Here is a 57671-nt window from a genome sequence, read left to right as displayed (position 1 = left end):
ACAAATTGTCAATATTAATTATGGGGAAGCTTCCTCTAACTCTCATTGCGAACCCGCCGAAGGCGGAACTCCTCGCTGTAATTGGGAGGCTTCCCGTAAGGGAAGCCGTGGCAATCTCAACAGATTGCTTCGTCGCATCGCTCCTTGCAATGCCGAAGAAAAATGTCTCTTCCTTATATCCTCACATCACCTTTATCATCAAATATGTATCCAATCTCGGAATCTTTATCTCCCAAAATCCTTCCTTCTCATTAATCGGCAAATCAATCTCGTCTGGGAGCATCACAGCCTTCTTCAGCGCCTTGCCATCCTTCTTTATCCTCACCTTTAAATCAAAAACGGGAATATTGGGAAGCTCGGTCTGGAAATTCAGGAGATTTATGATATATCCTTCCTCCTGCCTGAACATAGTCACTTCAACCGCCTTGGGAGCATCAACTTCAAATGAAAAACCCTCTCCCACCAACCTCCTTATCAACCTCTGAAAGAATTCCCTATGTCTCTCCTCACCGACCATATCCAGTGGTCCCGCAACCCAAATTACCTCCCCTTCCCCAAACTTCCGCCAGATTATCGCCGGATGTTCCGTCTCCATTCCAGGCGGATTGGAATGAATTGAGACACACTTCGTTTTATCCGCGGGGTCGGTATAGGGAAGCGTTATCTTGGCGAGAATCTCCTCCTTATTCAGGGGTTTGGCTATTATCTGCTGATGGAAAAGAAGCAGGGGATATCGGGGTGTGATGTCGCCGAATAGGGATGAATCTTCCCTCGCCGGGCTAACATAAGTTACCCCTTCCTTCGTCTCTCCCTTATAGGAAACGCCGAAGACATCTGCAAGGAGAAAATCGCCCCTCTTCCCCTTCTCCCCGTAGAGAGATGTCTGATAGCTGGCGTAAATTTTGCCTCCAGAAGCGACATAGCTCCTCAGTGCCTCCGCTTCCTCTTCATCCATATATAAGACATTCGGCAATATCACCGCCTTATAGTTCTTGAGCTTCCCCAAATTCCTCTTAGTTATTATCCCAAAGGGAATATGGGCATTGAGGAGGCTCTTAACTGTGTTAAGGGCGCAGTCAAGATGGGGTTGCCTTCCAGATGTCTCCAAAACGCTCTTCCCATTATCCTGCGGGTCGAATTTGGACTCAAAACTGAAATAGACGCCAACATCCTGAACAAGCTCACCGCCGATGAACTTCTCGTATCTCTTCACCTTCTCATAGATTTCCCCCATCGTCTCATAAACCCTTTCGTTCAAAGTTCCTATTGGGTCTATGGCGTCAATGAAGAGGAAAGCGCCTCCGTTAGCTATTGCGGAAAATGTCTGCGCCTCCATAAGCTCCTTCGGCTTAGTAGTCGTGTGGTCGTTCAGGTGAATGCATATGCTCGTCATGAATTCAAAAGGCTGATTTCTCGTTAGATTGTAATAGAGCTTGCAAATGAAGGTTTCCTGCAAAGCTCCGCCGTAGAAATCCCCGCCACAATAATCGCTCGCAGATGCGATTGCCTCCGTCACGCCGAAAACCCAATTCGCAACGCAGGTTGAGAACTGATGCTCAACGGAGACCTCTGGCTTCAAGCTCTTAACCTTCTCCGTCATAACCCGCGCGAATTCCGATAGCCATTCCTCCCTCTTTCTCTGAAATTCCATCCATGCGGGATTATCCCAGTTTATGATTTTCGGCATCTCCTTGCCCGTTTCCCTGAGGAATCTCTCCTGACAAGATGGGCAGTAGCAAACTATTGGCCAGAAGGTCATATCAAAGAAAATCCCCTCAAAATCGTATTTCTTGCAGAATTCTTCAACTTGACTAAGGGCGAAATCCCTGTAGCCGGAATTGGGACAACAAACCCCATAGCGCCCAGTCCAAGCCCGCGCTTCCCTTCCATCAGCCAGCCTCATCCTCCACTCAGGATGGTTATCATAAGCCCAATTATTATAAATAAGACTGTAATAAACTACGACATTCATTCCCGCCTTGTGGCAAAGCTCTATCAATTCGCCTGTTATATCCCTTCCTTTTATCCCCCTATGCATATGACCCGTCTTCGTTCTCCAATAGCAATGACCGATATGGGAAGTGGCATAAATCATAGCGGTTGATACATTCGCCTTTTTAAGTAGCTCAACATATCTCTTCGGCTCAAGCTGGGAGAGGAAACGCTCATCCCAGTCATCAATATGCATATCAATGAGATTTCTCCTGAAATCCCTCTCAAACCATTTCATTTCTTTTACTTTCCTCCTTTCAAATGTAATTGATTCCATACCAAACGAAGGGAATGGGTAGCATTTTCCTCATCAAACCCCTTAGCTTACCCTCCCCTTCTATCTCGTATCCTCCCGGGCGTGAGAGAATGGTCCAGGTCATTGTGCGTCTATCCTTCATTACGAATTCCTCTTCTCCGAGCGAGACGATATACCTCCCATCCCTCTCCTCGAATCTCACCTTATCCGCCTCCACACCAATCCTCTCCCTGAAATAGGGTCTCATCCTCTCCATAAGTCTTGTGAAATTGAGGATTCTCACGGTTCCAGATATCGGAATAATCGTCGTCCAGACCCCTTTGTCCTGAATTTGCTTCGCCAACCCCCTATCCTCACAGGGAACGGGAAAAACGAATCCCGCAAGTCCATATCTCTCAAATATATGTGGGATGGCATCAATTAGAGCCTTCCCATCTCCCGCATACTCCCTAACCTCCGCCATCCTTCCATCCTCCCAGAAATGGACGATGAAATACCCCTTGAACTCCTCCTTCTCCTTTATTATCAAGAACTCACATGGTGCGTTCATAACGAACTTGCTCTTGATTGCTATCTCCCAATCCTTCCTCGGTCTTATGAACCTCACAACCTTTTCCTCATAGGCTCTAATCATCTCCTCCAGATATCTCTCCGGTGAATCCTCAATTGAGATTTCCTCTTTCTTCTCAAACCTCCATAAATCCCTTTCCCTCACCTCCAGCCTATAAACTTCCCCGATGAGAAGGCAATCGGCGGAATCATAGAGCCTTCTTATCCCAGAGACGAGCATAAAATCGCAGCCGTGCTCCTCAAATCTCTTTATGCAATCGTTCAACAAGATTGTAGCGTATCCCCTGTTGCGATAGTTTGGATGCGTGCATACAGCTCCTACCAACCCAACCCTTGAGCGACAATTATAAATAGATATGTCCCTTTCGAGCGTGCCGATGTGGGAGACGGGCTTTCCCTCCTCAACAATTACCCGAAGATTATCAAGATTCTCCTCATTGAAAAGGATACGATATTCCTCCTTCATCGCCTGCGTCTCCGGGCGAAACACTAAATTAACCAGCTCTATGAGGTCCCAAAATTCCTCCTTTTTCGTTCCTCTCGGTCCTTCCATTTTCATTCCTCCTTTCTTATAAACTGTGAATTTTGAAGCTTTTTCATCAATTGAGGGACGATTTCGTCCCTCTTTATCCTCCGTATGACATCAACAATCAACTCAATCCATGCCTTCACCAATCTCTCCCCCTTTTCCCTTGTCGCCTTCTCGGGAATTCCCACGGGAGCTTCAGGCCAATTAGCCATCCAATCAACAGGAGTTTGGGCGGGATAGACATCCAAATCCCTCTTTCGCTCATAAATCTTCCCTTTCACAGACTCCAAATTGACCGCTTCGGGAAAGAGATAGAGGGATATGCTCGTCTCAATCTCACAAGCATGCCCTATATCTTCCGTCTCCCTTATCTCGTTGATTACATCCATTAAACCCGCCCAGGGAGGAAGGCTGTAAACCGCATAGGGTTTAGCTTTATCCGCCACAAGTCTGAGGAATCCTTCCATCATAGGGACATTTCCACCGTGCCCATGAAGGAGAAGGATTTTCTCAAACCCATTTCTGTATACCTCATCGCAGATGTTTTCCAGAAAGGCTGTGAGGAGTTGGGAGTGGATGCAGAGGGTTCCGGGATGAGGTTTTGCCTGATAGGATTGTGTATAAAAAATCGTGGGCAGGATGACCACAGGTTCAATTTGGGCGACAAGCTCCGCTATTTTCCCTATCGTGAGGGCGTCATTGCCGAGGGGAAGGTGTGGACCGTGGGTTTCAAGGGAACCGATAGGGATGAGGGCGAGTCGGTCGGCGAGCTCCCTCGCTTTCTCAAATTCCGAGACGCTGAGATACTCCCATTTCCAATTCATTGAGGATTCCTCCTTTTCCCCCTTGATTATAAAGAGCGAGGTAGAAAGGACGCAAGTTTAAAATCAAGAGGGTCAAAAGAAGAAATTGCCAGGGGCTCCACGCAGTAGCCCTCGCAATGGCAGTAAATAATCCACCTTCGACAGACTCGCAATTGCAAAGAAAAATTTGACTTTTAAAAAAAACAAACTATAATTGTTATTGAAAATCATTTTCAATAAAGGAGGTGATTTCTATGCCTTTCGGCGACAGGACAGGTCCCTTGGGTCGTGGTCCACGCACGGGAAGAGGAGCAGGCTACTGCTCCGGCTATCCTGTCCCTGGCTTCCTCAACCCCACACCGGGCTTCGGCTTCTGGGGAAGAGGAAGAGGTTGGCGACATATGTTCTGGGCAACAGGTCTCCCCGGATGGGCGAGATTCGGCTACCCAGGCGCGCCAACCGCTCCGGGATATGACTTTTTTCCAGCTGAGGCAACCAGCGATGAGGAGAAGGAAATTCTGAAGGGGCAAGCTGAAAGCTTGAAGCGCGCACTCGAGGAGATTGAGAAACGCCTACAAGAGCTGGAAAAAGAAGAGAAGTGAGATTTTGGAGGGGGAAGGCGAAAGCCTTCCCCCTCCAAGAAAATTTTCCTATGTATCCCGCCGCAGATATAATCTCCCCTTGGAGGTGATTTTCCCTTATGCAGATGCCAGGTCAAGAACTAGAGAAAGTTCAGGAGAGAATGAGCAAGATTAAATACAAGCTATTGGTTCTATCGGGGAAAGGTGGAGTTGGCAAAAGCACGGTTTCAGCTAATATCGCAACAGCCCTCGCTTTAGAGGGAAAGAAAGTCGGTCTCCTTGACATAGATATTCACGGACCAACCATTCCCCAGTTGCTCGGCTTGAGCAAGGAAAGAGTTGAGATAAAGGACGAATCCCTTATCCCCGTCAAAATCGGCGATAATTTGAAGGTTATGTCAATAGGTTTTTTGCTTCCCGAAGAGGATTCAGCCGTAATCTGGCGAGGACCAATGAAGTATAAATTGATAAAGGAATTCTTGGAAGATGTGGAATGGGGAGAGTTAGATTACTTGATTGTTGACTCCCCGCCAGGAACGGGAGATGAACCCCTTTCCATCGCCCAGCTTCTCGGTAAAATGAATGGAGCAATCATTGTTGCTACTCCCCAAGAGGTCGCTCTCTCAGCGGTGCGGAGAAGCATAACCTTTTGCAATCATCTCGCGATTCCAATAGTTGGAGTGATAGAGAATCTTAGCGGCTTCATCTGCCCCTATTGCGGAGCGAGGGTGGATATATTCAAGGGAGGTGGAGCGAGGAAAATGGCAGAAAAATATGGGATAAGATTCCTTGGGAAAGTGCCCATAGACCCCAATCTCGTTGCTTGTGGAGACGAAGGGAAACCCTTCCTCCCTAACTACCAGAACAGCCAAACGGGGAAGATTTTCGCTGAGATAGTTCGTTCAATCAGAGAAATAGTGGAGAGATGAAAGGAAGAATAATCGTTCTCGTGGAAAACAACACCTTACATAGGGGGTTATACGCGGAACATGGGCTTTCCCTTTATATCGAGACGGATAGGGGAAATATCCTTTTTGATACTGGTCAGAGCAATTTGCTCATAAAAAATGCGAAAACTTTGGGGATAGATTTAACGAGGATAGATAAGATTGTTCTCAGCCATGGTCATTACGACCACACAGGTGGCTTGCTTCCAGTTCTAAAAACATTAAAGAAAAAGATTGAAGTCATTGCTCATCCTAATGCCTTTAAGAAGGTTCATTTCAGCTGTGGAGGTGGGATAAGTAGGGCTATCGGCATTCCCTTTAAGGAAAGCGATTTGAGAAAATACGCTGAATTGATAGGGGATGATAAGCCGAGGGAGGTTCTTCCTGGAATTATTGCGACGGGCGAGATAGAGAGGAAGACGGATTTTGAGGATGCAGGAGAAGGGTTTTTCCTTGACCCAAATTGCAGTAAGCCGGACATAATAAGGGATGACCAAGCTCTCATATTGGATGCTGAGAAGGGATTGATAGTTCTCTTCGGATGCGGTCATGCCGGCTTGATAAACTCGCTTACAAAAGTCAGGGAGATATTTCCAAATAGGGAAGTAAAGACGATAATGGGGGGTTTTCATCTGGGAGGAGCATCAGAGGAGAGATTGGAGAGGACCTGCGAAGCGCTTTCCAAGTTTGGTGTGAGAGAGATTTACGCCGGTCATTGCACTGGCTGGAGGGCAATTAACAGATTTTCCCTCCAAAAGGATTGGATAACCACTCCTCTCTTCGTCGGCTTCCAATACGAATTCTGAAGGAGCCTTCAGCTTACTTGTCCCTATGAGCCCTCCATAGACTATTTACTGTCATTTCTGACCCGCCAAAGGCAGAACTCCTTACTGTCATTGCTGGCATGGGTAAAGGTTTTTGAAAAATAAATAAAAGATGAAGAATCAGATTGAAAAAGGAGGACCTCAGATGCGAGGCTTCACTTCGGGTTGCCTTCGCAAAACTTTTCAAAGCGGATGCCAGTTTTCTATTGTCTCCTTTATGAAGAAACCCTCCTCCAACACAGGCTTCTCCGGACCACCTGACTGGGAATCGTAGACGAGATAATCCGTTTGAATCAATAGAGGATTAGGGTCGCTATCGTGATGGATGTTCACCGCATTCCTCAACGCATCAGCCGTCAACCCCTCAATCACAACAACATAGCTCTCCAAATTCAAGGGATTGGGCGCAACGAAAAATACCCCAACATCATTTCCCCTGAATTTCCTGTTCCCAACAATCACCTCCCCCTTATCCACCTTTACCGGCAATTTCTCCTTCAATTGCTCTATCAACTTATTTGAGCCCGGCGTCCCTATTAAAATCAATGGTCTATTCTTTATATCCTTCTCCGTAACCTCAACATCCGCCTTTATATCCACCTTCATACGAGAGCTCTTAATCTCCATCCTCTGCAGAGTTTGGGCAACGAATAATGCGGACTGCCTTTCCTCCTCCGTCCCCTGCGTCCCATAGACTATTATATGCCTCCCCTCCAACCCCCTCGTCAACCCCACATTCCTGGGAGTGATTATCCCCGCAACGGGAGTGCGAGTGTGCTCTGGAGGAGTGTAATTCTTCAAAGCAATCTTCGGAAGATTCCCACCATAAGCCTTCTTTATCCTCTCCAAGCTGTCCGCCACCCTATCCGCAACAATTCCCACCCATTTCAACTCGGGACACTCGTTCTTTATATTCCTCCATACCTCCAGTGCCTTCTCATATTCCCCTAAATTGAGATAGCAAGAGCCGATTCGCAAAAATACGACTCCCCGCATTGAGGAAAGATGACGCAGATGCGCTGGCAACTTCTCCGCTTTTTTGAACACATCCGTGAATTCCTGATATTCCTTTATAGCGGAACGAAAATCGTAGAGATGCTCATGGGCGGTCGCGATGAAGGCACAGGCGATGGGAGCGTAATAGCTCTCTGGATACTTCTCCTTCACTTCCTGATAATCCTTTATAGCGCTCTTATAATCACCGAGCTCGGCGCTCGTTTGCCCGCGGAAGAATGTCGCGTTGGGGATGAGGGGAGAATCGGGACATTCCTCAACTAACTTCGCATAATATTCATGGGCTTCTTTAATCATGGTTATATCGTAGTAGCAGGTGGCAACGCCGAAGAGGGCTACATCCTTCTGCGTTCCGTTCTTCTCAGCACATTTCTTGTATTGCTCAATTGCGAGATTGTATTGACCGTTATCCTCATAATAGAGACCAAGGGCGAAATAAGCCATCTCCGTATCGGGGAAGCGTTTAGCGATTTCCTGAAGGATAGCTTCCTTCTGCTTCTTTGCGTTCTCATCTCCAGTTTCAAGATAGATAGCCCTATAGCGCCAAGCGATATCAAGGAGGGCTTTTGATACCTGCTCGTCATCGGGATATTTCTGAGCGAATTTCTGATAAGCCTTGATAGCATCCTCATGCTTTCCCGCCTTAGAAAACATATCCCCCGCCCTGAGAAGCGCCTCTTTTGCTACCTCACTATTCGGATATTTATCGGCTACTTTACGGAAAATTTCCGCCGATTTAGCGTAATCCTTTTTATCCGAGTAACGCCAAGCTACATTCATTAAGGCGGAAGGAACTTGGGGGTCGTTTGGATATTTATCAACGAAATCCTGGTAGGCTTTTATAGCCTCATCCATCTTCCCCGCCTTTGAGAACATATCCCCTGCTCTTAAAAGTGCCTCCGGAGCTTGCTCGCTCCTGGGAAAGTTATCCGCTATCATCTTGAAGGTCTGGGCTGCCCTCTCGTAATCCTCTTTCTGTGCATAGCACCAAGCGAGGTTCATCATTGCGGAAATAGTTCCTTCGTCATTTGGATATTGCTTTATGAATTTATTGTAAATATTTATCGCATCATCTGTTTTGCCTGCCTTGAAAAACATATCCCCTACCCTCAACAAAGCCTCCATTCCCACTTCACTACCGGGAAAAGCGTTAGCTATTGAAAGGAATATCACTCCCGCCTTTTCGTATTCTCGCTTATCCGCATATGCCCAGGCTATGAACATAATGTTTTGAGGAACGGAGGAAGCTCTTGGGTCATTGGGATATCTCTGAAGGAATTCTTGATAAACAGCTAATGCCTCCTCTTGCTTCCCCACTCTTGAGAACATATCCCCCGCCCTCAACAAAGCCTCTGGAGCGTATTCGCTATAGGGATAATCATTGGCGACCTTCGTGAACGCCTCAGCAGCTTTCGCGTAATCCCTCTTCATAACATAGCGCCAAGCTATGTTCATCCAAGCCCCAGCGTTATATGTTTCGTCATTATATGAGTAATCCAAGCTCTTCATCTCATATTCAATCCCCTTATCAATTTCACCTATATTGGCGCATTTCCTCGCCAATTCGTGATACAAATCCCTAATCTCGTCCGCTCTTCGTGATTGATTTATCCTCTGAAGATAGTTGTTCTCCTCCTCTTGAAATTGCGCATAACGAGCCTGACAGGTTGCTAAATGGGCTTGCGCTGAGGAAATAAGGGCGTCATCTCCCTTTCCCTTCTTCACGGTCTCACTGAAATCCTCAATTGCCTGAACCATCCAACCCTTTCTCTCGTAGGCTATTCCACGATTATAGTAAGCATAGGGGAGGATTTTATCGGGAGGTTTCCTATCTATGAGCTCCGTGAGGGAATCTATTGCGGAATCGTATTTCTCATCCTGGATATCGCAGAGGGCGAGCCCGAGCTTGGCTTGAAGACCTATCTCTCCAGTGTCTTTAGCGGCGGTTTCAAAGTATTTCCTCGCGTTCTTGATATCATCAAGGGCGAGATAGCATTGGGCGATGCGGAGGGTTGCTTTGGCGATGTCCTCATTCCAGCCTCCCTTGCTTATCACTTGGAGGAAGGAATTTATCGCTTTCTGATAACTTTTGGCTTGAAAATAAGCTTCTCCTTCCTGGAGGGCTTTGTCCTGAGCTAAAGCGAAGATGGTGAGGAGGAAAAGAAGGGCGAATTTCCTCATCTATTCAACCTCCTTTTAGGGAAATTATAAAGGGAAAAGGGAGGGAGATAAAGAGAGAATTAGGAAAGACAACAGCTCTCTTTGTCATTGCGAGCCCGTAGCAGGCGGGTTACCTACTGTCATTGTGAGGGCTCCCGCAGGGAGCCCTCACAATGACAGAGAGGGACGGATTGCAATAACGGAAAGCTGACCTAATCCATCCTCCCTATCCTTCCTTATATCTTGAGAGAAACTCCTCCACCTCTTCCCTTCTGGGAAGGGAGGGTTGTGCGCCCAAGCGCGTGGTGGATATTGCGGCGCAGGCGCTGGCAAATCTTATCGCTTCTCTCATCTCTTTCCCCTCAGCAATCGCCACCGCCAATGAACCGCAAAACGAATCTCCCGCAGCGGTTGTATCAACCGATTGAACCTTGAAGGCGGGAACCTCAAACATCTCTTCTCCATCAATATACATCGCTCCCTTTGAGCCCAAAGTCACTATCACTTTCTTGACTCCCTTCTCCAAAAGCATCTCCCCCAATTCCTTAGGCGAAACTTCTCCATCGGGAGGGAAACCACAGAGGATTTTCGCCTCCGTCTCATTGGGAACGAGGATGTCAATATTTTGGAGAACCGATTGGGGAAGCGGCTGGGCAGGCGCGGGATTGAGTATAACCGTCAACCCTTCCTCCTTAGCAAGGTGAACGGCTGTCTCTACTGGCTCAAGGGGAATCTCCAATTGGAGAAGGAGGGTGGATGAGAGCTTGAAAGCCTCCCTTGCCCTTCTTACATCCTCCCCGCTTAAATAGCTATTTGAGCCGGGAGCAACCGCTATCATATTCTCTCCCTTTTTATCAACGAATATCAAGGCTATGCCTGAGTGATGTTCCTCATCTCTTATTATGAAAGAGGTATCTATTCCCTCTTTCTGGAACTGCTCAACCGACCTATCACCAAATGGGTCCTTGCCGATTCTCGCAAGGAGGATTACATCCGCGCCCAAGCGGGCGCATTGAACCGCTTGATTTGCCCCCTTCCCTCCTCCAGCAGTGGCGAAATCCCCACCGATTATTGTCTCACCCGGAGTTGGTAGACGCTCCAGCTTAATTATCATATCAGTATTTGATGGTCCTACTACGAGAATCTTCTTCATAAGCAAATTCCCCCTTTCAAAGAATTTTAAATTGTCTTCGCTCTAAGGCTTTGTCCCGCGTGAATCAGGGCATCCCAAACGGGAGCGAAAGGCGGAGCGTAGGAAAGGTCAAGCCAGGCAATTTCATCAACCGTCATCTGAGCGTGAAGGGCAACAGCCGCTGAATCTATCCTCTTCGCAACCCCCTTTCTTCCCACCATCTGAACCCCCAAAACCCTCCTCGTTTTCACATCCATCACCATCTTAGTCGTTATTGCCTGTGAATCGGGATAATAAGAAGCGTTGGATGAGGAGCGAACGGTTACGCTCGCTGTCTCATAGTCCAGAGCAATAGCCTCCTTCTCGGAGAATCCCGCAACTGCAACCTCTAAACCAAAAACCTTAATTGCCTGCGTTCCCACAGTTCCGGGGAAAAGTAGCCTTCCGCCTGCCATATTCTCTCCCGCTATCCGTCCCTGCTTATTCGCGACTGTAGCAAGGGGAAACCAATAGGGCTTTCCGCTTACGATATGCTTCGTCTCACAGCAATCTCCCGCTGAGTAAATCCCAGGGATATCAGTTTCCTGATTCCCCTTCACCCTAATCGCTCCCGTTATCCCTAATGGGATGCCCGCCTGCTTAGCCAATTGCACATTCGGTCTAACCCCGAGAGCAAGTATCACGAGCTCGCAATCCAACCTCCTTGCGGAGGTTAGAACCTGCCTCACTCTCCCATCCCCTTCCAACCCCAAAAGGCTCTCTCCCAAGAGAAGTTCCACCCCGTTATCCCTACATTCCCTCTCTATGATTGAAGTTATTTCTTCGTCCAGATTTGGAAGGACATGCTCCTTCATCTCCACAAGGGAGACATCAATACCAATCTGGCGAAGGGCGGTAGCCATCTCCAAGCCTATATAGCCACCACCTACAACTACGGCTTTCCTAGGCTTTTCCTCCTCTATGAATTTCTTCAATTGTAAAGCATCGTCCATATCCCGAACCTTGAAAACCCCTTTCAAATCCGTCCCCGGGATAGGAGGGACAATGGGGAGAGCTCCTGTTGCAATCAGCAAAGCGGTGAAAGGCTTCTTGAACTCCCTTCCCTCCCGCAAATCAAGGACTTCAACCGTTCGCTCGCCCACAATTATCCTCCTCACTTCGTGATGGACGAGCACATCTACATTCCTCTGCTGTGCGAATTTCTCGGGAGTATAAACGAGAAGGTCCTCAAATCTCTTGACTTCACCGCTTATGAAATATGGAATTCCGCAGGGCGCGTAGGATATATAACCTCCCTTTTCAAAAACGGTTATCCTCGCTGAAGGGTCAATTCTGCGGGCTTGGGCGGCTGCGCTCATCCCAGCCGCGCAGCCGCCCACTATTACGATATCTCTTTCCATCTTTTATTTGAAGATGAGCTTTCTAATGACCTTCTGCGTCTCAACCGCGTCCATGGTCTCCTGAGCTTTCTTCAGCTCTTCAAGGTCAATCTTGTTAGCCAACTCCCACATCGCCTCAATGTTGCGGAGCGCCATATCCGCGGCAGCCACAGCGTCTTCCCTATAAGGGAACATATCAAGGGAGAACCAACCCTGATAGTTGGTGAGCTTGCAGTAGAGGAGGAACTCTATCGTTTCCCAAACCCTCAAAGAGCCGACAATCATATCGTCATCCCAGAGACCGTAGGCATCGTTGAAATGGACATTGAAGAGCTTTCCATAGCGGGCGAGGAAGGCGACGGAATCCGCGGGATTCTCACCGCTCATTAAAGCGTGTCCGAAATCAATAACAACACCGACATTATCCATCTCTAAAGCGAGGACGATAGCCAAAGCCTTTCCCGCATCGGAAATGCTCATATGGGTGCGGGGTTCCTTCAACTTGTATTCAATTCCCACTTTTATGTCGGGAGCGGCATATTCTGCTACCTCCCTTATTCCATCTATGAGGAGGTTCCAGTGGGTGATGTAGTCAACTTGGAAGGGATAGTCAAAGCCATCCGAACCAAGCCAGAGCCCAGCGGATGGAGCGCCAAGCTGGCGGGCGTAATCCACGGCTTTCTTGGCTTCATCTATCGCCGCTCTCCTTATCTTGGGGTCTCTGTGGGTGAAGGCACCGTATTTCCATTTCCCGCTTCCCCACACATTTACATTGACAACGGAAACGACGAGCCCCAAATCCTGTAGCTTCTTCTTGAACTCATCCACCGAGACCTCTTCAAAATCCGTCTGATGAACCTCAACTCCCTTCAAGCCCTTGACCTTACCCGCGAGGTCTAACATCTCAAGGACGCTGATAGGTTCTTTGTAACCTTTGGTGCAGAACCTATCCATAGTGTTGCCGAAAACCCATAGACCTGCGCCAAGCTTCAGTTCCATAAAAAACACCTCCTGAAGAGTATTTTTGAATATTTTAAGGGTTGGCATGGAAAATATCAATTGATTTTTTGTAGAGGAAGGTTTGGGTGAAGTTTAAATGGAGTAGTTATTCGGGAAAAATCATGCGAGGCTTCCCGTAAGGGAAGCTGTGGCAATCTCCTGAGATTGCTTCGTCGCTTCGCTCCTCGCAATGACAAAGAGGTTCAGGCTCGCAAGGAGAAAAAGGAAGGGCGTCATAATAAATCTGAGACCCTTATAATCTCCCCGAACGGATTATTGATATAAGGAGCCAAAAACCCATTATCCCCGCCAATATGTAGCCAACTATCCCGAAGATGGGATATCCCCAGAGAAATGGTCCAATATTCGTCTGCATAACCAAAGAAGAAGCAACGAGAATAGCGGCTACGATTATTGAGAATGAAAGCCTATTCGCTATTATGTTCAACCTCAAAAGAGGGCGGTCTATGCGGTCATATTCAAACCTCACCTTTAAAGCCCCCTTATCCGCCTTCGCCAAAACCTGGGCTAACTGCTTCGGAAGCTCCAGCAAAACATTCGTGTTCTCCCTCACACTGCGGATAGTCTCTCTCAATAGATTTTGGGGAGCGAATTGTTGAGCTAAAAATTTCTTAGCAAGTGGTTCCAGCACCTTTCTCGGGTCGAAATCAGGGTCAATCTCCAAGCACAAACCCTCAAGCTCCGCCACACATCTTCCCAAAAGGGCAAAGCTTCTCGGCATTCGTATCCTGTATTTCCTCGTTATATCGCTAACGGAATAATATAGGTCGCTCAATTTCATCTTGCTCGGAGGAATATAGGAATAGCGAGAGAAGAGATTTTCAATATCAGCTGAAAGCATAGGGGTCTCCACATCCTCGGGAACTATCCCGATAATGTAAAGAAGCTCCACTATAGTCTCAACATCTTGGTCAATGAGGGCTTGAGAGAGGCGAAGGAGATTGTTCTTCAGACTTCTATTGAGAAAGCCAACCAAACCAAAATCCATAAGGGCGATTTTCCCATCTTCAAGAATGAATATGTTTCCCGGATGAGGGTCGGCATGGAAGACGCCGTGGATGACTATTTGTCTGAAGAATAGCTCGGCGAGCTCATGAGCGAGCTTCTTCCGAGCGGAATTTCCCTCAAGAGTTTGTATATAATCCGTTATTTTCGTTCCCTTTATCCTTTCCATAGTGAGGACATAGGGAGTGGATAGCTCCCAGTATATCTTCGGGATGTAGACATTGGGCTCATTTGATAAAGCCTGACGCAATCTATCGGCGTGCTCAGCCTCAACGAGGAAATTCAACTCGTCCCGCATAGAGTTAGCCAATTCCTGCGCTATCTCGTGGACTCCATAAAGCCTTGCTTGGGGAAGTCGCTTCTCCGCCAATTCAGTGATATCCAAAAGAAGCTCCAAGTCCTCCAAAACCCTCTTCTCCACACCGGGACGCTGAACCTTCACCACCACCTCTTCGTCTTGGAAAGTCCTCGCTAAATGCACTTGAGCAATGGAAGCTGAAGCAATGGGTTCCTCAGCGAATTCCTTGAATATTTTGTTTAGTGGCTTGCCGAGCTCGCTTTCAATAACTGCTTTGATTTGGGAAAAGGGAGCGGGAGGAACGGAATCCTGAAGCTTCTTTAGCTCTCTTATTATTGCGGGTGGAAAAATATCAACCCTTGTAGAAGCCAATTGTCCGAGCTTAACAAAGGTGGAGCCCAGCTCCTCCAAAAACATCCTGAGCCGCGCCCCTTCGCTCGCAAACCTCGCCCTTTCCTCCAAACTCCCCCTACGAAATCGCCTCCCACCTATCCTTTCCGCGAGATAGCCGAAACCATGTCTTACCGCTATCTCGCCGATTTTGGCGATTCTTCCCAGATTCCTGAGCCTACGAAGTGGGCGAGGAAGGAACAATAGCCTATTCTCCGCTAAGCTTTCTCTCTATCTCAGCTAATTTAGCTTTCAGCTCCTCAATATCCCTCTTGCTGACCAATCCTAAACAGTTAAAGAACTTCTGCTTCTTATCCGCAAGCTCCTGCTCTATTTTTTCTCTTATTTCCCGTCCCTGAGTCTTGCTTTCCTTTAGCTTTTCGGTGAGCTTAGCCCTTAACTCCTTCCCCTGTTCCTTTAGTTCCTTACATCTTTGGGCGATGTGAGCGAGGATGCCGAAACCTAAATCCAAAATGCTTTCTTTAGCCCTCATATTATCAGACCTCCTTCATTGAGAATTATACAATCCAAAAGTGATTTTATCAATTCTCTGGGTTCATTGCCGGTGAGGTATGCTAATCATCAGAGATTGCCACGCCTTCCCGCCCTTTCGGACTCGCATCCATGGGTATAGATTTTTATATGCGCCATTTTTAAATCTGATTCGTCTTTTTTCATTTTTCAAAAACCTTTATCCATACCAGCAATGACTGTGAGTAGCCCGTCTTTTGGCGGGCGAACATAAATATTTTCCCCTTGAAATATCTTCTAACTTACTTTATCCTTGCAAAAAAGAAAGGAGGATAAAGCAAATGAATGTTCACCTTTCAATTCTTCTGATTTGCCTCGTCTCCCTAATCGCGCACGCTCTTCCTAAATTGGATGATTACAATGTCGTTTGGGATTCACCCTCCAGAGACGCGCTCGGCTCCATGCCTCTCGGCAACGGCGAAATAACTTTAAACCTCTGGGCTCAAGAGGACAGCGACCTCTTCTTCTATATTGGAAAATCAGATTCCTGGGACGAATACAATCGCCTTCTAAAAGTCGGCAAGGTGAGAATCTCCCTCACCCCCAATCCCTTCCGCAAGGGTGGTAAGTTTCGCCAAGAACTCGTCCTTCGCAATGGGGAAATCCTCATCCAAGCCACTCCCCCGAATTCCCAAAATCCCATTGAAATCCATATATGGGTGGATGCGAATAATCCCGTCATCAATGTAACAATTGATAGCAAACAGCCCACAACCGCAGATGTCTCTTTTGAACTCTGGAGAACCGAACCCACTCCCCTACCCTCCTTTGAGGTAAGCGATATATACAACGCCTGCCCCAATCCACCAGAAGTCATCATCAAACCAGATGAGATAATCAAAGACGAAAAGGAAGGCATCGGTTGGTATCACTTTAACAGGGAATCCCATGGACCCGAGCTCACGATGCGCTTCCAAGACCTCCTTGACGCCCCCTGGCACGACCCATTAATAAATCGTGTATTCGGCGCGTTCATAAAAGTTAGTGAAGGGAAGAGAATTAGCGATACGAAATTGAGGAGCGAGAAGAAAACCCATCACCTCATAAGCGTTTATGTCTTGAGCGAACAGCCCTCCAACCCCGAAAAATGGTTGAAGGATATAAAAGCCCTATCCAAAAAGATAGAATCCGTTGATTTTGAGAGCAGGAGGAAGAAGCATATCGCTTGGTGGGAGGCTTTTTGGAATAGAAGCTGGATTTTCATCTCCGATAGGGAGGTTTCAAGGGAAGGGAAAGTCATCCCCCAAAACTCCCATCAATTAAAGGTTGGGATAGACCAAGAAGGAGGAAGCAGATTTTCCGGTGAAATAGCTCGCCTATCCCTCTTGCGAGGCGCCCTGTCCGAAAAGGAAATCCTTGCCCTCTCTAAAAACAAGGAACAGAAGCTAAAAGGAGAAAATGTCATTGCCAGCTACTTTAAACCTTCACCTGGCGATGTTTTGGATGTAAACATAGATGAATTGGGCGCCCACACCTGGGAAGCGTTTATAAAAATTGACGAGAACGATAAGGGAGGAAGGATTATTGATAAAATCACTCCAGGTCAATCTGACGGTTTCCTCTTTGATACTTGGCCTGGAAAAAGCCTTCGGTTAATCGTTGGAGGGAGAACCGTTTCCGCGGAGAATGTCCTCCAGCCGGGAAAGTGGCATCATGTCGCTGTCGTCATAGCGCCTGATAAACTGCAGGTTTATCTTGATGGTCAATTGATTTCCGGGGATAGGAATTCCCCCGGGTTCGATGTGGCTCTGGGGTATACTCTTCAACGCTTCATAACTGCCTGCGCTGGAAGGGGAGCCTATCCAATCAAATTTAATGGCTCCCTTTTCGTCATGCCCTGGCCGGGTTGCTTTGGGGATGCGGATTATAGAAGATGGGGTCCAGGTTATTGGTGGCAAAATACTCGCCTGCCCTACATAAGCAACTGCGCAAGCGGGGATTTTGATATAATGATGGGTTTATTCAATATGTATGCTGGTGAGGTCTTTGAGGTCTGTAAGTACCGCACTAGGCGATATTTCGGCTTTGAGGGCGCCTACTATCCCGAGTGCATCTACCCCTGGGGCGCTGTCTTCATGGATACCTATGGCTGGGAGAAACCGGCTGCTGAGAGGGAGGACAAGCTCCAAAGCTCCCGCTGGCATAAATACGAATGGGTGGGAGGGCTTGAGTTAGTCAATATGATGCTTGATTATTACAAATACACGGAAGACGAGAAATTCCTCAAGGAGAAGGTCATACCCATCGCATACGAGATATTGATGTTCTTCAACAATTTCTACAAGACAGGTCCCGATGGCAAGCTTGTTATGGAGCCATCCCAGGCGCTTGAGACTTGGTGGGAATGCAGGAATCCGATGCCGGAAATCGCCGGTCTTCAGGCTGTAACAGCCCGCATTCTCTCGCTACCCGAAGGGGCACTCCCTCCCGATAAGCTCAATTTCTTCAGGGAATTTCAAAAGAAGATTCCTCCCCTACCCATTAGAGAGGTTGATGGGATAAAGATGCTCGCTCCAGCTGAGAGATATGATGTGAAGATGAATGTTGAGAATCCCGAGCTTTACGCTGTTTTCCCCTTCCGGCTGGTTTCATTTGAGAAGGAGAACAGAGAGCTTGGCATTCAGGCGCTTAACCATCGGCTTGACAGGGGAAATTTCGGCTGGCGGCAGGATGATATCTTTATGGCTTATCTTGGTTTGACAGAGGAAGCTAAGGAATATATTGTGGGAAGAGCGAGGTCAAAGAATCCCCAATGCAGATTTCCCGCCTTTTGGGGACCTAATTACGACTGGACGCCCGACCAAGACCATGGAGGTGTCTTGATGAGGGCTCTTCAAGCGATGCTTATGCAGACAGAGGGAAGAAAGATTTTCCTCTTTCCCGCTTGGCCGAAGGAATGGGATGTTCATTTCAAGCTCCACGCCCCCTATAGGACAACGGTGGAAGGGAAGTTCGTGGGAGGAAAGCTGATAGAACTCAAAGTCGAGCCAAAGGAAAGGCTAAAAGATGTGATTGTGGTTAAATGAGCAGTTAAAATTATTTTTGGTATGTGGGATTTTTGGAAGGCCTTATTTGCTCTATTTATTGCGATGGACGCAATTGGATTATTGCCCTTCTACCTCGCCCTGACTGTTGGTTTGAAGCAAGAAGAGAGAAGGAAGGTGGTATGGGAGGGCATATTGACGGCTTTTCTCATAAGCGCTCTTTTCGCCTTTCTTGGACAGCTTTTCTTTGAGATTCTCGGCTTGAATCTTGGGGATTTCATGATAGCGGGAGGGATTTTCCTCCTCTTGATTTCCATCCTCACATTCACCGAAACTCTGCAAACGCAAGAGATGAAAAGTCAGAATTTCTCCATCGTTCCCCTGGGCACTCCCCTCCTCGCCGGTCCCGCTGTCCTTACAACCACTATGATGCTCAGCAGCCTTTATGGATATGTTATAACCCTGAGCGCCTTGGCGGTTGTCTGTTTAATCAGCGCCCTTATACTTCTTTGGGGCGATTGGATTAAAGAGTTCTTGGGGGAAGGATTGATGAAGGGGATATCAAAAGTAGCAAGCCTTCTGCTCGCTAGTATCGCGATAATGCTGATTAGGAAGGGAATAGAGTTGATAATACACTCTTTCCGCTGAGTTTTAAATCACTAACTTGTTTTGATGTATAAACGAAACTCATTGGAAAATTCTTAAAAGTTCTCAACGAGTTTTGGGCAATCGGGAGCAGTTCCTATGTGGCTACATTAATTTCGCGACTAAACCCGCTAACTCAATTCTCTTCTTTCTTTTCTTCCTTTTCCTCTTCCTTCTCCTCCTCTTCTCCGGCGCTGGAGATAGCTTTCTTGAATTCCCTCAACCCCTGCCCTATCGCCTTGCCCAACTCTGGAAGGCGCTTCGCCCCGAAGAGGAGAATTATGAGAAGGAATATTAAAAGTAGTTCAGGAAGTCCTATTCTGCCGAACTCCATTTATTTCGCCTCCTTTTGCTCAAAATCAAGGTTCTCAGGCTTATCAGCGGGAGGGAGTTCGTTCTTTTCCTCTGGTTCTTCATTCATAAATTTCTCATAGGCTGTCTTGAACTCCCGCACCGCCTTTCCTATCGCCCTTCCTATTTGGGGAAGCTTGTGCGGTCCGAAGAATAGAAGGGCAAGAATTAGGATAAAAAGAAGCTCACTGAACCCTATGTCCACTTTGTCTCACTTATTCAATTTTAAGGTCTGGAAAGGAGGATGTCAAGTCTCCTCCATTGCAAGCCTACCCCTCTCTGTCATTGCACTCGTGAACGCTCACGCATTCGGGATTGTTAATTCCCTACACAGCGAGGCTGACCCCACTGTCATTGCGTGGAGCGAAGAGACGAAGCAATCTCATGAGATTGTCATGCCCCCTTTGGCGGGCTCGCAATGGCAATAGGTAACCTCTCCTCGGTGGACTCTCAATGACCGTCCAGGGGACTTCTTAAAGACGAGATTGCCACGGGCCCCCTGCGGGAGCCCGTGGCAAAGGAGGAAAATCGCTTCCTCTAATCAGCAATGACTTTGCAAGTCGCTAATTTATAAAGTCTTTCAATATCTTCTTTCCTTGCCATCCCTGCTCCCACAACCATTACATTCGCCGCACCGCAGGCATTCCCAAGACGAAGGCAATCCTCAAGGGAAAGTCCGTCAAGCAAGCCGCAGATGAAACCAGCGAGAAATGAATCCCCAGAACCGACTGCCGATACAAATGGGACATCCAAGCCGGGAGTATAGGTAATCCTTCCCTCAGCAAGCATTATCGCCCCCTCTTTCCCCATCGTCACCACGACGACCTCCGCCTTGTCCGAAAGCGCCCGCATAGCCTCCATAACATCGTCCTCGTCGTTCAAATCTCCCTCAATCAGATATTCCAACTCCCTTATATTCGGTTTCACCATAAATGGATGAGCCTCCAAGCCCAATCTCAGTAGCTCTCCGCTTGTATCAAGTATCGCCGGCACTCCAAAATCCTTAGCGAGCATCGTCAAGCGGGCGAATATATCGGGAGGCGTTCCCGGGGGCGCGCTCCCGCAGAAGACGAGAAAACTCGCTCCCGGCAAAAGCTCCTTCACCTTCTTCTCCAACCTCCTCGCCTCCCTTTCCCCCACCGGCGGTCCCCACTCGTTAACCTCCGTCTGCGTCTTATTAACCAAATCAACAATAGCTATGCAGAGACGCGATTCCCCCTTAACCCTGACGAAATCATGGGGAATTCCCTCCATTTTAAGATGATTCTCTATGAACCTTCCGTTATGACCGCCCACGAAACCGCTCGCCAAGCTTGGCTTCCCCAAAGTCTTGCAAACCCTCGCCACATTTATCCCCTTCCCTCCCGCTACCGATTTCATCTCCTGTGGTCTATGCACCCTGTCAAGGGTGAAGTTATTAACCACATAAGTTTTGTCAACCGCTGCGTTCAGTGTAATTGTTAAAACGAACTTCTCCATAATTCAACTCTATAATAAAATTCTATCAAAAATTTCTCACAAAGAAAGGAGAGACGAGGAATGAAAGGAAAATTCTTGCTTTTGCCTCTCCTGCTTTCCCTTTTCTCTTTCCCTTTTGAATACAAGGTCAGCTGGCTGGGAAATAGCTTCGGCGGAGGAGATAAATGGGTGCAGGATTTCATTGATGGAATGTTCGTTGCCCCTGATGGAACGGTCTATACCGCAAGCGTTTGGGATGAAGCCGGAAGGGAATTCGGGATTTATAAAGATGGAGATGTCATTGGAGCTTGTAGGGAAACCCACGGCTGGGGAACACTTGGAGGGTTCGCTGTAGCTGTGAATTCCAAATATATCTTCATCGCTCACTTGCAGGGCAACGAGGGAGGACATCTGCAAGGCAAGGAATATCCACCTAAAGGAAAATGTTGGATAGGCGTATCACGCTACAACAAGGATGGCACCTTGGCACCCTTCCAAGGTGGCGGAGGAAGATTTGGGGCAATGCTGATTCTCCACGAAGTCCCAGATGAAGAAGGAGATAAAGCCCAGATAAAGGGATTAGCGGTTGATGATAGATATCTTTACATAAGCGATAATTACGCAAATGAGATAAAGGTCTATGATGTTGAAACTATGAAGTTCATTCGTAGTTGGAAAGTGGAAAATCCTTATAGAATCGCGATTGATAATAAGGGCACTTTATGGGTAATAGAAAAGGGGCAGAAGGAAAGCAGGATACAGCGATATTCTCCCGAAGGGAAAGCCCTTCCCCAGAGCATAAAATTTAACAGCTCCGTCCTGCCTACCGCTCTCTGTATAGATAACAAGGGACGCCTTCTCGTTGGAGATGATGGGAAAGCACAGCAGATTTTAATCTATTCTGATTTGGAGAGGAAGCCAAAATTGGTTGGGACATTTGGGGAGAAGGGAGGGATTTATGGGGCTGGTGGGATTGTCTCTCCTCTGAGATTCGCGGGAATAAGGGGGATTGGGTTGGATGGAAAAGGAAACATCTATGTGGGTTGTCAACTTCCTGGTTGTGGTGCGGTATTGCGAGCTTTCACTCCAAACGGGAAATTGCTTTGGGAGCTTGTAGGCTTGGAGTTCGTTCACACAGCCGATGCCGACCCTACAACCGATGGGATAGATGTATATACCGCCACCAAGCATTATAAAATGGATTGGAATAAGACAGAACCAGGAAGCGAATGGAAATGGTATTCCCTAACCATTGACCCACTGCGCTATCCTAAAGACCCTCGGATAAACAATTTGGAAGCGCCATTGATTCGCTATATTAAAGGCAAGAAGTTCCTGATTATGAGGGGGATGTATGAACACATTCTCGTTATATATCGCTTCACTGGGGAGATAGCTGTCCCATCCGTTATGTTCTCAAGAGAACACCTGAGGGATAGGCTTTTCTTGGATGTCCCTCAACCTGCTAAAGGGCGATGGATATGGAGGGATATGAACGGCGATGGAAATTTCCAAGCCGATGAATTTTATGATGCTGATGGAGTGGAGGAACCGGAATTCTGGGCTTGGTGGGTAGATGAGGAGGGCGGAGTTTGGTACGGGCTTCAAGATGGGACTATCTATTACTTCCCTCTTCTCGGATTAGATAAATTTGGAAATCCCATATATAAAAGGGAATCGGCAAAAGTTTTCCATATGCCTTCTCCCCTCAACCACCTCCTTCGCATAGAATATCATCCAAAAGAAGATGTTATGTATCTTAGCGGTTATACAGTGGATAATCCAAAGACTGGCGATGAATGGGGGATAGTTGGTTCGGAGATTCTCGGGTTTGATGGATGGATGAAGGGGAACAGGAACCCGAGCGTGAGGTTTAAGCTCCCCTATGAGGGCGTGAAACGTTTTGTGAAAGCTTTTTGCACGGCGGGTGATTATCTCTTCGCGGTAGAGGGGTTTAGCGCCATCGTTCATATTTATGAGATAAGAAGCGGCAAGAAGGTTGGCGAGATAACCCCCAAGGAAAGCGGATGGGTGGACTTTCCCGATGCAATTAGAGCGATTAAGAGGGAAAATGGCGAATACATAGTATTCGTTGAGGAGGATTGGAAGAACAAAGTTTTCGTTTATCGTTTGAAACTACCATAAAGGAGATTGGCTTTTTATTTTTTGGTGTTGTAAAGACGCCTTTTTAACAAAGGTAACACTGCGTAGTATTTCTGGTCGTTCTATAATTTTGCCGTTGCGAGCCGCCCCCCCTTTCATTGTGAGGAGCGAAGAAACGAAGCACTCTCAAAAGAGATTGCCACGCCCACCTTCGGTGGGCTCGCAATGGCAGTTAAGGGTCAATCCTTGATTATCATCGTTCCCAAGCCCCTATCCGTGAATATCTCCATCAACAGGGAATGGGGCAATCTTCCATCTATTATATGAGCACTTCTTACTCCCTTAAGAAGCGCTATCTTGCAAGCCAACAGCTTCGGCTTCATCCCACCTCCCACCCTCTCTATTATTCCATCCAAATCCTCAAAATTTATAACCGATATCAAACTCCCCTCATCGTCTGCCCTTTCCAAAACGCCCCTCACATCCGTCAAAATCAGTAGCTTCTCGGCTTTAATCGCTCCTGCTATATGTCCAGCTGCCGTATCGGCGTTCACATTCAATCCCTTTCCTTCCTCATCCATCGCAATTGATGATATCACGGGAATATATGAATCATCCATTAGGACATCCAATATGTGAGGGTCCACCCTCTCTATCTCTCCCACTTCCCCCAACCCTTCCTTTCTTTTGGCTATGATAAAACCCGCGTCCTTTCCCGATATTCCCACAGCTTTCCCTCCAAGCTTCCAAAGCCTCGCCACTAAATCCTTATTCGTCTTTCCCGCCAACACCATCTCCGCTATCTCAAGCGATTCCACATCCGTTACCCTTTGCCCATCAACGAAAACTGGCTCTTTCCCAAATTTCTTCATCCACTCGCTTACCTCCTTTCCTCCCCCATGGACAAGGACAACTTTCATCCCCACATAATGAAGGAGGAGAACATCTCGCAATACCTCATCCCTCAGAGATGGGTCCTCCATAGCGGAACCGCCGTATTTTATCACAATCTTCTTCCCCCAAAAGCGTCTTATATAGGGAAGGGCTTCAATTAAGACCTCTGCTCTTTTCTTCAAATCCTCCATTTTTCCTCCTTATGTCGTGTATTCAGCGTTTATCTTCACATAATCATAGGATAAATCGCAAGTATAGACAATGGCGAATGAGTTCCCACGCTTCAAATCTATCTCCACCTCTATCTCCCGATTATTTTTCAGAAAATCTCGCAGTTCCTCCTTATTGAATTTTATAATCGCCCCACTTTCCGCTACCTTTTCTCCCGAGATGAAGATATCAACCGCTGGCGCCGTCTCAAAGGGAAAGTTTCCTATAGCGCATAGGATGCGACCCACATTGGGGTCGGCGCCGAAGAAGGCTGTCTTCACCAATGGGGAAACCGCTATCCTTCGCCCCACTCCCCTTGCCTCTTCTTCGCTTTTCGCTCCTCTCACCTTTATCAAAATTAGCTTTGTTGCACCCTCTCCATCCCTCGCTATCATCTTCGCCAAATCAACACAAGCTTCATTTAAAGCCCCTTGGAAGGTGAAAACGTCGTTCATCTCGCTCATCCCATTAGCTAAAACGAAGACGGAATCGTTCGTTGAGGTATCGCCATCCACACTTAAACAGTGAAAAGAGACATCTACCGCTTTTTTCAGGCATTCTTTAAGTTGATGGGATTGAAAATCCGCGTCAGTTAAGAGGAAGACGAGCATAGTAGCCATCTGGGGATGAATCATTCCCGCTCCTTTCCCCATTCCCAATAGGAAAGCTCTTCCGCCATCCAATTCCTTTTCCACGAGTTTGGGGAATGTATCGGTGGTCATAATCGCCTCCGCAAATTTGGGGAAGTTATCAGAGGATAATTGCCCTACCGCTCTCTTTATTCCCTCCCTGATTCTCTCCATTGGAAGCCTTTCCCCTATAACCCCAGTTGATGCTACCAAAACCTCCTCTTCCTTTATTCCCAGGTTTCTCGCTACCTCGGCACACATCTCCTCCGCGTCGGAGATTCCTTCCTCACCCGTGCCCGCATTAGCATTTCCCGAGTTGACAACTATCGCTCTAACTTTTTTGCCCATTTTCCCTTGCGAAACTATGACGGGAGCCGATTTAAATGCATTAGTCGTGAACACCCCCGCCCAATTAGCAGGCTTTTCCGTATAGATGATGCCCAAATCGGGCTTTCCCTTCTTCAAACCGCAATTCACTCCTGAGAACAAGAAACCCTTCGGAGGCATAGTAAGAAGAATTATAAATCCGAGTAAAAGATATGGAAATTCAAATTTTAATCTGGAAGAGCGAGCCAGGGATAAGCTATGACGGTGAAAACAGGAGTGTAATCAAAGTAATCGTAGGCAAAGGGCTTGTCCTCGAACTCCGACAAATATTTCCTCCAATCCTCCTTCTTGAACCTATGTATTGCAATTAAATGAGCGTAATCATAAGCTCGCTGGGGGCTTTTCTCATAATATCTCCACCACTTCTCCCTTTCCAAGACATTCCACAAATTATAAACATCCTCCTTCGTAAGCCACCAAAGGGGAACAAAGGAAAACCAAGTATACATCGTGTAATCCCAGGGTATCTCAATCTTTATTTTGAAGCTGTCCCACTTTATCTCCGAAACGATTTCTTCTTCCTTGTATTCTTTTCTATGTCTATAAAGCTCCATCGCCCGGAAAGCAAAGGAGGCTCTCGCGAAGAACTCATCCGCTAAATCCTTTCTTCCCGCCATATTGAAAATGTGGTATAAGCTTGCATAGGCGAGATAACCGCCAACGGTTGATTCAACTATTATATGAAGGTAATCGGGACCGGGGAAAGCATAGGCGCTTCCCGTCCAATCGTAGGCGGGAGGCAAGCTTTCCCTTAATTGGATGGCTTTGTCAAGTATTTGGGAGATGTATTTCCTATCCACGAGCTGGGCGTAAGCAGCGGTGGGATATAGGAGAGTGGAAGTTATCTCGGGGTAGTCAACTTGGGGAATTGAGGGTGGTGGCTCTGGAAACCAATGAATTCCAGACTTATCATCCCTCTCCAACCTTCCCCACCAATAATCCAAGCATTTTCTCACAGCCTCTGCCACATTATCTTTAAGAGGTGAGGAAAGTATGGGATAAAGTTGGATGAGTGCGGAAGTGGTGAGCCCATCATAGAAGGGACGCCCACGGGAAAAGGAGAATGTTCCATCGGGATTTTGATGTCTCAAAATCTCCTTTAAATGTTTCTCAACGATTTCCTGCTTCTCCCTCTGGAGGGGAGGAAATTTCACAGTGAGCGAATTGATATTCGCTGGGATGGGAAGATAAATCCTTGCCCCTTCACCATCTATATAGCCCACATCGCCGAGCAAGGAGGAAATAGTAAAGGAGGGTTTAGCTAACTCGCTTATAGTGGGAGGGATGGGAAGGATTTTGAGTGGATTAACAGAGAATTCTCCTTTCTCTTTTTTGAACTTGATGTGATATTGAACAAAGGCGCCCTTGCCGTCTTTACCGAACTTAGTTTCAATTGTTTCGGGAGCTGAGAAGCAAGAACGCCAGAGCTTCTCAACCAATTCCTTCTTTATCGTTTTGTAATCCGATGGCAGAACGGCGTAATATAGAGGCGGAAGTGTATACTTCCTGCCGGGCGAAAGGGAATTGGAGAAGGATACGCGGATTTCCCATTCGTTCTTGAAGATTGATAAAGGGTGATGAGTGAAGAGAAAAAGATAGGTGACAGGCTCGGATGGATGGAAGGCTATATAGCCATTCTTCAATTTACTTCCCGGAGCTAAAATATAACCTTCTTTAATCTCTTTGATTTCTCCATCTGAAAGTATCCAGTTGGAGGGGGCGGTTAGCTCAGCCCAAGGGTAGCCGGTGAGAACATATTGGATATGGAGATTTCTTTTCGGTTCTATCTCCGCCCAAAAGCGAAGATAGGGATAGCCAATCCAAATCTCGCAGAATGTCCTCGCATTGAAATCAGGGGTTGAAGCGCTCTTCGCAACGATAATATGATTCTCATCAGCCTCTATTATCTCGGTACCATCTTTTGGGTCGGGGAAAAGAGAATAGAGATATTGGTCATCTATAAGGAGAGTGAGGAAGCCGGCGTAGAGAGATTTGCCGAAAGCGTCGTCTCCTCGTTGAGGGAGGATAGCGAAGACCTTAAATCCCCTTTCCACATATACCGCGTAGTGGATGTTCCAGATATATCCCTCCCTTTGGGAGATAACCTGGGAGAATCTGCCGAGCTTCTGCTCGGGTAAGGATAGGAAGGGAAATAAAGATAAGAGAAGAATCGTTAACAATTTCCTCTTTATCATCTCAATCAGCTCCTCATTTTTAATTCAATCTAATCTTACACTACAGAGGAAAAAATAAAAAAGGGAATATTTAAGAAAAATTGACCTTTCAAATGAAAAGTAGGTACAACAGTCTCTACATATTTTTGTCTTTGGAAGCCCACCGAAGGTGGGCGTGGCAATCTCTGTTGAGATTGCTTCATCTATTCGCACCTCGCAATGACAGAGAGGATTAGTATCACAATGACGAAAAGAGCGGTATCACTACAGAACTTTAAAGTTAAGAAAATCTATTGCCTTTCTTGAAAACTCTCTAACGAAACTCCCAAATTCATGAGAATGACCTCTAAAATCCTCCTTTTCTTACTCATATTCTCCTTCGTATCGGGAGCGGAGATGTTCAATTGGTTCAAAATAAATCCTCCCTTTCCCCTCGGATATCGTACCAATCCCCCCACATTGTCTAGTGGATAAACCCTTCCTTTATACCAATCGGGGAGCTCCCTTATTATCCTCACATTATCAATACCAACCAGGGGCATATCTTGATGCTTCCTCACGCTTCTAACTATGAACGATATGCTTTCCTTCGCCTCTTTTCCATCCAAATTTATCAATTTCGGCGCCATCGCATCGGGAAGCTCTGTCATCAAGACCCTTTTCCCATCCATTTGAATCTCCAAATCCTTTATCGTGTCGTAATAGGCATTATTCCAGATTTCAATGCTCTTAATCTTCGCCGGCACAGGTAATCGGAAAATGAAGGGAGGCGAGCCCTCGGGATTCCAATCCCCATACCAAATCTGATAGATATAGCGCCAGAAATCATGCCCCGTCATCCCATTCACCAAATTGAAGGGGTCATGGTCGTCCTTCGTTGGACGATACGGTCCCTCGGGCTGATTGGGAAGCCTACAGAAGGGCGCTATATCCTCACCATCAACACAATAAGTATAGACATTTTGCGAGAGCCATTTGTCTCCGAACATTATTTCCTCATCCGTATACTGAAGGACATCGCAATTGCCCAACCCCTCGTTCAATGGGTCCCTGTTCAGGGAAACCCTCTCCAAGCGAAACTCCCTTATAAGATGCTTCGTTCCAAGCAGTTTGTTGAAATCCTCCATACCATCGGGAGCCAATCCCCAAAGCATTATCCAACCGCCCTTATTAACGAAATCCTCAACTTTCCCTTTATTGGCAAGGAGCTCTCCTATCCTGCTCTTATCAGCTTCAACGATAAGAACAGCCGAAGCCTGCGAGAGCGCTTCACTCAGGCTTTTGACCTCCTCTATTCTATATCCATTTGATTTCAGGAAATTCAATTTTTCCTGCGAGACATAAGCGAGAAGCCTTTTCTCCGGCGGTTGATATGAATCAGCGTATTTCAAGAGATTTGCAAAGAGGAGTTGAGCGGAGGGTTCCATATCCAACTTTTCCCCGATTTTGAGCTGAGATGCTAATAATACTCCCTTTCCGAGCTTTATTTCAAGGAGACTCGCGAAATCCAATCCCGGACCGCATACCACCAGAGAGCGCGCCCCTCCCGCCGGCTTCTCCCAAACATACTCCGCTGTGGGAGAATCCCCCGCCCAACAGGAGAAATCCTCCTGTCCCAAATTGGAAAATATCTGAGAAAAGACACCGAGGGGGAAATTATAGCTCGCTTCATGCTGAGTCGGCTTCAAATTCAGCGAGCCAATCACTTTGATTGGATTCGTCTGCTCAAGACAAATTATCCTTGCTCCTTTCGCCACCAAGCTGGAGAGAAAATCGGAATTCGCCATGTCTGAGGATAGGGAATTTGGAGATATTATCAAGATGGCAGGGAAGTTTCTAACCTCTTCAAGCGAGCCAATCGGCTTGGGAGAAATCCCCCACTTTTTCAAAAAATCAATCAGCTTGTTATCAATGGGGAAGACATAGATAGGATGTTTAATAGAGATTCCCTTAATAGGAGGAAAGATGGAAAATATCTTGACATCTTGAAACCCTTTTTCCCCTTCCTGGCTGACGCTCAGGGTCAATTTTGCGATTGTTTTCTTATCCACTTTCGGCAAGCCAAACGATATCTTCATCTCCTTGCCGAAACCCGGCTCTATATGCAAGGTTTTCTCTTCGCCAGCGATTTTCTTCTCCCCTATTTGAACCTGCCAGGAAAACCTTATCGGCTTTGAAGAAAGCGTATCATTGAAAACCTTGACTGTTCTTAACACCTTATCTCCGGAGAAGAATCTCCAATTCTGCTCTCTTACGAAAGCAGCCAAGGGCGAGAGAGTCCTCCAGCATTCGGGGAAATCATCCATCCCCATCCAAGGGCAGAGGATGGCTACATCGTTCCAGCGATACGCCTCCAGCAACAAATTCACGAATTTAGCATAGGCTCGCTTGGCAAAATACCGCCCCTCAAAGACCTTATCCCCGCCTATCCAGGCGTGGTCGGCGTTCTTGCCGGAGAAAAATGTCATCTCCCCCATCGCCAATGGTCTTTGCCTATCCCAATTCCAACCCATCTCCTCCACATACTTATCGAATTTTAGCTCATAGGCTCCCTCAGGATATTCATCCCACTGTGCTTCAGGATAATGGAGGCAATTTATATCGGCGCTCTGGTCCCTCAAAGCACCGCTTCCATCAAGAAAGCAGGGGCGTGTGGGGTCGTAGGTCTTCGCCACCTCAATCAACCTCTTGAGCTCACTCTCCACTTTATCCATTATATGCCTATAGGCAAGACGCCCATTTATGAAGCCTATCTCGTTTTCAAGGCTATAGAAGAATATGGAAGGATGATTGCGATAGGCAAGGACTACCTGCTGAATATGCTCGCGGAAGTTCTCCCATACCAGGGGATTTGATAGGTCGTAGTTTATGAACATCCCATCTATCATCGTTGATAGGCGTCCAGGAATGCCATGAGCGTCCGTCCAATCAAGCTGAAACCTGCGAGGACCGAAGAAACGCCTCAATCTGAGGTCCTCGCTGAATCTCTCAAACCTATTGTTCCCCTTCCTGAAATGCTCAAGCATCTCCTCCGGCGTCCTCCCTTTCAAACCATCCAGTAGATTCCAAAAATTGTATCGGATACCGTTAACCCTGATATATATGCCATCAATAGTTATTTCCCGGAAACCGAAAGTCGTCTCAGTTTCATCAATTAGATTTCCATCTGCTAACAATCTCATCCGAAAACGATAGAGATTGGCTGGGTCATCGCCGGGAACCCATAACCTCGCATCCTTCCATTCAGCTGCGACTTGACATTCGACAGAACCATTAGGGGGAATCTCAATGTTTTGAACAGGGAATTTCTTCTCTATTTCTTTCGTTTTATCAAAGACCGCCTCCGATTCAAGGGAAACTCTCTTAGGGATTTCCGCATTGCTCTTCAGCCTCAATTCTACTGTTATTTGTCCATCTTTAACGCTTGTCTTTATGAACACATCATCCACATAAACCTCTCCCGCGACGATGAGGGAAACGGGGTCAGTGATTCCGCATTCCGTCCCATCCGCATCTCCCTTTGTGGAAGGATAAATTGGGGCGACGAAACGGATGTGCCCGAAGTTCTGAATGGGAACATTTCTCATCCTATTTAGGGATGACTTGTGGAATTGGGAATCAATGGCATACCAAGCGTCCTTTATCCCTATCAATATCTCGTTTATCTCTCCAGGTCTAACTGCCTTCGTTACGTCTATTTTCCATGGAACGCGAGTGCTCTTATGCCAACCGATGAAGACGCCGTTCACTATCACAGAGGCTATCCAGTTAGTCCCAGAGAAATCTAAAATGAAGCTCTTTCCCGATAGTTCCTTCGGTATCTCCACCCTACAGCGATACCAAACCCTATGCGCCATATTCAAGGGGGGAAGGGAATGGAGATTGGAAGGGACATTGATGCCACGCCAATGGGGTTGAGGTGGAAGTTCCCGCAGAGGCTCATAAGTGCCTCTATCCATATCCAAATCGTCGTATCGGCAAACCTGCCACAATCCGTTGAGAGACAGTTCACCCCTTTTCCCTTCTTTTATTCTAGACAAAATCTCGTTGGAGAAGCGAAAGATATTGTCCATCGCTTTGACATCCAATTCGCCGCTCGGCTCCTCGCCCGGCTTCAAATTCCCATCGGGAACCCAATCTCCCTTGACGAATGCTATCGCATCTATGGCAAGAAGAAAGCGTCCATCGGGACCGGGATTATTGGCAATTATCGTCAATTTATGATTGCCATGGGAAAGGAAAACCTCCCCTACCTTCAACCAAGCTACCTCGTACCAAGGACCCAACTCGGTCAAATTAGTCGTCAGCTCATCCGATTTTATCTCTCGCTTCTCTCCCTCGTCTATTTGCCAAACGATAGGAGCCCTGACGAATTCATAGCCAAGCCTAATCCAAAAATAGTAATTCCCTTCTTCTTCAATATGAAAGTTATAGACGAGACGCAGACCATTTCCCAACTTACCAGCCAATACATCCTCTTTGCTCAGTGTTTTCACAAGCCAAGCTCCCTCGCTCAAGACCTCATTGACTTTAGCAACATCAAACTGCTGATTCGCCTCGCTAGGCTTCTCCCCCTCAAGCCAAACGAAAACCTGCGGATGGGCGGAAAGGGCTAAAGCAAGGAAAAGGAAAATAGCAATTTTCTTGAAATATGACACTCTTGGCACCTCCGCTAAAATTTTACCAGTTGATAAGGATTCTAAACAAGTATAAAATCTACCCTATGACGCCAAGGAAGAGAGTTATTTCCGCTTTCAAGGGCACTCCCGATAGAACACCAATCTTTGAAAGGGAGGTCAAGTCTCCCAGCGTGAGAGAGATTTTAGGGAAGCCTTCAGCTGTTGACGACTTCCCCTATAGGATGGAATTCCTTGAGGCAGGCGATTGGGATGGGTTGATTGAAGAGATGGCTGAGGATGCGATTAATGTGGCGGAGATTTGCGGTTTTGATATGGTCAGGCTCGGCTTGAACATACCCAAAGATTATGAGCGCCCCAAGAGAATCGGGAATTACCTCTGGGAAGTGGAAGGCGGTTTCATAAAATATTGTCCCGAATCGGACATGGATACCTTCATTCCGAAGATAAAAAGGGAGAACGAGGAAGAGGAGATGAGAAAATGGCTCCTGGAGGGGGAATTTCAACCGCCGAAGTTCAGAGATGACCAATTTGAGTTCTTCCGCAGAGCGAAGAGAAAGATGAAGGAAAGGGGATTAAATTTAGCCATCATGTGTTCGCTCTATACATTTCCCGTCGCCGTCCTCCCAACTTATATGCTGGCATGGTTCATAACCGAGCCAAAGCTTTTAGCGGAATATTATAGAAGGCAAGCCTTATGGGCGATGGAATTGGGCAAGAGATTGATAGAGGAAGGGGCTGATGTGATTGGGATAGGCGGCGATTTGGCGAGCGATAAAGGTCCCTTGATTTCCCCTTCCTGCTATAGAGAAGTCCTCCTTCCCGCCGTGCGGATGCTTTCCGACTACCTCCATTCTCTGGGAGCGCTTGTCATTCACGCCTCGGATGGCAATCTCTGGCCCATAATTGACGACTTCCTCTTGGGAGCGGGAGTTGACGGCTATGAGGAGATAGACAAGGCGGCGGGAATGGAGATACCACTCTTGAGGGAAAGGTTCGGAGATAGGATAACATTAGTGGGAAATGTTGATTGCAGATGGCTCTTGACTCTGGGAACGCCAAAGGAGGTAAAAGAAGCAGTGAAGAGATGTTTGGATGAAGGTGGAGGGAAAAGGCATATATTGATGACAAGCAATGTTATCCATAGAGGAGTTAAGCCCGAGAACTTCTTAGCTTACTTAGAGGCTTACAAGGAATACTACGACCTTTGAGGCTTTAATATTACCTTGAGGAGGAAAAGGGAAAATCTTTTAAACTGGCTCCTCCGCCTCTCAATTACGCTAGAGAGAAAAAACCCTATTTTTCCTTAAATCTTCATATAAAAATCTCTTATATCGCAAGGTTCACTTCAGTTGCCGAACAGTCTGAAGCCTCTTGTTCCCACAAAGGCATCTATTAGAAGCCAGAAACCGAGCATTAGAAAGTCGCCCATTATGAAACCAAGGAAGAAAAGCCTTGCCCTCCTGTAAAGCTTCAACCCACCCACTTTTGTGATAACATAATTGAAAAAGGAGCCAAGGAAGAGGGAGAACCACATATAATTAGTCGCCCAAATCGTGCTCGTTACATAACCGATGGGGTGGAATCTCCACCACAAAAATCGCCAACGCATTGAGAAGAGAAATATGGTGAATGCGAAGGAGAAAACCATCATCAATACCCTTATAGGCAATATCTTCTCAGGATGGTCTGTCACGGAGACGAGCTCCATAAATGGTCTCTGCCCCACATGAACGAAGCGATAATCACATAGGGAAACCCCTCCACCCTTTGTGTGAACAATGTAAATAACATAGAAATACGCGATTCCCATAGCTAAGAGCATCGCTACTGGGAAGATATAAAACAACCCCTTGTTAGAGAGCCTTGCCTCTTGAGTTATCTTAAATGATTCAAAACTCTGGGGACCAACTGGTCCCTTGAAATTCCAGATAAAATAGGGGAGCGATAGTAGGACAAGCCATTCCCTTATCCTCAATATTCGCCCTCCTTCAAGGGCGAATATCAGATAATTTGGACCGCTCTGCGCCGCCCATAGAAAGTTCACCCCACCCTCAGCCATGAGCCTACTCACGCCAAGGGCAAACAAAATAGACAAGAAGAAGATTGTGAAGGAAAGCCAGAGGGACATACCAGCGAAAATCCCCCATATCACCAGCACAACGAATCCCAGAATTCCACCTATGAAAGATAGACGATAAAGCGGAGCCTCAGGGTCGTCTCTTGTTCTTTTAAACGCAATCCCCCACATCTCCCTTATATGCCTTCTCGCTCCCCAGAGACCCATCCCCACGAGGGCGAGCATTGAACCCACCTCCTGTGCCTCAATATAGGGGAAGGAAGTCCCTCGTAAGCTCCTATCCTCCCAACCGGGCGTCCAACCCATCGCCGAGCCGAAGACACAGGAGAGCTTATATAGCAAGAAGAAAAACCAAATGCTGAAAGGGACATCCCTGCTCGTTAAAAAGGCGAAGCCAATGAGACAAAAATAAATACAGATGAAAAAGGGATTGATTGCATTCCAAGGGCGAGAGGAAAAATAGATGCCTATGTTAATATCTCGTAAAGGGATTGAGGGAATGAAGGGAAAGCGATAGCTGAGACCGTTTAGAAGATGGACGCTGACAGGAACAGCCGTGCCGAGCCAAAAGAGCTTGTCCTTGAAGATGTTCCTCGCCTGGCTCGTAATCTCCAAGGGAAGCTGAACTAGAGGGAAAGTTAGCTTTTCGTTTTCTATCCAGTGCTTATGAAGGATGAAGGAAAGACAAAAGAGGGTGAAGTAAAATGCCATCACCATTGGGGCAAAGGCTAAGAAGGGACGAGCCCATTCTCCCCAGGGAATATGCTCTCCTGGAGGCAATCCCTCATAGAACCATTTTATCTTGCTTTTATCCAATGGAGTCCACCAATGCGGAATGTACTTCGTAAGGGGAAGCCACTTGTTCTCAGGGGTTCCGAAATAGAATGGACCTGTGACGACCGATGGAAGCCATTGGGCGAATTGGCAGGAGGGGAGAACGGCGATTAAGAGGAGCACGGCGTAAAGGAAAAGCAGATGCGTTCGGGAAATCTCCCTTCGCCGAACACGAAGCAAAAGGGGATTCAAGATGAATACCAAGAAGAAAAGGATGATAAGGGGACCGGGAGGTGGAGTGATAGAGCCTATTTGCGTCCCCCAGATGACGATTTCAATATAGGGGGTCATCAACGCAAGTATTATTACGCCTAATATTACGAAGAGATAGATAGCCATTTTTAAATTGAAAGTAAAAAGTTTTAACTGATAATAAGTTTATAGTTGTGGGATTGTTTTGTAAAAGAGAAAATTGAAACAGTTAAGGGCACACGATAATTTCAAAGACCTGTATAACTTGTCTTAATAACCAAGGCATTTTAGGTAAAGATGCTCAGCCGAGCAAGGTGGATTATCCTCACTTTTATCATCAAGAGATTTCCTTCCGAAATCCCGGCAATAAGTTCCTTCCCGTCTCACCAGTCCTCCTTAGATGTAGCAGGAATCTATCCCTCTAATTGCAAGGCTTCCCGAAGGTAAGGCTACTTACTGTCATTGCTGGCATGGGTAAAGGTTTTTGAAAAAGGCGGATTTCAAATAACGAAAAACAAAATGTTTCATATAAAAATCTATATCCAAAGAAGCGAGTCCGACAAAGGAGGACCTGGCAATTTCATTCCTTCTCTATGATTAAATACGAGATTGCCACGCCTTCTGCTCCGCAGAAGGCTCGCAATGACAATGGAGCTCTTATCCCGCTACGGAAGGAATTGTCGCTAAAACCTATACCCATAGATGCGAGGGCTCCAAAAGGGAGCCCGTGGCAATCCCAAGAGAGGAAGCATATCCGACATCCTTTCCTTTAAAATTGCCTTGACAAACTTAAGAGTTATCTGATAATTTCTCATTAGAAGGGAGGTGATTAATATGAAAGGACCGCTGCCGCTGGATATGCAGGGACCCTATCCTTTGGACTGGGTGGACTACTTCGTCTCCGACGCCCAGAAGCCGGGAGCATTCATCCTCTCCCAGGATGGTAAGGTCCATCAGGTCGTCGGTAGAGCCGATTCATCCTTAGGCACAGCGATAAAGGAAAGTGCTAAAAAGGGAAACTATTCCTTCTTCTGGTTCAAATATACGGAAACTCCCGAGGAAGCCTTCTACACTGAATGCCACTGGTGGCACCTCTTCAATCCGCCTCATTCCCCCAACCATCCTACTCCTCCCGCAGGAACGGACTGGAAGTGTCCCGAATGCACTTCCTAACGAGTTAGCTTCACCATCCCTCCTATCGGCACTGAAGCGCTGAACAAGTTTTCATGTGAGGAAAGGTTGCTCTGTTTTATCTCCTCTAAATATTCGTTGTAAACAACCAACTTTTTAAATTTCTCCATTCCCTTAAGAGGGAAGGAAAGTGTGTCTCGTTCAGTGCAGTTGAAGATGTAAAGCTCTTCACAATCATCAGAGATTGTGATGGGAGGGACGGCTTCCTGCCCAATATAGAGAAAACTCTCCTTCCCCTCAATGATGTTGATGGGAAAAGAAGGAAGAGCAGTTAACGGGCGGAAGTTGCCCTTTAGCAAAGCATCTTTGTGCTTTTTATAGAAGGAGAGATAAGCGGACAGGATTCGCAGATGGGATTGAGGAAGGGAGGGAAGGTCTAAGGAGAAAGCAGGAACTCCTCCCATTATCATCGTAGCGCAGTGCTTCGCCACCTCTTCTGGAGGACATTTGGCGCTCCACATCGTTGGGTCAGTTTTAACCACAACCCCTTTGGCGAAGGCTCTCACATAAACCCCGAGCCGCCGATTGTCATCGTAGTTATGGGGAGTATCGGTCGTCTCCTGCACATTCAAGAACCTCTTCGTGTTCAAATTTCCGTGAAATATCCTGTATTCTATAACCGCATCCGGACGGATTGAGGTTGCGGTCTTGTAAAGCCTCTCCAAACAAGCCGTCGCTCCTTCTCCGATGGTGTGATAAATATGTTCGTGTTGGGCGGAACATTCCCAAGGAAGGGAATCCACGAAATCCACCCATACCCCATCCACTCCGAGCTCCTCAAAGAAATATCGGACAATTTCCTCTATCCTCTTTATCGTTAGGGGATTTTGAGGGCATAAATTGATGTTGTCAATTAGCTTTCCTCCCTCTAAAACCTTGCATCTCGCTTCTTTCAAGCCCTTTTTATATGTCTCGCTCTCCGAACCCAGCCAGAAAGGAGCAAACCAAACCTCAACTTTGAGACCGAGTTCCCTCTGCATTCGCTTAATCAATCCCTTGAAATCAGGGAATTTGCTGGCGCAGGGGATGTAATCGCCGTATCTTCCATCTATCCAGCTCCATTCACCGCTTCTCTCGGTATTCCAGCCGGCATCAATCAAAAAAGTCCCTATGCCGACCTCTCTCGCTATCTTTGCGTTCTCCCATATTATCTTTTCATTTATATTATCCTCATAGGGATACCACGAGCAGTAAACGGGCTCATAAGCCCAATCGGGGATGGGGTTGGGATTATAGCCTGAGAAATCATCAACGAAAGTCGCATAATCCTTCGCTACATCAAACCAATTGCGAGGATCAATGGAGACATAAATCGCATCCTTGAGCTCCTTTACGGTTAGCTTAGTGCTTTGGAGAAAGAGCTTTTTCCCCTCAATATGATAGAGCCCCTCACCTGAAAAGCGGAGATAACCGTGGATTTGGCTTTCATAGACTTGGTCTGCAAAGCCAATTGTCAGCTTATTCTGCCCATCCCTTCGGAGAAGCATTAAGCAGGGAATTCCCCTGTTTCCCGCTGTTGTGTGGTTCACCTCCCAGGGAAGACCGGGGGTGAACCAATCGGAAAACGGATAGACTCTATGGATTTCAGAGATGGGAGCATCGCAGGTGAACCCATAGGAGTTGACTGTGAAGGTAGATTCATCGCTCCGAGAAAGAGAGAAAGAGATTATCGCTCTCCCTTCGCTTTTCTCTATCTCCGCTTTCAGAAGATAATCACCCGCCCTATAGAGATTTGGGCTTATTTCCTTCCATTCAGCAGCATTAGGCGAGAGGTCGAAGAAAAGCTTCAGGACTAAGTCCACGGCGATGGCAACCTGAATTTCGCTCATAATTAATCCCTCCTTATTTTAATCAAGTAAAAAATATAATAGATTTAAAAATCATTGTAGTAGAAATACACGGAGGAAATCAAGCCCGCCCTTATCAATCCTTTGCGAATTTCGGAAGGGTGTTTACGACTTTATTTTTCAAAGCCAGGAGCTCCGGCGATAGCTGGTTTAATAGCATCAATTCTTCAGGGGCAGGATTCTTGAAGGGTTCAGATTCCACCCATATCCTCTTCTCTCGGCTTGCTCTTCCCCATCGCCAAAACACGCACATCCATTAAATATGCCTTCCCATTATAAAGGATTACCTTTCTGAAACCCTTTATAGCAGTCATCATATACTTGGAAGGAAGCAACAATGTCTACACTCTGGCTTCGCCTTCCCTGCGCAAAGGAAAATTCTCGTAGAAAGTCTCCCAACCCAGGGGATTTCGCAAACAGCCCACCAATCACAGCAATTCGCTGGGGCTTGGAAATTTGCTTTTTCAACTCTGACTTGTGAATGTAACTTGCCATTGGGAGGTCAAATGAGAAACCGTAGAGCCTATCCTCATAATGTCCCGCCCCCACATATTCACACCTTGCTTTGGGATTCGTTAAGCTCGCCAAACTTTTATAGATGAAAGCGCCCCAAAGCAAAAGAAAGAAAATAACCACAACGATAATCAGCCCTCTCACCCTGATAAAGCCGTTTCTCCACATTTTATAAACCACCTCACTTTAAAGCTTTATATTATCAAAACTGCAGGAATAAACCGTATGTGGTGAAAGGAATAGCTCGTAGATGAAGCTAACCTCCTTGGCACTTGGCGAAATAGGCTTAGCGAAATAGAAAACCTCTTCAAAAGCTTGCACTTTCCTTCCCAGCTTGGGTTCTATGCCGGAAATTATCACCTCTTCCCTGCTAAAGAATCTTCCACTTGCTGTTCCCTTCTCATCTCGCCATTCCCCAAAATCCCTTTTATATGAAAGCTTTTTACTCCTTTCAACTCACTTCCAATTTCCAGAAAAGCCGAATCTTCAGTTCTTCTCCAATTGCAAATATGGATTTTAAAGATTCACTTTTTGAAAATCAACTTTCCGAAAAGGGAGGCGTCTTTTCCTCCGCAAATGCCTCCCGCCCATTCAAGCCACCCCCTAAAGCCTTCGCCGTCGTTCTCATTTATCGTGAAAGCCCATCCTATTTCCTTGCCTGGCTCCACTTTATCAATGCCAATTGCTTTAAAAGGTATGGATAGCTGATAAATAGTGAGATTCCCACTCCTATTTATCCTACAGCTCCCTGAACTAACATTCCCTTCTTTGGGTTCCCACTGATATATGATATCTCCCTCCTTCACCTTCGCTAAGCCAAACTCATATACTCCCCTATATTCAGGTTCCCTCGCCACTCCCATCGGACGAAAAGCAATCTGAATGCAATCTGCCTCCCAAATATCCTTCCCCGAATAGGGTTGATGAAAAACATCGTCTTGAACCTCACAGAGAAAATAGAAATTCTCCTCATCCCAAGCAACCCAAGCTCTCCCCATTATATCTTCCTCTCCTCGCCAATCCTTTATTTTCACTCCCTCTCCGCTAATCGTCAATGGCTGAAATTGTTTCAAATCGCTAAAATCTTCAGAGGTCGGTTTGAAATAAGGGCATTCAGCAAGGGGAGAAGGTGGGAGGACTTTGACCTTCAACTCGGTTGATTGCTCCCCTAAATAAGCTTTTATCTTCGCCTCGCCTGCGGGGAAATCGGAGGGAACGAAAATCTTTGCCAAGCAAATTATCTCCTCTCCCGCTGGCAGATTCACCTCCCAGCTCTCAGATGGTTCACACTCCCATCCCTTAGGCAGGATAAGGAAGAGGCGAGCCGAACGATGTTGGGAAGAATTATTTTTAAGCGAGATTCTCAGATAAGACTCCTCTCCCGCCCTTAAATCCCGGGCTGAGAGATTGATTGAATACTTCGGCAAAACGGTTATGGATGAGACGATTTCTATCATCTGATTATCTCCCAGCGACAATTTTCCCCTTATGGGCACAATCTCAGCTGATGAAACCTCGGGAGCCGTTTTGGAAATTAAGAGCTTGCTTTCCCTCTTTCCATCAATTTGAATCGGGAATCTCTCCCCTTCCAGTTCCAGATGTAATCGCAAAGGCTTGCTCGCCCTTGCCTTGAAAACTATATCGTATCTCTCTCCCTCTGCCACAACGGGCTTATCTAACTCCAAATCCCAATGCAAATCGTTCGCGATGATGGATTTGTAAATGGAGGTTAGGGAAACCTTCTCCCTCTCTTTGAGCGGCTTGAATTCCAAGACCTTCACCGAGAAGGGAGGAAGAGAAAGGCTTATTCGGTTGGGCTTGCTGGGAATGGGAAAGGGCTTCTTCCCCTCGGGCATTATCTCGCTCACAAGAGCCCTTGCGCCTCCCAGTAATTCCTTAGGATAGGCAAAGGAAAACACACGCTCCTTATCGCTGACATTCACAATCAAAGCGCCGACCGTTCCATCAGAGCCCTTCCAATATGTCCCCATAACGGAGGGAAGCTGAGCAGTTAAAGTTCCCCCACCCCACATAAACCATTTACCCTCAACCATTGGGACTTCGTTTAGGGGCTTTATCTCGCCCAGGAGCTCACCATAGATTATGTATTTAAGCGAAGCCATTCTATACTTACCAAGCATCTTCAAGAACTTCGCTTTATCTATATGCTCGGGCGAGAGGAGTTCAAATCCCATCCAACCCAGCTGGCATCCCCAGATGAAATCCCTTCCTTGAACCATAGCAAAGGACAATTTGTCGCTGAACCCATGAGTTGGGCTGGAAAAATAGATTGTGTAACCGCTATACACAGCCGTCATCATCGGTATTTCGTTGGGATGGCGAGGATTCCAGATTAGGAAAGCATCAACGCCGTCCATATAGGGCTCAGCATTGTTCTCGGTGGTTATTACAACCTTGCCAGCGCATTTCTCCTTCACCCTCCTCAACAATTCCCTATATCCCGACACCCAGTAGCCACCACCACCCAGGGGATGCCCATGATATTTATCAAAGCAGAGAACCGAGCCCGCCGCTCCAATCTGGTCAATATAAATAGCGTTCACACCGCACTCCTTTATAAGCCTTTCCACTATGGAGTTTATCTTATCCTGCCAGAACTTAGTCGCGGGGCACATCACTGCATGCTTGACCTGAGGATTATAAACCTCAATATAGGGTTGACCATTCACCTGCTTGGCGCACCATCTGATAGCCTCGTTCTTGAAGCTATCCAAAGATGAATCCCAAAGCCTGCCATTGATATATGGCATCGCTATCATTCCCCTCTTCGTGAGCTCCTTCACTCCCTCGGGGAAGCCCGGCTTGTAGGGGAAGTAATTGGGATATTCCGTATCAAAACCTATTTGATGCCAATTATACCAATGGATGCCAATAGGAACCTGGAAGAACTCCTGAGCCCTCAGCATATTTGGAACTACCTCGTCTTTCGTCCCACCACCTAACATCCATAGCCCCAACTCTTTTATTATTTTCGGCGTATCCTCGCGTTTCGTAAGAGGTCCTTTACTCGTCCAGGGAGCGTTCTTCACAGCCCAATCTCTATAAATCTTGCAGGCTTTAATCCAATCGCCCTTGAAGGCTCCAATTACATAATTGAAAGAATCGTATCCCGAGCCAGGAACACCCATATTCTCCGCCCTCACATTGAAGTAGAATTCATCCCCCGGCTTATAGAAGAAGGACTTAGTCCAAGCGGATGGGTCATGGCAAGCCAGATAGAGACCGCTATCTGTCATATTTATGGAAAGAAACTGCATTGGCCAATCACAGGATGGATAATAGCCGGAAACTCTCCCCTCAAGCTGATGATAAAGATAACCCCAATTAGAGCGAGGAACAGCGACATCAACCTCCTTAGATTTCCCTAAAGGATAAAGAAGGGGGAAATGAATTTCCCAAAGTCCATATACATTGCTCCTATTTTTAACGGAAATCCGCCAGAAGCTGAGAGAGGATTTGATGGGAATCTCTATTTGAACTGATACATCAATCACTCCCTTCTCTTCACCGAGGTCCATTCCCAACCATCTCAATTCGCAGATAACCTCCTTCTCACCTTTATTTATTTTGACGCTTCTCTTCGCTGGCTGAGTATTATCAATCGTTATATTGTCGCTGCCCATCTTGGAGAAAATCAATCGCCAAATAAGGGGTTTAACCTCCCTCGGAAGGGCAAGGAAGGGTTGACCGCTCAATTTATTCACCAACCCCACAACCCCCATTCCCTCATCTTCAGAAGCTAAATCTATTCTTATATGCTCGTTTTCAATCTTATATTTCGGTGAATGATAAGTAGGAGAAGCTATCGGAATTGGATTGATTTCCATTTTGACCTCCTTTACCGGCTTGAACGTTTCCTCAAGATTACTCGGAGGAGCTCCGAGATACAGCCAGGCGTGAAGATTTCTCTCCTTTTCCTCAAAAGAAGTGGGAACCTCTTGAATGTAGTTATAATAATCAAGCCCATCATAAAGGGAGATGCCCTTTTCGGAATAGAGACCTATGGCGTCATCCGTATTGAACATCATAGCCCATCTATCTAAACCAATCCCTTTACGGGAATCCGTAAATCTTCCCTGTTTAAGGGGCTCTCCTCCTGCCCAGAGGAAAAATGAATTATCCTTGCGAGAAATCTGTAGGAAGTGGAGCTCGCTCCACGTAAAGTCATCGTCCTTCTCCACCTTGGCTGATACTTCAACATATGGGCTATAGGCGAAATATCTATAAATATAGGTCGCCCTTGCGTTCCCCCGAGCATAACGCCCGTTAGAATAGTAGCGAGCTCTTGCCTCAACCACTACCTCCAAGGGTCCTTTGGAGGTAATCCTCGCAGTGGATTCGGGGTCAGTTCTGAGGGTGAAGTAGCCCTCGTTCTTCTCGTAAAGGCGGTCCTCAAAAACGAATTGCTCCCTGTTTCCCGAGACCGAAAAGGAAATGAAAGTGGGAAAACCACCGCTTCCCCTCTTCGGATGCACAACGGAGAAATAGCTATTGCTTATTTTTATGTAATCCTTACCCTCCTCAACTGCGAGGTCCGTTTTTCCGCTCGGTTTCTCCTCCGGATAGAGCAAAAGCTCCCTTTCCTCGTTGGGCTTGGTTATGCCGGGAAGGAGGATTAAAAGCTGTCCAGTTTCCTTATTGAACTGGGCAGGCACCTCAACCCCATTTTCCATCACCTTGGGAGTGCTAGCAAGGGAGATGTTGTAAGAAACTATCTTATGATGGAGGGTTTCATTAGTTTTATTTGCTATTCTCAACTTAATGGGAGCGGAGTAGAGTAAAAAAGGGAAAAAGAGAAAAAGGAGGAGGTAAAAACCCTCCTTATTTCCTTTAATCATTGTTTGTTAAACCTCCTTTCAAGTTGTTTCAAATGTTCCCCTTTTCCGTTGACTCCTTTTCCTCAGATGGTGGTTCCTCCTTCTTCTTTATTATCATGTTTATCCTCAGAATTGCCTCGGCGAGCTCTCCCGCTGTCTTGAGGGCAAATATCTTCACCGGAGTTGGGTCAACTATCCCCAATTCCATCATATCCACAACCTCTCCCGTATCGCAATCTATTGCCAAAGCGTCGTTATCCTCTTTAGCCTGTCTGGCTAGGACATCACCGATTTTCTCAAGAGGATTGAAGCCGGCATTTAGGACTATGTGGGTGAGTGGCTTCTTGAGAGCCTCTATGACGCAATCTACCCCGTAAACAGCCATCCCCTTTATCTCCTCCCTCGCCTTCTGAACCTCCTTTATCGCATAGAGCTCAATAGCTCCACCTCCCGGCAAGACCCCACCCTTCATCGCCATCTGGACAGCAGCTGCGGCGTCCTTCGCAATCCTCTCCGTTTCCTCCTTCACCTCCTCCGTTGCTGCACCCACGAGAATTGTCGCCATAGGCTTGCCCTTCCCTCCTATTATCCGTGTATGTTCCAATCTCTCGTCGTGATATATCACATCGGCATAGCCAAGGAATGACTGCAACTCCTCCTTGCTCTTCGCCAGGGATGTCCTCTTTATCGGCTTCGCACCAGTATGCTCCGATATCTTGCTTATATCCTTGTTGGAAAGACGCCTCAAAACCATCACACCCGCATCCGTCAGCATCTCCTCCGCTACTCTATCCACCCCCTTTGAAACCGCTACGAACTTAACTCCTAGTGATATGATTTTTTCAATTCCTTTCTTGAATTCCTCCTTCAACCTCTGATATTCCCTGAAACCGCTCTCGGTCGCGAGGGCGTCATCCTCTATCTCCTCCGGCTCCAAGGCGTCGTCAACGACCAAGATTTGAGCTTGCTCAACTCGGCGTGGCATCTGCCGATTCATCCTTTCCTTCTCTATAATCAATCCCAGAAACACCTCGTTTTCCGCTCCCTCCTTCGCCACTACCATATCTTTCAATTTGAAAGAAGGGTCAAGAAGCTTCTCCTTCCCCATAATTTTCGCCGCCTCAACCGCTATCCTAGCGATGTCCTCGTTTTCCCTCCCAGCAACATAAGCGGCGCGATACAAAAGAGGGGATGAGAAATCCTCTATCGGTCTGCTGTGCTTCTCCAAAAGAGAAATCGCCCTTTTTATCCCCACTCTTATCCCCTCTATCACCTTAGCGATTGGCACTCCCCTTATGACCTGATTAACTCCCTCGGAGATGAGAGCTGAGGCAAGAAGGGTTACAGTTGTTGTTCCATCCCCCACTTCCTCATCCTGCGCCTTAGCCGCGTTTATCAGCATCTTCCCAGCGGGATGATTCACTTCTATCTTGCTCAATATCGTCGCTCCATCGTTCGTAATCACGACATCACCAAACCTATCAACAAGCATACAGTTCAGCCCCTTGGGACCTATCGTCCCCTCAACGGAGGAGGCAACAGCCCTAATCGCCGACGCATTGTTCAATAGGGCTGATAACCTCTCGTCTACATCAGATTTAGATACATTCTTAACCTCTCCAGCCATCTTCAATCACCCAACGCCCTCTTTATTGCTTCCTTCTCCTCATCTGAAAGGGGGAAGCTGGAGACACCGTCCTTTACTGTTTTCCCATAAACCCTTGAACCTTCCCTCCCGTGCAGACTGCTTATAACAACTCCCTCGTTCTTTCCATTGAGCAAGGCGAGGGAAAAACTCAGCTCACCACCTATATCCTTGAAGGCGTCAAAGCGGATGAAACCCACCTTCTGGATGTTATCAAGTTGTTTTATATTTAACTCTTCAAGTTTTTCCCTTAGGTGATTGAAGTTCCTCTCAACCTCGTCCATAAAAACCCTCTGTCTTTGAAGAAGCAACCTCACATCCTCTACCCTTTCGGCCTCGGAAAGCCACTTGAGGAGGCGCTTTGTCTCCCTCACTCTTCCTACAAGGGATAGGATGAGGAAAATGGAGAGTAGCGCCAAAAAGGTATCAGCGATAACGAGATAGGGCACATAAAATTGGAAATTGGTCCAAAAATTTCCCATTTTTACTCTTCAACCTCCTTTCTTCTCTAAGATATCCTTTAGAACCGCTTTTTGAAGGGCTATTATGTGAAGTATGGCCGGTCTCGCCATCTCCAAAAGACGGTCCAACTGCTCCTTGCTGAAAGGAACGCCCTCAGCTGTTGCCTGCAATTCAACTATCCTCCCTTTCTCCGTCATCACCACATTCATATCCACTGAAGCGGTGGAATCCTCTTCGAAACAGAGGTCTAACATCTCCTTCCCCATAACTATCCCAGCGCTTATTGAGGCTATGAAATCCAATATCGGGATGCTTTTCAGAACACCCATATTTCTGAGATAATCCATAGCCTCAACGACCGCCACAAAACCTGCGTTAACAGCAGCGCATCTCGTCCCTCCATCAGCAGTTAAAACATCGCAATCCACGGTGATGGTTCGCTCTCCCAACTTCTGAAGGTCAAAGGCTGCTCTCAAGCTCCTCCCTATCATCCTCCTTATCTCCATCACCCTACCGATGGGAAAGCTCTTTGAGCTCTCCCTCGGTATGCGAGTTCTTGTGGAGCGAGGGAGCATTCCATATTCAGCGGTTATCCAGCCGCTTCCCGAGCCGCGAAGGAATTGAGGGACCTTCTCATCCTCAATCGTTGCGGTGCAAATCAGCTTCGTATCTCCCTGTTCAATATAGCAGGAGCCCTCCGCATACTTGGACACGCCCCTCTTAAAGACGATAGGGCGCAGCTGGTCGTAGCTCCTTCCGTCAATTCTCAACATCAAAAACCTCCTTCAAAATCTTGGTGTTCAATCTCTATTATATCAATTCCCAAAAGAGAGGGCACAAATTTCCTCAGCGAGCTATCATCTCCCGAGACAAAGAAACGATGCTTTGGACAATCATCCGAGATAAGATTCTCTTTCTCCAATATCCTTTTTACCTCCCTCGCCAGTTCCTCAGCTGGGTCCAATATCTTTACCCCTCCCATTTCCTCCTCTATTATTCCCCTCACCAAGGGATAGTGTGTGCAACCCAAAACCAACGCCTCTACTCCCTTTCTCTTCAATCTTTTCAGGCAATCCCTAACGACAGAGCGAATCTCTGACTCAGGTGCAAAGCTCTCTATGAGGGAGACGAGTGGCGGGCAACTTGCCTGTAAAACTTTCATTTGAGGGTTTAAATTCTTTATTTCCCTTGGGAACATCCGCGTTTTCACCGTTCCCCTCGTAGCCAATACACCTATCCTCTCAAATGGTTGAGAAACCGCTAATCTCGCTCCCGCCTGCAAGACGCCGAGGATGGGGAGGGAGGGATAAATTCGCCGTGCCTTATCCAAAACGACGGCTGAGGAATAATTGCATGCTATCGCCAACAACTTGATTCCCCTGCTCACGAGAAATGAGATTATGCGGAGGGCAAAACCTTCAATTTCCTCTGGTGAATGCTCCCCATAGGGGAGGTTCTTCGTATCGGCAAAATAGAGAAAAGATTCGTTCGGCAGAATCTCGGATATAGCCTTAGCGACGGTTAGCCCACCTACTCCAGAGTCAAAAATACCTATCGGTTTATTCATCTCACTATTTCCCTATTCGGCTCCAAAGGCTCCATTATCTCAAGATGACCACCAAGGCTTTCTATGTTTTTCCCCTCTATCAATATCTGAACCCTCTTTATCCCGTTTATTGAGCAAGCTGTGTTAACAATGCCGTAAACGACGAGCATTTCGTTCGTAGAACCACCGAGGAAATTATCCTTCAGCTCCTTTGAGAAATTGAGATAGGCGGTATCCCCTTTGACCTCAGCGGAGATGAGCCGTGTCCCCCTGGGCAACGGGGAGGAAACGCCTCTCAAATAAGGCGGTGGATGTATTAAAAGCTCTATGGCTGAATTCAATGCATCTTCCTTCTCCACTTTCATCTTCACGGGGACGAGTGAAGGTCCTTTGGGAGAGGAAAAATCCGCAAGGTAAAGCACCACTTCCTGCCAGATTCTCCTTTCCCTAACAACCTTCTTAGCACGAATATAGAAAACCAGGCTCATGAAAACAACAAGAAGGATGATAAGGAAAACAAATTTTCTGTTGCTCTTCATCTCTCCCTCCCAAAGTATTGCTTCAATCCTTCAACGACCGCCTCGGCTATCTTCTGGCGAAAATCCTCGCTAGCCAAGAGCTTCTCTTCCTCAGGATTGGATATATAAGCTCCCTCTATCAGCACAGATGGACAGGGGGAGTTCTTTATCACATAAAATTCTCTCCTCCTTACCCCTCCATCGGGAAGTCCCAACTTGGAAATGAGCGCCTTATGAATGTATTGTGCCAACTCCAAGCTATCTTCTCGGAAATAATAGGTCTCCGTTCCCGTCCCCTTCGCATTTGGTAGGGCATTATTATGAATGCTTATGAATATATCCGCGTTCACTTGGGTGGCAAAATCCACCCTCCCTTGCAGAGAAACATACACATCTTCCTCTCGGGTAAGAAATACGTTCGGGAGAAGATTCTTTATCCTCTTAGCTATATCCAAGTTGATTTCCTTCTCCATCAGTCCACTTGTCCCTATCGCGCCACAATCTGAACCGCCGTGTCCAGGGTCTATAACGATTCTCAAATCTTCCAATTTCCTCAAATCCCTCTCGAAAAAGGAACCGAATTTAATCTCTATAAGCGAGGGCTTGCTTCTTATATCCACGCCAATCTCCCTCTCCAAATCAAATACCACCCTCACAGTAGGTGGATCGTTGGAGAATTGTGACCATCTAACCTGAGATATGGGAGGTAATGTCTCGGGACAGGAAAGAGAAGAGGAGAGATATGATGGCGTAATATCTATGGCGAGCCGGGGTGGATTCTTTAGGAGAAGGGTTTTGTATTCGCTGAGCTGGGTTAATCTCAAGGAGGCTACCACAGCCTCATCCACTTTTTTCAATTCAATTGCCTCCAACCCACTGCCCTTTCCCGAAAGAAGAGAGGGGAAGAAAATCTTTATCTGCTTTGAGGGAGAGGGAGAGAACTCCACTTTCGGTGGGGAAGGAGGAAGGTCTATAACGAATCTAACGATATCTGGGGATATTGCGTGCTGGGCTACTCTCATTTTTAAATTATCGCCTATCTCCTCCTCTATTTTAGCGGGGTAAAGATGGGCACCTTTGATATCAACAAATGCCCTCGGGGGATTGGAAAGGATGCCGGTTTCAAACGAAAGGGGAATAGGCAAGGTAATTTGAAAAGATAGGGCAGAGGGATTCCTCTCCCATATTATGTTCTCCCTTTTTAATTTAATCGCGATGTTCGCACATTTCCTTTCCCCATCCCACTTGCATGATAAGCTCTGAACGCATTTTAGCTCGTTGAGAGAGTAATAGTTTTTCCCTCCCCTCTTAACGGTTTTCAATTGTGAATTTCTCAAGAGAGGTGAAAGAGGAGATATATCAAGGGCGAGATAGACATCGTTGTTTTCAAGGAAATAATCAATATTATCAAATTGCCGTCCAAAAAGATATAAATTGCATTTCCCCTCTTTCTGGGGATATGAGAAGGACGAGAGTAAAAATATAAAGGCAAATAAAAAATGGAATGGCGACTGCTGGCTCATTCTTATTAATATTATACCGATACAGCTTTTCACTCGCAAGGTCACAGAGGAAATAGTTTTGACATTATGAATCCTTATCCTTATAACTTTCTACGAAATGAGCTCAAATTTTATTTCCTTCAATGAAAATCTTTCAGTTTTCCTGGGAGCCATAAATGTGGGAGTAATCAGAAACGGTTGGGAAGCCCTCTTAATAGATTTTGGGACTGGTGAGGTTCTTAAAATCTTGGGCAAATATGGGATAAAGAAGATAGATGGGGTTCTTTTCACCCATCATCACAGAGACCAAGCCCTTGGCGTTAAGGAAGCCCTTGAGAGAGGAACTTGGATAGCAGTTCCAGAAAAAGAGAGAAGTTTGTTTGAAGATGTGGAAAAATATTGGAACGACCCTACTAAAAGATACCATCTCTACTATTTTCGTCAAAATCTCCTCATAGCAGAGCCAATAAAAGTAGATTCGCCATTGAGAAGCGGAGAGGAAATCTCCTGGGGACCGGCGAAGATAACCGCTTTATCCACTCCCGGGCATACAGATGGAAGTATGAGCTTCATAGTGGAGGTAAAAGATGAGAAAATCGCATTCTGCGGCGATTTGATTTACGATAAAGGAAAAATATTTGATGTTTTCAGCTTACAAAAGGGTTTTGGGAATCTCACCGATTATCACGGCTTTATGTTTGCCTGGAGAAAAGTAATAGAAAGCCTTAGAGGGCTTCTTGAGATGGGAATCAAGGCTTTTGTTCCCTCGCACGGGAAGATAATCACTGAGCCAAAGGTAGCTGTGGACCTGCTTGAAGAAAGATTTAAGAAATGCTACGAGAATTATCTCTCAAGTTCAGCGCTTTGGCATTATTTCCCCCGTCTTCTTTCAGAACAAAGTCAAAAAGGACCTCTCGCCTCCGCACCTTTGAGGAAAACACCTCCTTTCCTCCTCCATATCGGAACCAGCTGGCTTATAATTAGCGATAAAAGAAGAGCCTTCATTTTGGATTGCGGAAGCGAAGATGCCATAAAAGAAATTGAAGCCCTGATTCAGGAAGGCAAGATTGATAAGGTAGACGGGCTTTGGATAACCCACATCCACGATGACCACACCGATGCAATTCCCCTACTCCGGCAAAGATTTTCCTGCGAAGTAATAGCGGAGGAATCCGTGGCTAAAGTCGTTTCCAATCCCAAAGCTTGGAAGCTTCCCTGCCTTTCTCCCAATCCTATCCAAATTGACAGGATTGTTAGGAATGGCGAATCCTGGCAATGGGAGGAATTCAAACTGACCGCTTATCATTTCCCTGGACAGACCCTTTATCATAGCGGCCTTTTAGTTGAAGGTAAAGGCAATCGCCTCTTTTTCTGCGGAGATTCCTTTACTCCCACAGGCTTGGACGATTACTGCGCCTACAACCGCAATTTCCTCTCGGAAAACGAAGGATACGATTACTGCTTGAGATTGTTGGAAGAGATAAAGCCAAAGCTTACATTCAACAGCCACATAGACACCCCCTTCTCCATTTCATCACAGGAGGTCGCTCTTTGGCGAAGGACCTTAAAGGAGCGAGAGAAACTAATGGGAGAGCTTCTCCCTTGGGAAAATCCAAATTTCGGCATAGACCCCTACTGGGCTTTCGCTTATCCCTATGAACTAGAGCTCTCTCCAGGGGAAACGGGAAATGTCAAGATAATCATAAAGAACCATTCTGCCCAGAGAATCAAATTCAAAATCAAACCTCGCTTCCCTCAAGAACTTGCCTGTGCTAATGTCTCCCAATGGGTTGAGAGAAAAATTGAAGGCAAGGAGGAAAGCTTCATTCTCCTTCCCTTCTCCATCCCTTTCCACATATCCCCTGGTCAATATGTTGTCCTCGTTGATGTTACGAGGAGAGAACAAGAGTTTCCTGCCCTCATAGAATTTATTTTAAGGATAAAATAATTTGATGGAATTTAGTTTTCTCTTATAATTAGACTGGTGAAAACTATGCCATATCTCCTTATAGGTTATGATGTTGAGGCGAACGAACCCGAAATCACGAAGAAGTTTCTGGATATCGCTTGGGAAGTGCATAATCGTTACTCCGCTCCCTGCACATTCTTTATCGTAGGAAGAACGCTTGAGATTGTGGGCGCAGAGGTTTTTAAGCCCTTCGTTAAAAGCTCTTTATTCGACCTCCAGCAACATACTTATTCCCATCTCCTCTTGAAAACTGTGTATATTGACGATGGGGAGAAGATTCAAATGGTGAGGGGTGGAACGCTTGAGCAAATAGAGGAAGATGTGAGCAAAGCTTCAAGGCTCTTAAAGGAAATGCTGGGAGTTGATTGCATCGGGTTAACGGGACCTTGGGGATATTATCGTGGGTTATGTGATAGACCCGATATATTGGAAATTCTCCATAAAATCGGCATAAGGTTCACCCGCACCTGGGCGAGGAATGAAAAGGATTATCAGCCCACTCCCTTTGAAGTTCAACCCTTCTGGTATGAGCACTCCGGCTTTCCCGATATATTGGAATGTCCAAATCAGGGATATCAAGATATCTACTGGTATTGGATTCACGGTGAGGATATGGAGGGGTACAAAAGATATCTTAAGGAATGTGCCGATTTGGTGAAGGAAAGGGATTACGCTTGGGGATACGGTGCACATGACCATACAGCGATAAAGGACCCCAAATTGTCACAAATTTCCTTTTTGATAGAATATGCATTAGAGAAAGGCATAGAGGTCAAATCCTATAAAGACTTTTACGAGGAGATGAGAAAGAAATGGCAAAGTTAGCTATTTGCGGAGGCGAACCCCTGATAAAGGAACCACTTGGTAAATCGTGGCCAATCTTTGGCGAAGAGGAGAGAAAGGAATTAATGGAGGTTCTGGATAGCGGGATATGGTGGTTTGGAGGATGGGGTTGGGATTATACCCATGAGGGATATTGGAAATCAAAGGTCGGTCAGTTTGAGAGAGCCTTTGCGGAATTTCAGGGAGCGAAATTCGGGGTAGCGGTCTGCAATGGAACAGTGGCTATAGAAGCTGCTCTCAAAGCGATTGGAGTGGAGGGAGGAGATGAAGTAATTGTCCCACCTGCAACCTTTATCGCCACAGTAACAGCTGTTTTAAGGGTCAACGCCATCCCCATTTTCGTGGATATTGACCCTCGCAATTACACCATAGACCCCAAAGCAGTTGAAGACGCTATCACTCCGAGAACGAAAGCTATAATACCAGTGGATGTAGGCGGTATGCCCTGCGATTACGATGCCCTAAACGAAATCGCCAAAAAGCACAACATCTATGTCATAGCGGACTGTGCCCATTCTCACGGCTCCCAATGGAAAGGTATAGGGACAGGCGCGGTCGCTGATGCGGGCACCTTCAGCTTTCAAATGGGAAAGACCTTAACCTGTGGGGAAGGTGGAATGGTAATAACAAACGATGAGGAGATTTATGAGAAAACCTTTGCCTATCACCACATAGGAAGGCTCCCTGGGAAAGGATTCTATGAGCATTATCTTCTCGGAACGAATTTGAGAATGACTGAATGGCAAGCTGCCATCGGCTTAGCTCAGCTCAAGAGATTCCCCGAGCAAATAGAGATAAGGGAACGAAATTCAAATTACCTTATAGAGCTTTTGAAGGAAGTTGAGGGTATAGAGCCGATATATCGCGACCCAAGGGTAACCCGCTGGTGTTTCTATTATTGGCATTTCAAATTCATATCAGAGAAGTGGGATGGTATATCCCGGGACAAGTTCCTCCAAGCGCTTTCCGCTGAAGGAATTCCTTGCTGGACAGGCCACATTGAACCGCTCTATAAAATGCCCCTCTTCAAAGAAGAGGGCTTCGGAAGAACTGGATGCCCAATAAAATGCCCACTTTACGGCAAGGAAATTGACTACTACAAGCTCTATCTTCCAGTTGTGGAAAAAGCGGCGAAGGAGGAAGCCTGCGCATTCCCTCATTCCATCTTCCTCGGTCCAAAAAGCGATATGGAGAAAATAGTAGAGGCTATTTTGAAGATAAGGAAGAATATAGATGAGCTGAGAAAGATTTAAAGCCTTCTCCTTGCCAATTTAATGATTTTCTGATATAAAATATCAAAAGCCATCATAATGTTTCTCCCCTTTCTAATGCCATGAGAATAATTTTGACAGGCGCAAAAGGAATGTTAGCTTCCGATATTCAGAAAGTCCTCTCGGATAAAGAGGAACTCATACCTTTATCCAAAGAGGACTTGGATGTTACGGATACAAAGAAGGTTTTAGATGTCTTTTCCTACCTGAAACCTGATGCGGTTATCCATTGCGCCGCCTTCACAAATGTGGACCAATGCGAACTTGAGCCGAATAAAGCCTATCTCGTTAACACAGTTGGAACCTGGGCGGTTGCCACCGCCTGCGCCCATCTTGATGCACTCCTTGTTTACATCAGCACGGATTATGTATTTGATGGCAGTAAGGGAAAGCCCTATGTTGAGATAGACGAGCCAAATCCAATAAATCAATATGGGAAATCAAAACTGGGTGGCGAGAAGATGGTCTCCATGCTCTTGAAACGCTTCTTCATCATCAGGACAGCGGCTTTATTCGGCGAGAAGGGGAAAAATTTTGTGACAACCATTTTGAATAAAGCGGGGGAAGGAAAACCTTTGGGCGTGGTTGCCGATCAGATTGTCTCCCCAACCTATACATACGATTTAGCCCAGGCAATCTCTCAGCTCATATATTCTCCTTTCTATGGCATTTATCATATAACTAACAGCGGAGAAACATCTTGGTTTAATTTCGCCCAGCGGATAGTTTCCCTCTCGGGATTGGACACAAAAATAAATCCCATAACTTCTTCGGAGTGGCCCAGCCCCGCTAAGCGTCCTCCCTATTCCGCCCTCCGTTCACTCTGCTGGGAAAGCTTCGGCTTTACCCCCCTTAGAAACTGGCAGGAAGCCCTTTCCGACTTCCTCTCCAAGATAGGAGGTGTATAGCTTTGGACTACAGCGAAACCCTCAACCTCCCCAAAACCCACTTCCCTATGAAAGCAAACCTCCCTATCAGGGAAATAGATTTTCAAAGAAAATGGGACGAGATGAAACTCTACGAAAAAATCCTCGCAAAAAGGGAGGGCAATCCTATCTTCATACTTCACGATGGACCCCCTTATTCCAACGGAGATATTCATATGGGGCACGCTCTTAATAAGATTCTCAAGGATATAATCGTTCGTTATAAGATGTTGAAGGGATTCTATGCCCCCTTCGTCCCCGGTTGGGATAATCACGGGATGCCGATTGAAAAGGAAGTGCAGGAGGAAATCCTTAAGGAGAAGATAGAGCCCAATATAATCCTCATTCGCCAGCGATGTCGTGCTTTTGCAGCTCACTTCATTGAGGTACAGAAAAAACAGTTCAAGCGATTGGGGATAATAGGTGATTGGGAAAATCCCTATCTGACAATGGATAACGAATACGAAGCTGAACTCGTGCGTATTTTCGGCGAACTTTATTTTAAAGGCTACATTTATCGCACATTAAAGCCTATTCTCTGGTGCTTCCATTGCAAAACCGCCCTCGCTGAGGCGGAGATAGAATATAAGGAGAAGGTCTCCCCCTCCATCTGGGTCGCATTTCCCTTGAAGGATGGCAAGGGAAAGGTTGAAGATGCTTATGCAATCATCTGGACAACCACGCCTTGGACAATCCCAGGAAATGTCGCCATAATGGTTCATCCTGATTTCCATTATCTCGTTGTGAATGTAAATGGTAAGAGATATGTTGTGGCTGAGGAATTGCTTGAGAAGGTTAGGGAGGAACTTGGATGGGGAGAAGCAAGGGTTGAGAAGAAATTAAAGGGACGAGAACTGGAAGGCGTTGTCTTCTCTCACCCCTTCTTCCCTCGTGAATCGCCCATCGTGCTCAGCGAATTCGTCACTTCGGAGCAGGGTTCAGGACTCGTGCATTCCGCTCCCGGACATGGTGAGGAAGACTACCTTGTTGGGAAGGCTTACAATCTCCCCATCCTCAGTCCAGTGAACGCAGATGGGGTGTTCACTGAGGAAGCGGGAGAATTCGCTGGTCTCCCTGTAATGGGAGAGGGTAATCAGGCTGTTATAAGGGTTTTGGAGGAAAGAGGGCTTCTTCTCAAGTCAGGCGAGATAACTCACGAGTATCCTCACTGTTGGAGATGTAAAAATCCCCTGATATTCAGAGCCACTATCCAGTGGTTTATGAACATAGACCATCAAGGGCACAGGGAAAAATGCCTTCAAGAAATAGAGAAAACCCGCTGGATTCCTCCCCAAATGATTAACCGCATTTATAACATGGTGAAAACTCGCCCCGATTGGTGTCTATCCCGCCAGAGGGCTTGGGGCGTTGGGATACCCGCATTTTACTGTGAGAATTGCGGAGAGGTAATCATCACCCCAAAAACTGTGGAGAGAGTTTACAATCTAATCAAGGAAAAGGGTTCCGATGCTTGGTTTGAGCTGCCGCCAGAGGAAATTCTGCCTGAGGGGTTTACCTGTCCCAAGTGTGGAGCTTCCTCATTCCGAAAGGAAAAGGATATACTTGATGTTTGGTTTGATTCAGGCTCCAGCCACCTATGCGTTTTGGAAAAAAGAAAGGGACACCGCTGGCCAGCAGACATATACCTTGAGGGCTCAGACCAACATAGGGGATGGTTCAACTCTTCTCTTATGATAGCCGTCGCCATCAAGGGGCAAGCTCCTTATAAGACAGTGATAACGAATGGATGGGTGTTGGATGCGGAGGGACATCCGATGCATAAAAGCTTGGGGAATGTGATATCTCCTCTGGAAGTTGTGGAGCGGTTCGGCGCAGATGTCCTTAGGCTATGGATATCCTCCCTCAATTGCACGGAAGATGTGCATATGTCATTTGAAATCGTTGGGCAGGTTGCTGAATCCTACCGCAAGATAAGAAACACAATCAGATTCATATTGGGCAATCTCTACGACTTCAATCCCGCCAATCCTCTTCCCTACGAACGCTTGGTGAGTTTGGATAAGTTTATGCTGTCAAAATTGCAGAGGTTGGTATCCGCTATCACTGATGCCTATGAGCAATTCCAATTCCATAGAGTTTACCATATGGTTTTGGATTTTTGCGTCAATTGGCTCTCCGCGTTTTATCTTGATATCCTCAAGGACCGCCTTTACATATATCCACCCAACTCTTTTGAACGCCTATCAGCACAAACTACCCTTTTTCAAATTGCCCAGACAATGATAACCATCCTCGCGCCCATAATGCCACATACATCTGAAGAAGCGTTCCAAAATCTTCCGAATTGGGAGGGGAAACCAGAAAGCGTTCACCTTATGGATTGGCCCTCTGTAAAAGAGGTGTTTATCAACGAGGAATTGGAGAGGAATTGGGACAGGATATTGAATTTGAGAAGGAAAATCTACAAACAGATAGAGGAAGAACGAGCGAAGGGGCTCATCTCTAATCCCTTGGAGGCGAGTGTGGAGGTATACTTGCCGGAGGAAGATTATCAGGTCTTGAAGATTGTGGATAGCAAGCTTTCCGATATATTGATAACATCTTCGGCGAGTTACCATCTCCTTTCCGAAGCCCCTGAGGAAAGCAAAGAGGTTGAGGGCATAAAGGTTGTGATATCAAAGGCAAAGGGAGAAAAATGCGCTCGCTGTTGGCAGATAAAGGAAAGCGTGGGAAAGGACCAGGAGTATCCAGATTTATGCGAGAGATGTGCCTCCATCTTGCGGGACAGAAAGATAAAACCTTGCTGAAAATTGCCCTTGCCCTCTCAGCCTTTATCATCGACCAAGTTAGCAAGATTTGGGCTTTGAAGAACTGTCCATCCGGCATCTCCGTTCCCCTAATTCCTCGCTTCCTCTACCTAACTCTAACCGAAAATAAAGGGATTGCTTTCGGAGCGCTCTCCGCTTTCAATTCCCTCTTCCTCTCCCTCCTCAGCTTAACTATTGTCATTCTGCTTGTTTATTTCTGGCGAGAGCATTCACCTTATCTTTATTTAATCGTTGGAGGGGCATTGGGAAATATCCTTGATAGAATCAGGCTTGGTTATGTGGTCGACTTCATCCATATCCGCTTTTGGCCAGTTTTCAATATCGCGGATATCTGCATCTTATTAGGCGTTATACTCACACTTATATCCACTTTGAGGAAAAAGGGAGGAAAGGAAGATGTATCCGATAATATTTAAAATTGGTCCCTTAGCGGTGCGTTCCTGGGGCACTATGCTATTGATTGGCTTTATCCTCGGTTATTGGTTGGCGATAAAAAGGGCGGAAAAATACTCAATTTCCAAATCCGCCATCTTGGATTTGGCTCTTTACCTCCTCTTAGCCGGGATAATAGGTGGAAGATTCGTTTATGTCCTACTCAATTTGCGTTTTTACTTCCATAACCCAATTCAAATAATAGCGATTTGGAACGGCGGACTCTCCTTCTATGGCTCTCTTGGAGCGGGTGTCCTCACCGCAATCATCTTCGCCAGGCGTAGAAATGTAAACTTTTGGCAATTAGCCGACCTACTTACCCCTTCCCTTACTCTCGGCTATGCATTCGGACGTATAGGCTGTTTCCTCA

43 protein-coding genes (1 of these 43 cut by a window edge) are annotated in these 57671 nt (G+C 46.5%); 15 read left to right on the top strand and 28 right to left on the bottom strand.

The window, feature by feature from the left end; all coding sequences use genetic code 11:
• Positions 1 to 181 precede the first annotated feature (181 nt).
• The 3 genes from H5T88_04645 to H5T88_04635 are packed head-to-tail and all read right to left on the bottom strand — an operon-like array spanning position 182 to position 4171.
• Positions 182 to 2230, bottom strand: coding sequence for an alpha-L-fucosidase (locus H5T88_04645; GenBank protein MBC7329630.1), 2049 nt, complete (start codon positions 2228 to 2230; stop codon positions 182 to 184).
• A 19-nt stretch (positions 2231 to 2249) separates the two neighbouring features.
• Positions 2250 to 3371 carry a GNAT family N-acetyltransferase gene (locus H5T88_04640; protein ID MBC7329629.1) on the bottom strand — a complete coding sequence of 374 codons (1122 nt, stop codon included), beginning with the start codon at positions 3369 to 3371 and terminating at the stop codon, positions 2250 to 2252.
• Positions 3372 to 3373: 2 nt separating this feature from the next.
• Positions 3374 to 4171: a creatininase family protein gene (locus tag H5T88_04635; GenBank protein ID MBC7329628.1), complete on the bottom strand. Its 798-nt coding sequence runs from the start codon at positions 4169 to 4171 to the stop codon at positions 3374 to 3376.
• 233 nt (positions 4172 to 4404) lie between these two features.
• Between H5T88_04635 and H5T88_04630 the strand changes: the two genes are divergently transcribed.
• The 3 genes from H5T88_04630 (at position 4405) to H5T88_04620 (ending at position 6484) form a co-directional block, all read left to right on the top strand.
• On the top strand, positions 4405 to 4752 hold the full coding sequence (locus H5T88_04630) for a DUF5320 domain-containing protein (protein MBC7329627.1): 348 nt from the start codon (positions 4405 to 4407) through the stop codon (positions 4750 to 4752).
• Between the two features lie 98 nt (positions 4753 to 4850).
• A complete protein-coding gene (locus H5T88_04625; protein ID MBC7329626.1) occupies positions 4851 to 5660 on the top strand; it encodes an Mrp/NBP35 family ATP-binding protein in 810 nt (269 codons plus the stop codon).
• Positions 5657 to 6484 carry an MBL fold metallo-hydrolase gene (locus H5T88_04620; GenBank protein MBC7329625.1) on the top strand — a complete coding sequence of 276 codons (828 nt, stop codon included), beginning with the start codon at positions 5657 to 5659 and terminating at the stop codon, positions 6482 to 6484. Before H5T88_04625 ends, H5T88_04620 begins: the two co-directional genes overlap by 4 nt.
• Positions 6485 to 6685: 201 nt before the next feature.
• Here H5T88_04620 and H5T88_04615 read toward each other — a convergent pair whose 3' ends face one another.
• From H5T88_04615 to H5T88_04590, 6 genes are all read right to left on the bottom strand, one after another.
• Positions 6686 to 9697 carry a tetratricopeptide repeat protein gene (locus H5T88_04615; GenBank protein MBC7329624.1) on the bottom strand — a complete coding sequence of 1004 codons (3012 nt, stop codon included), beginning with the start codon at positions 9695 to 9697 and terminating at the stop codon, positions 6686 to 6688.
• A gap of 205 nt (positions 9698 to 9902) precedes the next feature.
• Positions 9903 to 10829 carry a ribokinase gene (rbsK, locus tag H5T88_04610; GenBank protein ID MBC7329623.1) on the bottom strand — a complete coding sequence of 309 codons (927 nt, stop codon included), beginning with the start codon at positions 10827 to 10829 and terminating at the stop codon, positions 9903 to 9905.
• Between the two features lie 26 nt (positions 10830 to 10855).
• A complete protein-coding gene (locus H5T88_04605; protein MBC7329622.1) occupies positions 10856 to 12208 on the bottom strand; it encodes an FAD-dependent oxidoreductase in 1353 nt (450 codons plus the stop codon).
• A 3-nt stretch (positions 12209 to 12211) separates the two neighbouring features.
• Positions 12212 to 13186, bottom strand: coding sequence for a TIM barrel protein (locus H5T88_04600; GenBank protein ID MBC7329621.1), 975 nt, complete (start codon positions 13184 to 13186; stop codon positions 12212 to 12214).
• A 253-nt stretch (positions 13187 to 13439) separates the two neighbouring features.
• Positions 13440 to 15104 (bottom strand): AarF/ABC1/UbiB kinase family protein, encoded by a 1665-nt coding sequence (locus H5T88_04595; protein ID MBC7329620.1) that lies wholly within the window; start codon positions 15102 to 15104, stop codon positions 13440 to 13442.
• Positions 15105 to 15108: 4 nt separating this feature from the next.
• A complete protein-coding gene (locus tag H5T88_04590; protein MBC7329619.1) occupies positions 15109 to 15393 on the bottom strand; it encodes a hypothetical protein in 285 nt (94 codons plus the stop codon).
• A gap of 319 nt (positions 15394 to 15712) precedes the next feature.
• Here H5T88_04590 and H5T88_04585 point away from each other — a divergent pair, with 319 nt between their 5' ends.
• Positions 15713 to 18457, top strand: a complete 2745-nt coding sequence (locus tag H5T88_04585) for a LamG domain-containing protein (protein MBC7329618.1) — start codon at positions 15713 to 15715, stop codon at positions 18455 to 18457.
• Positions 18458 to 18478: 21 nt separating this feature from the next.
• Positions 18479 to 19063 carry a MarC family protein gene (locus tag H5T88_04580; GenBank protein ID MBC7329617.1) on the top strand — a complete coding sequence of 195 codons (585 nt, stop codon included), beginning with the start codon at positions 18479 to 18481 and terminating at the stop codon, positions 19061 to 19063.
• A 133-nt stretch (positions 19064 to 19196) separates the two neighbouring features.
• On the opposite strand, the gene H5T88_04575 is transcribed toward H5T88_04580, so the two are convergent.
• The 3 genes from H5T88_04575 to pfkB form a co-directional block, all read right to left on the bottom strand.
• A complete protein-coding gene (locus H5T88_04575) occupies positions 19197 to 19394 on the bottom strand; it encodes a twin-arginine translocase TatA/TatE family subunit (GenBank protein ID MBC7329616.1) in 198 nt (65 codons plus the stop codon).
• Positions 19395 to 19616: a twin-arginine translocase TatA/TatE family subunit gene (locus H5T88_04570; GenBank protein MBC7329615.1), complete on the bottom strand. Its 222-nt coding sequence runs from the start codon at positions 19614 to 19616 to the stop codon at positions 19395 to 19397.
• 332 nt (positions 19617 to 19948) lie between these two features.
• A complete protein-coding gene (pfkB, locus tag H5T88_04565; GenBank protein MBC7329614.1) occupies positions 19949 to 20890 on the bottom strand; it encodes a 1-phosphofructokinase in 942 nt (313 codons plus the stop codon).
• 60 nt (positions 20891 to 20950) lie between these two features.
• Between pfkB and H5T88_04560 the strand changes: the two genes are divergently transcribed.
• Positions 20951 to 23014: a hypothetical protein gene (locus H5T88_04560; GenBank protein MBC7329613.1), complete on the top strand. Its 2064-nt coding sequence runs from the start codon at positions 20951 to 20953 to the stop codon at positions 23012 to 23014.
• A 197-nt stretch (positions 23015 to 23211) separates the two neighbouring features.
• Here the strand turns inward: H5T88_04560 and argB are convergent, their stop codons facing one another.
• The 4 genes from argB to H5T88_04540 form a co-directional block, all read right to left on the bottom strand.
• Positions 23212 to 24057, bottom strand: coding sequence for an acetylglutamate kinase (argB, locus tag H5T88_04555; protein ID MBC7329612.1), 846 nt, complete (start codon positions 24055 to 24057; stop codon positions 23212 to 23214).
• 9 nt (positions 24058 to 24066) lie between these two features.
• A complete protein-coding gene (gene argJ, locus H5T88_04550; protein MBC7329611.1) occupies positions 24067 to 25212 on the bottom strand; it encodes a bifunctional glutamate N-acetyltransferase/amino-acid acetyltransferase ArgJ in 1146 nt (381 codons plus the stop codon).
• Positions 25213 to 25259: 47 nt separating this feature from the next.
• Positions 25260 to 27287 carry a hypothetical protein gene (locus tag H5T88_04545; GenBank protein MBC7329610.1) on the bottom strand — a complete coding sequence of 676 codons (2028 nt, stop codon included), beginning with the start codon at positions 27285 to 27287 and terminating at the stop codon, positions 25260 to 25262.
• 269 nt (positions 27288 to 27556) lie between these two features.
• Positions 27557 to 31933, bottom strand: coding sequence for a hypothetical protein (locus H5T88_04540; protein MBC7329609.1), 4377 nt, complete (start codon positions 31931 to 31933; stop codon positions 27557 to 27559).
• A 20-nt stretch (positions 31934 to 31953) separates the two neighbouring features.
• On the opposite strand from H5T88_04540, the gene H5T88_04535 reads away from it, so the two are divergent.
• On the top strand, positions 31954 to 33114 hold the full coding sequence (locus H5T88_04535) for a hypothetical protein (protein ID MBC7329608.1): 1161 nt from the start codon (positions 31954 to 31956) through the stop codon (positions 33112 to 33114).
• Between the two features lie 137 nt (positions 33115 to 33251).
• Here H5T88_04535 and H5T88_04530 read toward each other — a convergent pair whose 3' ends face one another.
• Positions 33252 to 35156 carry a hypothetical protein gene (locus tag H5T88_04530; GenBank protein ID MBC7329607.1) on the bottom strand — a complete coding sequence of 635 codons (1905 nt, stop codon included), beginning with the start codon at positions 35154 to 35156 and terminating at the stop codon, positions 33252 to 33254.
• Between the two features lie 687 nt (positions 35157 to 35843).
• Between H5T88_04530 and H5T88_04525 the strand changes: the two genes are divergently transcribed.
• Positions 35844 to 36182 carry a hypothetical protein gene (locus H5T88_04525; protein ID MBC7329606.1) on the top strand — a complete coding sequence of 113 codons (339 nt, stop codon included), beginning with the start codon at positions 35844 to 35846 and terminating at the stop codon, positions 36180 to 36182.
• Here the strand turns inward: H5T88_04525 and H5T88_04520 are convergent.
• The 11 genes from H5T88_04520 to H5T88_04470 all read right to left on the bottom strand — a co-directional run bounded on the left by H5T88_04520 (position 36179) and on the right by H5T88_04470 (position 49092).
• Complete coding sequence (locus H5T88_04520; protein ID MBC7329605.1) at positions 36179 to 38029, bottom strand: alpha-galactosidase; 1851 nt, start codon at positions 38027 to 38029, stop codon at positions 36179 to 36181. The two genes, H5T88_04525 and H5T88_04520, sit on opposite strands and share 4 nt — an antisense overlap.
• Positions 38030 to 38123: 94 nt before the next feature.
• On the bottom strand, positions 38124 to 38300 hold the full coding sequence (locus H5T88_04515; GenBank protein MBC7329604.1) for a hypothetical protein: 177 nt from the start codon (positions 38298 to 38300) through the stop codon (positions 38124 to 38126).
• Positions 38301 to 38320: 20 nt separating this feature from the next.
• Entirely contained in the window at positions 38321 to 38728 is a 408-nt protein-coding gene (locus tag H5T88_04510) for a hypothetical protein (protein ID MBC7329603.1), read from the bottom strand.
• An 18-nt stretch (positions 38729 to 38746) separates the two neighbouring features.
• Positions 38747 to 38920: a hypothetical protein gene (locus H5T88_04505; protein ID MBC7329602.1), complete on the bottom strand. Its 174-nt coding sequence runs from the start codon at positions 38918 to 38920 to the stop codon at positions 38747 to 38749.
• 164 nt (positions 38921 to 39084) lie between these two features.
• Positions 39085 to 43419, bottom strand: a complete 4335-nt coding sequence (locus H5T88_04500) for a hypothetical protein (protein ID MBC7329601.1) — start codon at positions 43417 to 43419, stop codon at positions 39085 to 39087.
• 28 nt (positions 43420 to 43447) lie between these two features.
• Positions 43448 to 45025, bottom strand: coding sequence for a TCP-1/cpn60 chaperonin family protein (locus H5T88_04495; protein MBC7329600.1), 1578 nt, complete (start codon positions 45023 to 45025; stop codon positions 43448 to 43450).
• Positions 45026 to 45027: 2 nt separating this feature from the next.
• Complete coding sequence (locus H5T88_04490; protein ID MBC7329599.1) at positions 45028 to 45525, bottom strand: DUF4446 family protein; 498 nt, start codon at positions 45523 to 45525, stop codon at positions 45028 to 45030.
• Between the two features lie 9 nt (positions 45526 to 45534).
• Entirely contained in the window at positions 45535 to 46275 is a 741-nt protein-coding gene (gene rph, locus H5T88_04485; protein MBC7329598.1) for a ribonuclease PH, read from the bottom strand.
• Positions 46276 to 46277: 2 nt separating this feature from the next.
• Positions 46278 to 47072 (bottom strand): glutamate racemase, encoded by a 795-nt coding sequence (gene murI, locus H5T88_04480; protein ID MBC7329597.1) that lies wholly within the window; start codon positions 47070 to 47072, stop codon positions 46278 to 46280.
• Complete coding sequence (locus H5T88_04475) at positions 47069 to 47590, bottom strand: GerMN domain-containing protein (protein MBC7329596.1); 522 nt, start codon at positions 47588 to 47590, stop codon at positions 47069 to 47071. The genes murI and H5T88_04475 overlap by 4 nt, the downstream gene beginning before the upstream one ends.
• Complete coding sequence (locus H5T88_04470; protein MBC7329595.1) at positions 47587 to 49092, bottom strand: N-acetylmuramoyl-L-alanine amidase; 1506 nt, start codon at positions 49090 to 49092, stop codon at positions 47587 to 47589. Before H5T88_04470 ends, H5T88_04475 begins: the two co-directional genes overlap by 4 nt.
• A gap of 97 nt (positions 49093 to 49189) precedes the next feature.
• On the opposite strand from H5T88_04470, the gene H5T88_04465 reads away from it, so the two are divergent.
• From H5T88_04465 to lgt, 7 genes are all read left to right on the top strand, one after another.
• Complete coding sequence (locus tag H5T88_04465; protein MBC7329594.1) at positions 49190 to 51019, top strand: MBL fold metallo-hydrolase; 1830 nt, start codon at positions 49190 to 49192, stop codon at positions 51017 to 51019.
• A 36-nt stretch (positions 51020 to 51055) separates the two neighbouring features.
• On the top strand, positions 51056 to 51865 hold the full coding sequence (locus H5T88_04460) for a polysaccharide deacetylase family protein (protein MBC7329593.1): 810 nt from the start codon (positions 51056 to 51058) through the stop codon (positions 51863 to 51865).
• Positions 51853 to 53136: a DegT/DnrJ/EryC1/StrS family aminotransferase gene (locus H5T88_04455; protein ID MBC7329592.1), complete on the top strand. Its 1284-nt coding sequence runs from the start codon at positions 51853 to 51855 to the stop codon at positions 53134 to 53136. Before H5T88_04460 ends, H5T88_04455 begins: the two co-directional genes overlap by 13 nt.
• A 110-nt stretch (positions 53137 to 53246) precedes the next feature.
• Complete coding sequence (gene rfbD, locus H5T88_04450) at positions 53247 to 54062, top strand: dTDP-4-dehydrorhamnose reductase (protein MBC7329591.1); 816 nt, start codon at positions 53247 to 53249, stop codon at positions 54060 to 54062.
• 2 nt (positions 54063 to 54064) lie between these two features.
• The gene (gene ileS / locus H5T88_04445) at positions 54065 to 56848 is read left to right on the top strand and encodes an isoleucine--tRNA ligase (protein ID MBC7329590.1); all 2784 of its coding nucleotides are present in this window, start codon (positions 54065 to 54067) and stop codon (positions 56846 to 56848) included.
• Positions 56797 to 57285: a signal peptidase II gene (gene lspA, locus H5T88_04440; GenBank protein MBC7329589.1), complete on the top strand. Its 489-nt coding sequence runs from the start codon at positions 56797 to 56799 to the stop codon at positions 57283 to 57285. Before ileS ends, lspA begins: the two co-directional genes overlap by 52 nt.
• Positions 57266 to 57671: the 5' portion of a prolipoprotein diacylglyceryl transferase gene (gene lgt / locus H5T88_04435; protein MBC7329588.1), read on the top strand. It continues 344 nt past the right edge of the window; 406 of the gene's 750 nt are visible here — the first part of the coding sequence; its start codon is at positions 57266 to 57268; its stop codon lies off the right edge, out of view. The genes lspA and lgt overlap by 20 nt, the downstream gene beginning before the upstream one ends.

It is taken from the genome of bacterium, from assembly GCA_014360495.1.
Lineage (GTDB): Bacteria > Armatimonadota > JACIXR01 > JACIXR01 > JACIXR01 > JACIXR01.
This window is presented reverse-complemented; position numbering and strand designations above follow the sequence as displayed.

Coding starts and splice junctions, on each gene's coding strand:
- H5T88_04645 (MBC7329630.1), bottom strand. CDS start 2,230: ATGAAATGGTTTGAGAGGGATTTCAGGAGAAATCTCATTGATATGCAT.
- H5T88_04640 (MBC7329629.1), bottom strand. CDS start 3,371: ATGGAAGGACCGAGAGGAACGAAAAAGGAGGAATTTTGGGACCTCATA.
- H5T88_04635 (MBC7329628.1), bottom strand. CDS start 4,171: ATGAATTGGAAATGGGAGTATCTCAGCGTCTCGGAATTTGAGAAAGCG.
- H5T88_04630 (MBC7329627.1), top strand. CDS start 4,405: ATGCCTTTCGGCGACAGGACAGGTCCCTTGGGTCGTGGTCCACGCACG.
- H5T88_04625 (MBC7329626.1), top strand. CDS start 4,851: ATGCAGATGCCAGGTCAAGAACTAGAGAAAGTTCAGGAGAGAATGAGC.
- H5T88_04620 (MBC7329625.1), top strand. CDS start 5,657: ATGAAAGGAAGAATAATCGTTCTCGTGGAAAACAACACCTTACATAGG.
- H5T88_04615 (MBC7329624.1), bottom strand. CDS start 9,697: ATGAGGAAATTCGCCCTTCTTTTCCTCCTCACCATCTTCGCTTTAGCT.
- rbsK (MBC7329623.1), bottom strand. CDS start 10,829: ATGAAGAAGATTCTCGTAGTAGGACCATCAAATACTGATATGATAATT.
- H5T88_04605 (MBC7329622.1), bottom strand. CDS start 12,208: ATGGAAAGAGATATCGTAATAGTGGGCGGCTGCGCGGCTGGGATGAGC.
- H5T88_04600 (MBC7329621.1), bottom strand. CDS start 13,186: ATGGAACTGAAGCTTGGCGCAGGTCTATGGGTTTTCGGCAACACTATG.
- H5T88_04590 (MBC7329619.1), bottom strand. CDS start 15,393: ATGAGGGCTAAAGAAAGCATTTTGGATTTAGGTTTCGGCATCCTCGCT.
- H5T88_04585 (MBC7329618.1), top strand. CDS start 15,713: ATGAATGTTCACCTTTCAATTCTTCTGATTTGCCTCGTCTCCCTAATC.
- H5T88_04580 (MBC7329617.1), top strand. CDS start 18,479: ATGTGGGATTTTTGGAAGGCCTTATTTGCTCTATTTATTGCGATGGAC.
- H5T88_04575 (MBC7329616.1), bottom strand. CDS start 19,394: ATGGAGTTCGGCAGAATAGGACTTCCTGAACTACTTTTAATATTCCTT.
- pfkB (MBC7329614.1), bottom strand. CDS start 20,890: ATGGAGAAGTTCGTTTTAACAATTACACTGAACGCAGCGGTTGACAAA.
- H5T88_04560 (MBC7329613.1), top strand. CDS start 20,951: ATGAAAGGAAAATTCTTGCTTTTGCCTCTCCTGCTTTCCCTTTTCTCT.
- argB (MBC7329612.1), bottom strand. CDS start 24,057: ATGGAGGATTTGAAGAAAAGAGCAGAGGTCTTAATTGAAGCCCTTCCC.
- argJ (MBC7329611.1), bottom strand. CDS start 25,212: ATGCCTCCGAAGGGTTTCTTGTTCTCAGGAGTGAATTGCGGTTTGAAG.
- H5T88_04545 (MBC7329610.1), bottom strand. CDS start 27,287: ATGATAAAGAGGAAATTGTTAACGATTCTTCTCTTATCTTTATTTCCC.
- H5T88_04530 (MBC7329607.1), bottom strand. CDS start 35,156: ATGGCTATCTATCTCTTCGTAATATTAGGCGTAATAATACTTGCGTTG.
- H5T88_04525 (MBC7329606.1), top strand. CDS start 35,844: ATGAAAGGACCGCTGCCGCTGGATATGCAGGGACCCTATCCTTTGGAC.
- H5T88_04520 (MBC7329605.1), bottom strand. CDS start 38,029: ATGAGCGAAATTCAGGTTGCCATCGCCGTGGACTTAGTCCTGAAGCTT.
- H5T88_04515 (MBC7329604.1), bottom strand. CDS start 38,300: ATGTGCGTGTTTTGGCGATGGGGAAGAGCAAGCCGAGAGAAGAGGATA.
- H5T88_04510 (MBC7329603.1), bottom strand. CDS start 38,728: ATGTGGAGAAACGGCTTTATCAGGGTGAGAGGGCTGATTATCGTTGTG.
- H5T88_04500 (MBC7329601.1), bottom strand. CDS start 43,419: ATGATTAAAGGAAATAAGGAGGGTTTTTACCTCCTCCTTTTTCTCTTT.
- H5T88_04495 (MBC7329600.1), bottom strand. CDS start 45,025: ATGGCTGGAGAGGTTAAGAATGTATCTAAATCTGATGTAGACGAGAGG.
- H5T88_04490 (MBC7329599.1), bottom strand. CDS start 45,525: ATGGGAAATTTTTGGACCAATTTCCAATTTTATGTGCCCTATCTCGTT.
- murI (MBC7329597.1), bottom strand. CDS start 47,072: ATGAATAAACCGATAGGTATTTTTGACTCTGGAGTAGGTGGGCTAACC.
- H5T88_04475 (MBC7329596.1), bottom strand. CDS start 47,590: ATGAAGAGCAACAGAAAATTTGTTTTCCTTATCATCCTTCTTGTTGTT.
- H5T88_04470 (MBC7329595.1), bottom strand. CDS start 49,092: ATGAGCCAGCAGTCGCCATTCCATTTTTTATTTGCCTTTATATTTTTA.
- H5T88_04465 (MBC7329594.1), top strand. CDS start 49,190: ATGAGCTCAAATTTTATTTCCTTCAATGAAAATCTTTCAGTTTTCCTG.
- H5T88_04455 (MBC7329592.1), top strand. CDS start 51,853: ATGGCAAAGTTAGCTATTTGCGGAGGCGAACCCCTGATAAAGGAACCA.
- rfbD (MBC7329591.1), top strand. CDS start 53,247: ATGTTAGCTTCCGATATTCAGAAAGTCCTCTCGGATAAAGAGGAACTC.
- lspA (MBC7329589.1), top strand. CDS start 56,797: ATGCGAGAGATGTGCCTCCATCTTGCGGGACAGAAAGATAAAACCTTG.